Source organism: Pantoea sp. B9002 (assembly GCF_013385945.1).
GTDB lineage: Bacteria > Pseudomonadota > Gammaproteobacteria > Enterobacterales > Enterobacteriaceae > Pantoea.
Window position 1 is genome coordinate 1 of sequence record NZ_JACAPA010000019.1, and the last position, 41,455, is coordinate 41,455.

General features: G+C 53.5%; 37 protein-coding genes. 22 read left to right on the forward strand and 15 right to left on the reverse strand.

Annotation, left to right across the window (positions count from 1 at the left end; translation table 11 throughout):
• Nucleotides 1-80 precede the first annotated feature (80 nt).
• Nucleotides 81-524: a DUF3574 domain-containing protein gene (locus tag HX773_RS11725; RefSeq protein WP_176971629.1), complete on the reverse strand. Its 444-nt coding sequence runs from the start codon at nt 522-524 to the stop codon at nt 81-83.
• Nucleotides 525-680: 156 nt separating this feature from the next.
• On the opposite strand from HX773_RS11725, the gene HX773_RS11730 reads away from it, so the two are divergent.
• From HX773_RS11730 to HX773_RS11760, 7 genes are all read left to right on the forward strand, one after another.
• Complete coding sequence (locus HX773_RS11730) at nt 681-1,544, forward strand: YicC/YloC family endoribonuclease (protein WP_061720336.1); 864 nt, start codon at nt 681-683, stop codon at nt 1,542-1,544.
• A 426-nt stretch (nt 1,545-1,970) separates the two neighbouring features.
• Nucleotides 1,971-2,894 (forward strand): kdo(2)-lipid IV(A) palmitoleoyltransferase, encoded by a 924-nt coding sequence (lpxP, locus tag HX773_RS11735; protein WP_176971630.1) that lies wholly within the window; start codon nt 1,971-1,973, stop codon nt 2,892-2,894.
• Between the two features lie 138 nt (nt 2,895-3,032).
• Entirely contained in the window at nt 3,033-4,472 is a 1,440-nt protein-coding gene (locus HX773_RS11740; RefSeq protein ID WP_176971631.1) for an efflux transporter outer membrane subunit, read from the forward strand.
• 116 nt (nt 4,473-4,588) lie between these two features.
• Entirely contained in the window at nt 4,589-5,731 is a 1,143-nt protein-coding gene (locus HX773_RS11745; protein WP_176971632.1) for an alanine racemase, read from the forward strand.
• A 106-nt stretch (nt 5,732-5,837) separates the two neighbouring features.
• On the forward strand, nt 5,838-6,233 hold the full coding sequence (locus tag HX773_RS11750) for a polyketide cyclase (protein WP_176971633.1): 396 nt from the start codon (nt 5,838-5,840) through the stop codon (nt 6,231-6,233).
• Between the two features lie 436 nt (nt 6,234-6,669).
• The gene (locus tag HX773_RS11755) at nt 6,670-6,936 is read left to right on the forward strand and encodes a hypothetical protein (RefSeq protein ID WP_176971634.1); all 267 of its coding nucleotides are present in this window, start codon (nt 6,670-6,672) and stop codon (nt 6,934-6,936) included.
• A 74-nt stretch (nt 6,937-7,010) separates the two neighbouring features.
• A complete protein-coding gene (locus HX773_RS11760; RefSeq protein ID WP_176971635.1) occupies nt 7,011-7,655 on the forward strand; it encodes an oligosaccharide flippase family protein in 645 nt (214 codons plus the stop codon).
• A gap of 80 nt (nt 7,656-7,735) precedes the next feature.
• Here HX773_RS11760 and HX773_RS11765 read toward each other — a convergent pair whose 3' ends face one another.
• Nucleotides 7,736-8,428: a LuxR C-terminal-related transcriptional regulator gene (locus HX773_RS11765; protein ID WP_176971636.1), complete on the reverse strand. Its 693-nt coding sequence runs from the start codon at nt 8,426-8,428 to the stop codon at nt 7,736-7,738.
• A 292-nt stretch (nt 8,429-8,720) separates the two neighbouring features.
• Between HX773_RS11765 and HX773_RS11770 the strand changes: the two genes are divergently transcribed.
• Nucleotides 8,721-9,338: a trimeric intracellular cation channel family protein gene (locus HX773_RS11770; protein WP_008109765.1), complete on the forward strand. Its 618-nt coding sequence runs from the start codon at nt 8,721-8,723 to the stop codon at nt 9,336-9,338.
• On the opposite strand, the gene ligB is transcribed toward HX773_RS11770, so the two are convergent.
• The gene (gene ligB / locus HX773_RS11775) at nt 9,252-11,021 is read right to left on the reverse strand and encodes an NAD-dependent DNA ligase LigB (RefSeq protein WP_176971637.1); all 1,770 of its coding nucleotides are present in this window, start codon (nt 11,019-11,021) and stop codon (nt 9,252-9,254) included. The genes HX773_RS11770 and ligB overlap by 87 nt on opposite strands.
• 240 nt (nt 11,022-11,261) lie before the next feature.
• Between ligB and gmk the strand changes: the two genes are divergently transcribed.
• The 5 genes from gmk to recG are packed head-to-tail and all read left to right on the forward strand — an operon-like array spanning nt 11,262 to nt 17,124.
• Complete coding sequence (gene gmk / locus HX773_RS11780; protein ID WP_176971638.1) at nt 11,262-11,885, forward strand: guanylate kinase; 624 nt, start codon at nt 11,262-11,264, stop codon at nt 11,883-11,885.
• 57 nt (nt 11,886-11,942) lie between these two features.
• Nucleotides 11,943-12,218 (forward strand): DNA-directed RNA polymerase subunit omega, encoded by a 276-nt coding sequence (rpoZ, locus tag HX773_RS11785; protein WP_007885265.1) that lies wholly within the window; start codon nt 11,943-11,945, stop codon nt 12,216-12,218.
• A 20-nt stretch (nt 12,219-12,238) separates the two neighbouring features.
• Nucleotides 12,239-14,350 carry a bifunctional GTP diphosphokinase/guanosine-3',5'-bis pyrophosphate 3'-pyrophosphohydrolase gene (spoT, locus tag HX773_RS11790; protein ID WP_061720533.1) on the forward strand — a complete coding sequence of 704 codons (2,112 nt, stop codon included), beginning with the start codon at nt 12,239-12,241 and terminating at the stop codon, nt 14,348-14,350.
• A 3-nt stretch (nt 14,351-14,353) separates the two neighbouring features.
• Nucleotides 14,354-15,049, forward strand: coding sequence for a tRNA (guanosine(18)-2'-O)-methyltransferase TrmH (gene trmH / locus HX773_RS11795; RefSeq protein ID WP_176971639.1), 696 nt, complete (start codon nt 14,354-14,356; stop codon nt 15,047-15,049).
• Nucleotides 15,046-17,124: an ATP-dependent DNA helicase RecG gene (recG, locus tag HX773_RS11800; RefSeq protein WP_176971640.1), complete on the forward strand. Its 2,079-nt coding sequence runs from the start codon at nt 15,046-15,048 to the stop codon at nt 17,122-17,124. Before trmH ends, recG begins: the two co-directional genes overlap by 4 nt.
• Here the strand turns inward: recG and HX773_RS11805 are convergent.
• Nucleotides 17,121-17,606: a MarR family winged helix-turn-helix transcriptional regulator gene (locus tag HX773_RS11805; protein ID WP_176971641.1), complete on the reverse strand. Its 486-nt coding sequence runs from the start codon at nt 17,604-17,606 to the stop codon at nt 17,121-17,123. The two genes, recG and HX773_RS11805, sit on opposite strands and share 4 nt — an antisense overlap.
• A 70-nt stretch (nt 17,607-17,676) precedes the next feature.
• On the opposite strand from HX773_RS11805, the gene HX773_RS11810 reads away from it, so the two are divergent.
• The 3 genes from HX773_RS11810 to HX773_RS11820 all read left to right on the forward strand — a co-directional run bounded on the left by HX773_RS11810 (nt 17,677) and on the right by HX773_RS11820 (nt 21,892).
• Complete coding sequence (locus HX773_RS11810) at nt 17,677-18,612, forward strand: zinc-binding alcohol dehydrogenase family protein (RefSeq protein WP_176971642.1); 936 nt, start codon at nt 17,677-17,679, stop codon at nt 18,610-18,612.
• Between the two features lie 92 nt (nt 18,613-18,704).
• Nucleotides 18,705-20,090: an NCS2 family protein gene (locus HX773_RS11815; protein ID WP_008109781.1), complete on the forward strand. Its 1,386-nt coding sequence runs from the start codon at nt 18,705-18,707 to the stop codon at nt 20,088-20,090.
• A 122-nt stretch (nt 20,091-20,212) separates the two neighbouring features.
• Nucleotides 20,213-21,892, forward strand: coding sequence for an AsmA family protein (locus HX773_RS11820; protein ID WP_176971643.1), 1,680 nt, complete (start codon nt 20,213-20,215; stop codon nt 21,890-21,892).
• Nucleotides 21,893-21,943: 51 nt separating this feature from the next.
• Here the strand turns inward: HX773_RS11820 and fabY are convergent, their stop codons facing one another.
• From fabY to typA, 5 genes are all read right to left on the reverse strand, one after another.
• Nucleotides 21,944-22,891 carry a fatty acid biosynthesis protein FabY gene (fabY, locus tag HX773_RS11825; protein WP_008109787.1) on the reverse strand — a complete coding sequence of 316 codons (948 nt, stop codon included), beginning with the start codon at nt 22,889-22,891 and terminating at the stop codon, nt 21,944-21,946.
• A 59-nt stretch (nt 22,892-22,950) separates the two neighbouring features.
• Nucleotides 22,951-23,388: a D-aminoacyl-tRNA deacylase gene (gene dtd, locus HX773_RS11830; RefSeq protein WP_176971644.1), complete on the reverse strand. Its 438-nt coding sequence runs from the start codon at nt 23,386-23,388 to the stop codon at nt 22,951-22,953.
• A complete protein-coding gene (locus tag HX773_RS11835; RefSeq protein WP_176971653.1) occupies nt 23,385-24,254 on the reverse strand; it encodes a virulence factor BrkB family protein in 870 nt (289 codons plus the stop codon). The genes dtd and HX773_RS11835 overlap by 4 nt, the downstream gene beginning before the upstream one ends.
• Before the next feature lie 3 nt (nt 24,255-24,257).
• Nucleotides 24,258-24,854 (reverse strand): glucose-1-phosphatase, encoded by a 597-nt coding sequence (yihX, locus tag HX773_RS11840; protein ID WP_101760718.1) that lies wholly within the window; start codon nt 24,852-24,854, stop codon nt 24,258-24,260.
• Nucleotides 24,855-25,038: 184 nt separating this feature from the next.
• Nucleotides 25,039-26,859, reverse strand: a complete 1,821-nt coding sequence (typA, locus tag HX773_RS11845; protein ID WP_007885247.1) for a ribosome-dependent GTPase TypA — start codon at nt 26,857-26,859, stop codon at nt 25,039-25,041.
• A 439-nt stretch (nt 26,860-27,298) separates the two neighbouring features.
• On the opposite strand from typA, the gene glnA reads away from it, so the two are divergent.
• The 3 genes from glnA to glnG all read left to right on the forward strand — a co-directional run bounded on the left by glnA (nt 27,299) and on the right by glnG (nt 31,362).
• The gene (glnA, locus tag HX773_RS11850) at nt 27,299-28,708 is read left to right on the forward strand and encodes a glutamate--ammonia ligase (RefSeq protein ID WP_176971645.1); all 1,410 of its coding nucleotides are present in this window, start codon (nt 27,299-27,301) and stop codon (nt 28,706-28,708) included.
• Between the two features lie 187 nt (nt 28,709-28,895).
• Nucleotides 28,896-29,945: a nitrogen regulation protein NR(II) gene (gene glnL, locus HX773_RS11855; protein WP_008109798.1), complete on the forward strand. Its 1,050-nt coding sequence runs from the start codon at nt 28,896-28,898 to the stop codon at nt 29,943-29,945.
• A gap of 7 nt (nt 29,946-29,952) precedes the next feature.
• Nucleotides 29,953-31,362: a nitrogen regulation protein NR(I) gene (glnG, locus tag HX773_RS11860; RefSeq protein ID WP_008109800.1), complete on the forward strand. Its 1,410-nt coding sequence runs from the start codon at nt 29,953-29,955 to the stop codon at nt 31,360-31,362.
• 51 nt (nt 31,363-31,413) lie between these two features.
• Here the strand turns inward: glnG and hemN are convergent, their stop codons facing one another.
• Complete coding sequence (gene hemN / locus HX773_RS11865) at nt 31,414-32,787, reverse strand: oxygen-independent coproporphyrinogen III oxidase (RefSeq protein WP_176971646.1); 1,374 nt, start codon at nt 32,785-32,787, stop codon at nt 31,414-31,416.
• Nucleotides 32,788-33,023: 236 nt separating this feature from the next.
• Nucleotides 33,024-33,545 carry a Der GTPase-activating protein YihI gene (gene yihI / locus HX773_RS11870; RefSeq protein ID WP_176971647.1) on the reverse strand — a complete coding sequence of 174 codons (522 nt, stop codon included), beginning with the start codon at nt 33,543-33,545 and terminating at the stop codon, nt 33,024-33,026.
• 555 nt (nt 33,546-34,100) lie between these two features.
• On the opposite strand from yihI, the gene yihA reads away from it, so the two are divergent.
• Nucleotides 34,101-34,742, forward strand: coding sequence for a ribosome biogenesis GTP-binding protein YihA/YsxC (gene yihA, locus HX773_RS11875; protein WP_176971648.1), 642 nt, complete (start codon nt 34,101-34,103; stop codon nt 34,740-34,742).
• A 395-nt stretch (nt 34,743-35,137) separates the two neighbouring features.
• Here yihA and polA read toward each other — a convergent pair whose 3' ends face one another.
• From polA to HX773_RS11895, 4 genes are all read right to left on the reverse strand, one after another.
• Nucleotides 35,138-37,930 carry a DNA polymerase I gene (gene polA / locus HX773_RS11880; protein ID WP_176971649.1) on the reverse strand — a complete coding sequence of 931 codons (2,793 nt, stop codon included), beginning with the start codon at nt 37,928-37,930 and terminating at the stop codon, nt 35,138-35,140.
• A gap of 367 nt (nt 37,931-38,297) precedes the next feature.
• On the reverse strand, nt 38,298-38,927 hold the full coding sequence (dsbA, locus tag HX773_RS11885; RefSeq protein WP_008109808.1) for a thiol:disulfide interchange protein DsbA: 630 nt from the start codon (nt 38,925-38,927) through the stop codon (nt 38,298-38,300).
• Between the two features lie 26 nt (nt 38,928-38,953).
• Nucleotides 38,954-39,940, reverse strand: coding sequence for a serine/threonine protein kinase (locus tag HX773_RS11890; RefSeq protein ID WP_176971650.1), 987 nt, complete (start codon nt 39,938-39,940; stop codon nt 38,954-38,956).
• A 46-nt stretch (nt 39,941-39,986) separates the two neighbouring features.
• On the reverse strand, nt 39,987-40,262 hold the full coding sequence (locus HX773_RS11895; protein WP_176971654.1) for a YihD family protein: 276 nt from the start codon (nt 40,260-40,262) through the stop codon (nt 39,987-39,989).
• Between the two features lie 72 nt (nt 40,263-40,334).
• Between HX773_RS11895 and mobA the strand changes: the two genes are divergently transcribed.
• Together mobA and mobB are read left to right on the forward strand one after the other, a co-directional pair.
• Nucleotides 40,335-40,910: a molybdenum cofactor guanylyltransferase MobA gene (mobA, locus tag HX773_RS11900; RefSeq protein WP_176971651.1), complete on the forward strand. Its 576-nt coding sequence runs from the start codon at nt 40,335-40,337 to the stop codon at nt 40,908-40,910.
• Nucleotides 40,907-41,410 carry a molybdopterin-guanine dinucleotide biosynthesis protein MobB gene (gene mobB / locus HX773_RS11905; protein ID WP_176971652.1) on the forward strand — a complete coding sequence of 168 codons (504 nt, stop codon included), beginning with the start codon at nt 40,907-40,909 and terminating at the stop codon, nt 41,408-41,410. Before mobA ends, mobB begins: the two co-directional genes overlap by 4 nt.
• Nucleotides 41,411-41,455 lie beyond the last annotated feature (45 nt).

The window sequence follows — 41,455 nt, forward strand, 5'->3', positions numbered from 1 at the left end:
GTCATACCTTCATGCGCACCTTCATACATATTCAAACTAATGCTTAACTGAGCGGCATTAGGCTGCATGGCCGCCATTTTTTAAAACGCCACGCACACCAGTGAATCAACCCGCATCACCGATTCCTGCTCGAAGCGCTGTTTATACACATCACGAAGTTTGTTGATGCTGTCAGAACTCGCCACATCCGGATTGTGAATCAGCATCAGCGCTTTGCTGTTTTCCCGCGCCAGCTTGCCGTTCTCGCCCAGCCACTGCCCTTTGGCGTCATATACCGATAAACCGTCTTTGAAACGCGGCGTCACATCGTTATCGACAAACTGCTGCCATTCGCTGCTGCTGACGATGCCACCTTTCGGCTTGTTCATGCCAAACCACAACGTGGTTTGCATCATCACCTCACCAGAACCGCATACCGCAACCGGCGCGGTGTTGGGCGGGATCTGATGCATTTTTGTCGACGGAGCCTGACAGCCAGCGAGCAGTAAGGTCAATAAAGCAGGAAGAGCCAGAGAGCGGAACATCACTTCATCCTTTTAAGCGAACCAGCGCTAAGCATAAGTGTCTGTCAGCAAAAGGGGTAATTTTTTGTTATTCAAGCTTAAGTGCGCTTATGCCTGTTAGCGTCGAGGCTGCCTCGCTATACTTCACCCAACATTTCTGAAAAAGAGAAGACGATTATGATCCGCAGTATGACCGCTTACGCCCGCCGCGAAGCCAAAGGCCACTGGGGCAGCGCTGCCTGGGAAATCCGTTCGGTTAACCAGCGCTATCTGGAAACCTACATCCGTCTGCCAGAGCAATTTCGTGGCCTGGAGCCGGTAATTCGTGAGCGCATCCGCAATCGCCTGACGCGCGGTAAAATCGAATGCAACCTGCGTTATGACGCCGATGCCAGCGCGCAAGGCGAACTGCAGCTGAATGAATCGCTGGCCAAACAGCTGGTGCAGGCCGCCAACTGGGTGAAGATGCAGAGTGATGAAGGCGCGATTAATCCGCTGGATATCCTGCGCTGGCCGGGCGTGATGTCCGCGCAAGAGCAGGATCTCGACGCCATCAACGCCGAACTGCTGGTGGCGCTGGATGGCGCATTAGATGACTTTATCGAAGCGCGTGAAAGCGAAGGCACCGCGCTGAAAGCGATGATTGAACAGCGTCTGGAAGGCGTATCGCACGAAGTCAGCAAAGTGCGCGCGCAGATGCCAGAAGTGATCAAATGGCAGCGCGAGCGTCTGGTCACCAAGCTGGAAGAAGCCGAAGTGCAGCTGGAAAATAATCGCCTCGAGCAAGAGCTGGTGATGATGGCGCAGCGCACCGATGTTTCGGAAGAGCTGGATCGTCTGGATGCGCACGTTAAAGAGACCTACAACATCCTGAAAAAGAAAGAAGCCGTTGGCCGCCGCCTCGACTTTATGATGCAGGAATTCAACCGCGAGTCGAACACGCTGGCTTCGAAATCGATTAATGCCGAGATCACCACATCAGCGATTGAGCTGAAAGTGTTAATTGAACAAATGCGTGAACAGATTCAGAACATCGAATAGTTTAGCTTTCACAAAGCCCGCGACGTAGCGGGCTTTGCTGCTTGAACGATTGATAGCAAACCCGCTCTGGTAGATAATCAGCCATAACCGGTTAGCGTATGTTTTCCGCCGCTAGCGTTAGTGAATTGTCAGCAATGATAAAAAAACATTTCTAATGTGATGTTAAGCGAGCAAGCATAGACAGCAAACCAGAATATTCCCCGTAATTAACCCTCTGTAAGTAAACAGCAAAATTATTCTGACCGCCATTAACATGCTAAAAGTCGTTTCATCAATCATTTCTCTTAATCTTAAAGATTGTGGAGATCGCGTTTCTTTGACGGCACTATTTGTTAATCTACTGGTCGTAATTAGAACAGTTGTACCGCCAGGAACTCATGGACTCTCTTCTTTGTGCGATACATTTTCTCCCGACATGAAGGCGTTATGACGAAATCCAGGCAGTTCCGTTCCAAACTTCTGCATCCCCGCTATTGGTTTACCTGGTTTGGGCTAGGTGTGCTGTGGCTGCTGGTGCAAATTCCTTACCCCATTCTGATCCGGCTGGGTGCTGGCGCTGGCAAATTGTCGCGTCACTTCCTGAAACGCCGCGAACGCATCACCCGCCGCAACATCGAGCTGTGCTTCCCCAATATTAAGGAAGAGAAGATCGAGGCGATGATCGCCGGCAACTTCGAATCGCTGGGCATGGCGCTGGCAGAAACCGGCATTGCCTGGTTCTGGTCCGATGCACGCGTGCGTCGTTACTTCGAAGTGCATGGTCTGGAAAACCTGCAGCACGCGCAAAGCCACCAGCGCGGTGTGATGGTGATAGGTGTGCACTTTATGTCGCTGGAGCTGGGCGGCCGCATTACCGGGTTATGCCAGCCGATGATGGCGATGTATCGTCCGCACAATAATCAGGCGATGGAGTGGGCACAAACCAAAGGTCGCATGCGTTCAAATAAAGCGATGATTGACCGTCGCGATTTGCGCGGCATGGTGCAGGCGCTGAAAAAAGGCGAAGCGGTTTGGTTCGCACCGGATCAGGATTACGGCCCGAAAGGCAGCGTATTTGCCCCACTTTTTGCGGTTAAACAAGCGGCGACCACCAACGGCACCTATGTTCTGTCTCGCCTGGCAAAACCGGCGATGTTGACCATCGTGTTGATTCGTAATCAGGATAAGAGCGGTTATCAGCTGATCATTCAGCCTGAACTGGAAAATTATCCGTATGAAGATGAAGCCGCCGCCGCTGCTTACATGAATCGCGTGATTGAGAATGAAATTCTGCGCGCGCCCGACCAATATCTGTGGCTGCACCGTCGCTTTAAAACCCGTCCGCCGGGTGAAGCGTCTCTCTATATCTAATCTCTTGATGCAGCAGGTTTTCGCCTGCTGCTCATTTTCTCTGCTCACATTTAACAACCATTCTTAACGAAAAACAGGTTTGTCAAAATCTGCCCCGCCTCTTGTAATGGTCGCCTTCTCCTCTCTTTGACCAGAACCATGACACAGCACTTTCACTGCAAATTTCTCGCGCTGGCCGTTGCCACTGCGCTGCTGGCCAGTTGTGCCAATCCACACGGCTTAGACCCCAAAAACACGCTGCTTGATGCCAACGCTCTGCAAGCCAATCAATCCCTGAAAGATGCGCATTTCAGCGCCGCCAACTGGCCGAAGAGCGAATGGTGGCAAAGTTTTAACGATGCTCAACTCAATCGACTGATTAATGATGCGATGGCTGCCAGCCCGGATATGCAGATGGTCAACGCGCAGGCGGATAAAGCCAATGCGCAGGTGATTGCGGCCGATGCTGAGCGCTATCCGGATGTCGATCTCAACGCGGGCATGACGCGCTCGCGCGTGGCGAAAGTGGATGATCCGCTGCTGGAGGGGAAAAGCTACAGCACGCTGCGTACCGCTAACGTTGGCTTGAGCTACACCTTCGATTTGTGGGGCGGCAAAAAAGATGCCGCTGAGGCTGCGTTGGGGCAAGCACGCGCCAGCGAGCTGGATCGTCAGGCCAGCCAGTTAACATTGGCCGCGAACGTAACGCGAGCATGGAACAACCTTAATCTTGCCTGGAATAATGCCGAACTGGCGCAGCAGAATGCCGAGCGTGCGGCGGGTATCGCCAAAATTCAGCAGCAATATGTCAGCGCCGGGCTCACTTCCGATTATCAATATAAGCAGGCGCTGTCACAGCAGAAAAGCGCGCAAGCCGATTTGACGCAAGCTAAACAGCAAATCACCGATGCCGGTATTCAGCTTTCAACCCTCATAGGTAAAGGCCCGGATTACTGGCACCAGCTAAAACCGGCGCAGATGAATGTGCCGGTCGCCGCCATGCTGCCAAACGCCATTCCGGCCGAACTGCTGGGTCGTCGTCCAGATGTGGTGGCCGCGCGCTGGCGCGTTGAAGCGGCATCGAAACAGATCGCCGCCAGCAAAACCGAGTTCTACCCCAACATCAATCTGGTGGCCGAAGCTGGCACCAAATCACTGCTCGGCGATGCCTTCCTTGGTGCGCCAAGCCGCTTCTTTAATGTCGGGCCGAGTTTGTCATTGCCAATCTTTGACGCGGGCAAACGTCGCGCCGATTTAGCAGAGAGCGACGCCGATTACGATCTGGCGGTGGCGCAGTACAACAAGTTGCTGATCGGTTCACTGGGCAATATCAGCGACACCATCACGCAATTGCAGTCGATTCAGGGTCAGCTGGCGCAGCAAGAGAGCGCTAACCAGCTGATTCACAGCGCGTGGGATGATTTGCATCGTGAATACGCAGCGGGCCTGCGTCCTTATCTTGATGTGCTGACAATCCAAAATCAGCTGATTGAATCCGACCAGAAACTGGTGGCGCTGAAGGCGCAGCAGATTAACCTCGCGGTGGTTTTGATTGAGGATTTGGGCGGCGGATTCCAGAGCGGCAGCTCTAAGGTTTGAAAAGGTCGCCATGAATAGCGACCCTACGCAGCAATGTGCCGATTTTGTCGGCTGGCATTCTGCCGTACATTGATGAATCATAGTCCGCACTGTGTAATCACCTGCGGACTATTATGATGGAACAGAATATTGAGGCTGGCTGGTTGCGGCCTCTGATTGCCGACCGACTAACACCTTACCTCGAAATTGATGCAGCGCGCCTGCAACGCAACCTGCAACAGATGCAGCAAAAAGCCGATGCCGCTGGCGTCACGTTACGTCCTCATATCAAAACCCATAAAAGCGTCTGGATTGCTGAGCAACAGCGCATGCTCGGCGCGCGCGGCATTACCGTATCTAAACCGAGTGAAGGCATCGCTTTTATTCTCGGTGGGGAACGCGATCTGCTGCTGGCTTACCCAATTGTGCATGCCGATACGCTGAAAGAACTTTTGGCGGTAGCCGCACAACATCAGGCGCGCATTACCTGCATTGCGGATTGCGCGCATGGCGTGGCAGCAATAGCGGCTGCACATCAGCGCCAGCCCGATTGCCAGCTGGCGTTAGCCATCAAGGTTGATGTGGGATTACATCGCATCGGTGTTGATCCGCACGGCGATGCCGCCGTTACGCTGGCGCAACAGATTCAGGATACGGGCCTCACGTTTGCCGGGCTGGTTTCTCATGCCGGTCACGCTTATGGCGCAGGTAACGCCGCAGCGATTGCCGCAGTTGCCCTGCAGGAAATCGCATTGATGCGTGATCTGCAGCAGCGCCTGATTGCCGCTGGTTTTGCGCACTGCCCGATTTCGGTCGGTTCAACGCCAACGGCATTGGCGGCACCCGTCGCGCAGGGCAGCGATGAAATCCGCCCCGGCAATTACGCGCTGCTCGATCTCACCGCCTGGCGTTTGGGTCTCTGCACACCAGATGCGTTGGCGCTGAGCGTGGTGACACGCGTGGTGGCGGTCAATCCGCACTTCGCCATTATTGATGCCGGTTCCAAAATGCTCAGCTCTGACAAAGGGCCGCACGGCACCAATGCCAGCGGATTTGGTATCGCCGTGGACGAGCAAGGCAATCATTATGAAGTGTTGAAGCTGTCAGAAGAGCATGGTTTCCTGCAGTACGCAGATCAGGCGCCCACCGTTGGCGCGCTGCTGCGCATCTTCCCTAACCACAGCTGCGCGGTGGTTGCGCAGTCCGATCGCTTCGTGCTGCGCCATGCTGATGGTGTGGGTGAAGAGCAGGATATTCAGGGACGCGGCAAGTTTATCTGATTACAGCGTTTTCACGGAAACCGCTGCTGACCCACACTTCCATGACCGGGCCGTTTGCAGCCCGGTATCAGCGTGCTTTAATGGCTGTATCACATCAGGAGGTTCCATGCTGCCATCTCAAACCGTCACATTAACGGTTCCACGCAATTGGTTAGATTTGTATGAAACCATCTGGAAACCAGAATGCTTTGCCAAATGGGCCAGCGGACTGAGCGCCAGTACGCTGACGCAGGAAGGGAACAGCTGGAAAGCCAAAGGTCCCGAGGGAACGGTTAAGATTCGCTTTACCCCACACAATCCCTTTGGCGTGATGGATCACTGGATTGATACCGGAACCGGTAAAGAGATTTATATGCCGATGCGGGTGATTGCTAATGAGCAAGGCGCGGAAGTCGTGATGGTGGTTTACCGTCAACCATTCATGTCTGACGAGAAGTTTGCCGAAGATGTTGCATGGGTAAAACGCGACCTGGAACAGCTTCTTCATCTGTTAACTCATTAGAATCAATGAATTATGCAGAGTTCGCCTCTTTAACGCATGCTGGAATCAATCAATAAAAATCGGTTACTTTTTTGCACAGTAGCGTTTAACTGTTTTGCTCAAACCTTCACGTATTTATCTGTTAATCACCAGTCTGGCTTAAGCATCCTCAACAGGAAAATTCCTGGTGAGGATGTGCAGAAAAATGCTGAGTGCCTCTGATTTATCAAAGTTTTTTCTGTTTTGCTTTATCACCGATTCGTTCACCCGTATGGAATGAAGAAAAGCACTAATAAATAATAAATCACCCGCCTTATATATTCTGATGCAAATTCTGAAACCATTTATTCCTGCGGTCTATTTATAGGAGTTTTCTGATGGTGTTAAATTAATTAAAACACGGTATAACTCATTTCACACACAGCAGTAACCATAATAACAACAGCAGGGAAATAACATGGATCGCTCAACCTATCCTTTGTTATCAGAAAAAGAATTTGTTGAGATTGCCAGCCGGATGCTGGCCGGGGAATATATAAACTCAAAGGGATTTTATAATGATCTTACGGATTTCCTCCGCACAGGAGGAGATACCAATAAGACAACAACACCATTAAGCGCCAGGGGCATCTTAATAATTTCAGAACATCATTTAATTGAACGCATTTTTACGTGGCAAAACCTGAAAGGTATATCAGGGCTGCGTCAGGAAGCGCTGCATTGATGTAAGCTGTGCTTTGGCCTGCGGCCAGGGTAAACCCTTAATTGCACTGGTACATGTACCATAATGAGCAGAATATGGCGATAAGAGAAAAAAATCTGACCAACGCTAAATGGTCAATTTTGTCATCGATTAAAATCGTCGGCATTGGTGTTTTACAACTTTCACTTCTGGCACAAATACTCCAGGCAAACGAGTTAAATTTACTCGCCATTGCTATTGTGATGTTATTGATTATTGACACACTGGCCGATCGCGGATTTGGCAATGCCATTATCAGAAGTAACAACCTGAACAATAGCGATCTCTCAATATTGTATTGGGGGAATGTGTTAAGCGGACTCGCTATTTTTGCCGCGCTGTTTATTGGCAGCGATATTTCCAGCCGAATAATGAATCAACCCGAAATGGCAATAATGCTGGAAATGATTTCGGTCATCTTCATTATTATTCCGCAGGGACAACATTATCGCGCCATATTACAGCGGGAAAACCAATTTTCGCGCATCGCTTTTGCGGAAACATCTTCTGTACTGGTGGGATTAAGCGTCACACTGTTTACCGTGTGGCTGACGCCTTCAGTGCTATGCGCCATCTGGGGCTACCTCGCCATGGTATCCATCAGAATGCTGATCTACTGCTACTACGGTCGCTCCTGGTTCCAGCCAGAGTACCGTTTTAGCCTGAAAAGTTTCGCTAACGTGCGAGCAAGAAACGGATAATAAAAACAAGTCTGTATGGTGGGCTCTGGGCATCTGAGAAGATGCGTTCGCGTGCTGGTCGCCAGCACGCTTTTTTCTTTTTAGGCTTCCAGTAACTCTTCCAGTGACTGAAAACTGAGTTCACTTAACTTGCCGTTACGCTGCAAGCGCAGCCAACTCACTATCATGCGTAACTCATCAATCACCATGTAGAGATCGGCCATATCATTCTTGCTTTTGACCTGCAGTCGCGCCAGTGCATTGAGTTTGTGTGCATTCACTGTTTTATGACTGATGCCCAGGCGAATGCCGATGTGCTCAATGCTGTAACCCCACGCCATCATCAGTAGCACCCGTAATTGCCTGTCTGGCAAAAGAATATCCGCACCTTCTACTAACTGAATCTGGGCATTAGTATTGATGCTGGTGAGAAGACGGCTGGAAAGCATCTGACGCGAGGATTTTAAGTCCAACACCGTGAGCGAAGGCAGGTAACGACTGAGCGCATGCATCAGCGGTAACAAACGCCGCGTGAGCACCACGATTTGCATCGCGGGAAACTGCTGCTGTAAGGCGTAGAGCACTTTTAAGGTGCCGGTTAGCGGCATATTTTCATGAAAGATACATACCAGCAAACGCGGTTTCATCTTTTCGCACTTCGCCATGACCGTGCTGAGAGACCACAGCTCATGCAGCTGACACGCAACGGGTAACGTGGACAAAAGACTCTCCAGCCCCAGCGCCGCCAGTTTGTCAGAGGAGAAAAAGAGAATGTCTTCGTTACGAGTTTTCATGCCTGTCCAATAGTTGCTACGCGTGATGCCTGAGAGCGGAAAGCCTGGTTTATTTGCCAGTAATCACGTACGACACAAACTGGATGGAACTTAAGAAGATAAGATCAGCCCCCTCTTCGCATCATTTATACTTATGCGAAAAGGTCATTAACTGCCGATTTATCCCGCACGCTAAGCCTGTTAGCATGCACGCCATCAAAATGCCTAATCCGATGACGCTTTATTTAGAAAATCTCAGTGGTCTACACTCTGGGAAATCTTTAGCCTTGCCGCCAATTTACTGGAGTGCTCTATGTTATTAACCGTTCTCTATATTATTGGTATTACAGCCGAAGCCATGACCGGGGCGCTGGCGGCAGGACGTCGTAAAATGGACCTGTTCGGCGTGATTATCATCGCCTCGGTCACTGCCATTGGCGGCGGTTCAGTGCGTGACATTCTGCTGGGCCACTATCCACTCAGCTGGGTTAAGAACCCGGAGTACATCATGATCGTTGCTGCAGCTGCGGTTGTGACCACCTTTGTCGCCCCGCTGATGACGCACCTGCGCAAAGTGTTTCTGGTGCTGGATGCGCTGGGTTTAGTGGTGTTTTCCATTATTGGTGCTCAGGTCGCGCTGGATAGCGGGCACGCTTCCATCATCGCCGCCATCGCCGCCGTCATCACCGGCGTATTCGGCGGGGTGCTGCGCGATATGTTCTGCAACCGCATTCCATTGGTGTTCCAGAAAGAGCTGTATGCAGGGATCGCTTTCGCCTCAGGCTGGATGTACATCCTGTTACTTAAAACGCCGTTGGCGCATGAAGCGGTGGTGATCATCACGCTACTTTTCGGCTTTTTCGCCCGCTTGCTGGCGCTGCGATTCCGCCTCGGTTTGCCGATCTTCAACTATCCCCATCCTGAACATTGAGTCAGTTGCAGGAATCGCCTGCTGCTGCAGAAAGTGAATCAACTGCTGCAGGTGCGCATCCTGCAGCATCATCACAATCCGCTGCGCCAGCACGCTACCGATACCGGGCAATTGCTGCCAGCTTTCTGCCGTTCGCGTCAGCAACTGCGACCACTGCGCATCAGGTAAAGCCTGTAACGCCGCGCGCGGCAACGGTAAGCCAAGCGCACTCACCCAGCGCCGCAGCGGCTGTTGTCGCGTCAGGTTAAAGCGGTGCCAGATAAGTTGCGCGCGAGCTGGCGTGATGCCATTGGCCTGCGCAATCTGCTCCGGCGTCAGTGTCAGCCAGGAAAAAAGATGGGTGATAGCGCCGCTATCCAGCAGGCGCTGCCAGCTGCTGCGCTGTACGCCCGCAATATCGAGTACCGATTTCTGGCTGAGCCAACTGAGGCGAGACAAAAACTGCGCCCGGCAGTCAGCGCTAAAGTGCAGACAGGTTAAGCCGTGGAATTCGCCCTCCTGTGGCGACGCTGGATAATCGCGCTGCGCCACGCGCCAAATCACCCGCTCCAGTCGCGGAATGCCCAATCCCGCCAGCGTGAGCGTCACCTCATCACCCGCGATCACATCCAGTTCACGCCAGCGTCGGAGGGAACCAATGTTTACCCGGCGCACGGTTTTGTCCTCCAGTTGCACCGGTATCAGATCCAGCACCACGGCGATCTTGCCCGTGCGGCCTACATTGAAATCCACTGACAGCACTTCGCTGCTGACTTCCGCCGGTTGATACTTCCACGCCGCAGACCAACTGCCCTGACCGGGCTGCCAGTCGCGCCCTGCGCTGAAAGGTGATTGATGGATTACCACGCCGTCGGTGACAAACGGCAGCGATTCGCGGAACCAGCGATCGCGCCACACCGCAACTTCCTCTTCATTACTCACCTGACGGCTCCAGCTCTGCGCCAGCCCAAATCCCCATTGTGTGAGCTGCGCCAGACGATCGGGCAGCGAATTGGGTCCATCCGGCCACGCCCAGATAAATACGCCAAGGCGCTCAAGCAGCGGGCTAGTGTCGTGGCGCATCATCGCTCCCGCCACCTGAGCGCGCGCGTTCTTGCCGCCGTCACGCGCCTGTTGATGATCGGTCATTTGCAGAAACAGCTCACCTTGCAGCACCACTTCCTCGCGCAAGGTATTCAGTTGCTGCGGGATGGAGGGAATATGTGCGGATTTGGCCAGCCACTCTTCGCCACGCAAACCATCGCCGCGGCTGATCAATGAGGCCAACTTACCCTGTCGATACACCAAGGTGACGGCAACACCATCGACTTTCGGCTGCAGCCATAGCGCAGATTTGTCCTGCATCCAGTACGCCACCGCCAGCTTATCGCGCAGTTTGCGCACGCCGGTATGCGCCACCGGATGATGTGTGCTGCCATCGGTGGTGAGTTGTGCATCGTAGGTGGCTTGCGCCGGCGTGAAACAGCGCTGCCACTGCTGTAATCGCTGTTGCAGGCTGTCGTAATCGGCATCGGTCACCAGATTAGTGCCCTGCCGGTAATACGCGTCATCCCACTGCCGTAGCTGGGTTTGCAGCTGTGCGATTTCCTGCCCCGCGCGCACCGGCGACCAGTTCGGGCAGAGCGCTTCGGCCCAGCAACCGATGCTGAATAAGCAACACAATAGACTCAGGCATCCTTTCATCTTCGCTCTCCTTTTTCGCTATTGGAGAGCGCAACGCTGCCATTTACCAGCCATGAAAATCGCGCGCTGGAAGCAGATTCCAGGCATTTAATCGCTGTTGCAGCCTGCTACATCAGCTTGTGGTGCGGCTTCACAGAAAAAAGAATTGCCTCAGCCAAGCGGCAAACGCTGCGTGACCACCCCAAGCCGTGTATACTGTGCAGGAAATCGACTCCGCTCTTTACTCAATTCAAGATAACCATGGCTCAAGGCACGCTTTATATAGTTTCCGCCCCCAGCGGCGCGGGTAAATCCAGCCTGATTCAGGCGCTGTTAAAGACACAACCGCTGTACGATACGCAGGTGTCTATTTCTCATACCACCCGTGGCGTGCGTCCCGGTGAAGCTCATGGTGAGCACTACTTTTTCGTCTCTAAGTCCGAATTCGAGACCATGATTGCAACAGACGACTTCCTCGAACATGCGGAAGTGTTTGGCAATTATTACGGTACGTCACGCGCTGCAATTGAGCAGGTGCTGGCGACCGGCGTAGACGTCTTCCTGGATATCGACTGGCAAGGTGCGCAGCAGATTCGCAAGAAAATGCCTGCAGCACGCAGCATCTTTGTGCTGCCGCCTTCTACCGAAGAGTTGGATCGTCGCCTGCGTGGCCGCGGTCAGGACAGCGAAGAGGTGATTGCCCGTCGTATGCAACAGGCCGTGGCAGAAATGAGCCACTACGCCGAGTATGACTATTTAATTGTTAATGATGATTTCGATCTGGCGCTGTCAGATCTGAAAACCATTATTCGCGCAGAACGTCTGCGTATGGGTCGCCAAAAATCGCGACATGATGCTTTAATCAGCAAACTATTGGCAGTCTGAATTCACTTTCAGTATTATGCCCAGTCATTTCTTCATCATCTGTGGAGTAGCACACCTATGGCACGCGTAACCGTTCAGGACGCAGTAGAGAAAGTTGGTAACCGTTTTGACCTGGTGTTGGTCGCTGCACGTCGTGCACGTCAGATGCAGGTAGGCGGTAAAGATGCGCTGGTTCCGGAAGAGAACGATAAGCCAACCGTTATCGCCCTGCGCGAAATCGAAGAAGGTCTGATCACTACCCAGATTCTGGATGTCCGTGATCGTCAGGAACAGCATGAGCAGGAAGCCGCTGAGTTACAAGCCGTTACCGCTATCGCTGAAGGTCGTCGTTAACAGCACTTCGCAGGTCGCCCTTGTATCTGTTTGAAAGCCTCAATCAACTGATTGAAAAATACTTGCCTGAGGAGCAAATTAAGCGCCTCAAGCAAGCTTATCTAGTCGCGCGTGATGCCCACGAGGGTCAAACACGCTCCAGCGGCGAGCCTTACATCACCCATCCTGTTGCTGTTGCCTGCATTCTGGCCGAGATGAAACTCGACCATGAAACGCTAATGGCGGCGCTGCTGCATGACGTGATCGAAGATACGCCCGCCACTTACCAGGATATGGAACAGCTGTTTGGTAAAAGCGTTGCCGAACTGGTGGAAGGTGTATCCAAGCTCGATAAGCTGAAGTTCCGCGACAAGAAAGAAGCGCAGGCTGAAAACTTCCGCAAAATGATCATGGCGATGGTGCAGGATATCCGCGTCATCTTGATCAAACTGGCTGACCGCACGCACAACATGCGCACGCTCGGCGCGTTACGTCCGGATAAAAAACGCCGTATCGCGCTGGAAACGCTGGAGATTTACAGTCCTCTGGCGCACCGCCTTGGTATTCATCACCTGAAAACAGAACTGGAAGAGCTCGGCTTTGAAGCGCTCTACCCGAACCGTTTCCGCGTGATTAAAGAGGTGGTGAAAGCGGCGCGCGGTAACCGTAAAGAGATGATTCAGAAGATCCTTGCTGAAATCGACGGTCGCTTACAGGAAGCAGGTATTCCTTGCCGCGTAAGTGGGCGTGAAAAACATCTCTACTCGATCTACCGCAAAATGCACCTGAAAGAGCAGCGTTTTCACTCGATCATGGATATCTACGCTTTCCGCGTCATCGTGAAAGATCTGGATACCTGTTATCGCGTGCTCGGACAGATGCACAGCTTGTACAAACCGCGTCCCGGACGCGTGAAAGATTACATCGCCATTCCCAAGGCCAACGGCTATCAATCGCTGCATACCTCAATGATTGGCCCGCACGGCGTGCCGGTTGAAGTGCAGATCCGTACCGAAGATATGGATCAGATGGCAGAAATGGGTGTGGCAGCACACTGGGCGTATAAAGAGAGCGGCGAAGTCAGCGGCACCACCGCGCAGATTCGTGCTCAACGCTGGCTACAAAGCCTGCTGGAGCTGCAACAAAGCGCCGGTAGCTCATTTGAATTTATCGAAAGCGTGAAATCCGATCTCTTCCCGGATGAGATCTACGTGTTCACGCCGGAAGGCCGCATCGTCGAATTGCCGGCTGGCGCCACGCCGGTCGATTTCGCCTATGCGGTGCATACCGATATCGGTCATGCCTGCGTCGGCGCACGCGTCGATCGCCAGCCTTACCCGCTGTCACAATCGCTGACCAGCGGTCAAACCATTGAAATCATTACCGCGCCGGGCGCTCGCCCGAACGCTGCCTGGCTCAATTTCGTCGTCAGCTCGAAAGCGCGCGCCAAAATCCGTCAGCTGCTGAAAAACCTCAAGCGTGAAGACTCCGTCAACCTGGGTCGTCGCCTGTTGAGCCACGCGCTCGGCGGCAGCAAGAAGCTGGCAGAGATTCCGGTTGAGAACATTCAGCACGAACTTGAGCGCATGAAGCTGACGGCCATCGATGATTTGCTGGCAGAAATTGGCTTGGGCAACGCCATGAGCGTGGTGGTGGCGAAGAACTTGCTGCAGTCAGGCAGTGAAGAGCCGCAGAGCAACAGCAAACGCAAAAAGCTGCCGATCAAAGGCGCAGATGGCGTGCTGATTACCTTCGCCAAATGCTGCCGCCCAATTCCTGGCGACCCGATTGTGGCGCACGTCAGTCCCGGCAAAGGTTTGGTGGTGCATCACGAATCCTGCCGCAACATTCGCGGCTACCAAAAAGAGCCTGAAAAGTTCATGCCGGTAGAGTGGGATAAAGTGACCGATCAGGAATTTGTCGCTGAGATTAAAGTCGACATGTTCAATCATCAGGGCGCACTGGCGAATCTGACCGCGGCAATCAACACCGCCGGTTCTAATATTCAGAGCCTGAATACCGAAGAGCGTGATGGTCGCGTGTATAGCGCCTTTATCCGCCTCACCGCGAACGATCGCGTCCATCTGGCGAATATTATGCGCAAAATCCGCGTAATGCCGGACGTGATCAAAGTTCACCGAAACCGTAATTAGTCCATGAACGCTCAACGTTTTGCCCGAATTCAGGAGATGCTGGCCCTGCGCCAGCACGATCTCACCGTCTGCATGGAACAGGTGCATAAACCGCATAACGTCTCAGCGGTGATCCGTACTGCCGATGCGGTGGGCATCCATGAAGTGCACGCCGTCTGGCCAAGCGTGCGTATGCGCACTATGGTTTCCGCTTCGGCCGGCAGCAACAGTTGGGTAAAGGTCAAAACGCATCTGCATATTGCAGATGCGGTGCGTCATCTGAAGGATGAAGGCATGCAAGTTCTGGCGACTAATCTGTCGGCCAAAGCGGTAGATTTTCGCGACATCGATTACACCAAACCGACCTGCATTCTGATGGGTCAGGAAAAAACCGGTATTACCGCTGAAGCGCTGGCGCTGGCCGATCAGGACATCATTGTGCCGATGGTCGGCATGGTGCAGTCGCTCAATGTCTCGGTGGCTTCCGCGCTGATTTTGTATGAAGCGCAACGTCAGCGACAGAACGCCGGAATGTATCAGCGCACCTACAGCCTGCTGGATGAAGATGAGCAGCAGCGTTTGCTGTTTGAAGGCGGTTATCCGGTGCTGGCGCGCGTCGCCAAACAAAAAAATCTGCCTTATCCGTACATCAATGGCCAGGGCGAAGTGGAAGCCGATGCCGATTGGTGGGCCACCATGCAATCGACGGGTAGAAAATGAAAGGCCGTCTGCTGGATGCCATCCCGCTCAGTACCCTGACCGGCGTCGGCGCCAGTCAGGCGGGCAAGCTGGCCAAACTTGGCCTGTTCACCATTCAGGATTTACTGCTGCATCTGCCACTGCGTTACGAAGACCGCACCCAACTGTATAAAATCAATGACCTGCTGCCGGGCGTTTATGCCACGGTGGAAGGTGAAGTGCTGAGCAGCGAAATCACTTTTGGTCGCCGCCGCATGTTGGTGTGCCAGATCAGCGATGGCAGCGGCATGCTGACCATGCGCTTCTTCAATTTCAATGCCGGAATGAAAAACAGCCTGGCGCCGGGCCGTCGCGTCACCGCCTACGGCGAGATTAAGCGCGGTCAGCGCGGTGCTGAAATCATTCATCCCGAGTATCGCGTGCAGGGCGAACAAGGCGGCGTTGAGCTGCAGGAAACCCTGACGCCGGTTTATCCCACTACCGAAGGCATTCGCCAGGCGACACTGCGTAATCTCACCGATCAGGCGTTGACGCTGCTGGAGAGTTGCCCGATTGCCGAGCTGCTGCCGTCCGAACTGAGCGGCGGGCTGATTAGCCTGCCGGATGCCCTGCGCACGCTGCATCGTCCACCGCCAGATCTGCGTTTGAGCGAGCTGGAAACCGGCCGCCATCCGGCACAGAAACGCTTAATTCTTGAAGAGCTGCTGGCGCATAACCTCAGCATGCTGGCGGTACGTGCCGGTGCGCAGCGCCATCATGCGCTGCCGATGACGGTGCGCCACGAGCTGGTTGATCAGCTGCTGGCGGCGCTGCCCTTCTCGCCAACCGGTGCGCAAAAGCGCGTGGTGGCAGAAATCGAAAAGGATTTGGCCAACGATTTCCCGATGATGCGTTTGGTGCAGGGCGATGTTGGTTCCGGCAAAACGCTGGTGGCTGCACTGGCGGCACTGAACGTCATCGCACATGGCAAACAGGTAGCGCTGATGGCGCCGACCGAACTGCTGGCCGAGCAGCATGCCAACAACTTCCGCCAGTGGTTTGCACCGCTGGGAATTGAAGTGGGCTGGCTGGCGGGCAAGCAAAAAGGCAAAGCGCGCGAAGCGCAGCAGGAAGCTATTGCCAGCGGCCAGGTCGCGATGGTGGTCGGCACCCACGCGCTGTTCCAGGAGCAGGTAAAATTCAACGGCATGGCGCTGGTTATCATTGATGAGCAGCATCGCTTTGGCGTGCACCAGCGCTTAGCGCTGTGGGAAAAAGGCGAGGAACAAGGTTTTCATCCGCATCAGCTGATCATGACCGCTACGCCGATTCCGCGCACGCTGGCGATGACCGCTTACGCCGATCTCGATACCTCCACCATCGACGAATTACCGCCAGGACGTACGCCGGTGACCACGGTGGCGATTCCCGATAGCCGCCGCAGTGAGATCATCACGCGCGTGCAAAGCGCCTGTCACGAAGGGCGTCAGGCTTATTGGGTGTGTACGTTGATTGAAGAGTCAGAAGTGCTGGAAGCGCAGGCGGCGGAAGCAACCTGGGAAGAGCTGAAAGTGGCGCTGCCCGATTTGCAGGTTGGTCTGGTGCACGGCCGCATGAAGCCCGCCGAAAAGCAGGCGGTGATGGCGGCATTTAAGGCCAATGAAATCCAGTTGCTGATCGCCACCACGGTGATCGAAGTGGGCGTGGATGTACCGAATGCCAGCCTGATGATTATCGAAAACCCGGAACGTCTCGGTTTGGCCCAGCTGCATCAGCTGCGCGGTCGCGTGGGCCGTGGTGCTGTCGCCTCACACTGCGTGTTGTTGTACAAAGCGCCGCTCAGCAAAACCGCGCAGAAGCGGTTGCAGGTGCTGCGCGATAGCAACGACGGCTTTGTCATTGCCCAGCACGATCTGGAGATTCGCGGTCCGGGTGAAATGCTCGGCACACGTCAAACCGGCAACGCCGAGTTTAAAGTGGCGGATTTACTGCGCGATCAGGGCATGATCCCCGAAGTTCAGCGCGTGGCGCGTCATATCCACCAGCATTATCCAGAGCAAGCGCAGGCCCTGATTGAGCGCTGGCTGCCGGAAACCGAGCGCTACAGCAACGCTTAATCCGCCGTTTTGGTTTTATCGATGGCAATAAAATCCCCAACAAATTTCTGCAGCAGACGCGCCAGCTCGGCGCGCTCTTCATCCGGCCAGTTGGCAAACAGGTTCTGATAGATGTGCGCGCGCGCCGCATCGATTTTGTCAGTCATCGCTTTACCTGCCGCAGTGCTCACCGCTTCATTCACCCGTTTGTCTTTGGCATTTTTCTGGCGCTGCGCCAGTCCTAACTCCTCCAGCTTTGCCACCTGACGACTGACGGTGGTGTAATCGCGTCCGGCACGCTCCGCCAGTTCTACCACGCCAATTGGCCCGAAGCGACCGATTTGAATCAGTAGCGGAAACAGCGCGTGATCGAGCTGAATATTCGACTCTTTTATCAATAATTCATCACGTTGCGGACGATTGAAAGTCCCTACAATCATCAGCAGCGCGTTGTGCAGATCATCAAATGCAGCACTATTATGTGTATTTTGCACATTTTCCATTGACGTTATCCCGAGGCAAGCCTAATGTGTGCATATTACACATAGTTTCCTCTTAACTGAAGGTGAAAGCATGAAAGCAGCGATAGTTTCCGCAGCAGGTGAACTGCCCGTTTACGGTGATTTCCCTGAACCGCAGGCTGATGAAAGCCATGTGGTGGTAACAGTGAAAGCCGCCGCCGTCAGCCAGCTGGCAAAAGCACGCGCCGCCGGAACGCATTACAGCGCGGCCGCGCACTATCCCTTTATTACCGGCATTGATGGCACTGGCACGCTGAGCAATGGCGATCCGGTTTACTTCCTCGCCTTTGCTGCGCCGTGGGGCAGCATGGCGGAAAGAACTTTAGTGCCCGCCGACAGCATCGTTTCGTTGCCGGCCACACTGGATCCGGTACTGGCCGCCGCGCTGGCTAATCCGGGCATGTCATCCTGGGCGGCATTAACCCGACGCGCCCAGCTGCGCGCCGGTGAAACCGTGCTGATCAATGGCGCAACTGGCACGTCGGGCGGTTTAGCGGTGCGTATCGCCCAGCATCTGGGCGCAGGAAAAATCATTGCCACCGGGCGTAATCGCGCCGCGCTGGATCAACTGCGTGCGCAAGGCGCCGACCTCACTTTTACACTGGATGAATTGCCGGGCGCGTTACCGGCGTTGATGAAAGAAGGCGTTGATGTGGTGCTGGATTATCTGTGGGGACAGAGCGCACTCGATATCATGCACGCCGCCGTGGCGGGCGGTGAAAAAACGGTGCGCTTTGTGCAAATCGGTTCCTTAAGCGGACAGGAAATTACCCTGCATAGCAAACTGCTGCGCTCGTCCGGGCTGACATTAATGGGCAGCGGCCTCGGCAGCGTGTCGGATAAAGAGTTGATCGCCTGCATCGGCGAAATGCTGACGGCCGCCGCCGAGAGCGATTTTTCCATCGCCTTCCAGATGCGCCCGCTGAGTGACGTCGCGCTGGCATGGCAGGAAGATGACAGCCGCTGCCGTACGGTGTTTACGCTTTAGATCAACGGAAGTAAAAAGGGGCATTGCAAACGATTGCTTTCACAACGCAACCGTTTAAAATCGCCCCTTTGTTGTAATTGAGAACGTCCACCATGTCCGTCAACACCGCTGAAACTCGCCAGCCTGCCAGCGCTGCAAGCCCGAAAAGTGAACTGATTTACCGCCTCGAAGACCGTCCACCGTTACCGCAAACCTTGTTTGCTGCCTGTCAGCATTTGCTGGCGATGTTTGTTGCGGTGATTACGCCCGCGCTGCTGATTTGCCAGGCGCTGGGTTTACCGGCGCAGGATACGCAGCACATCATCAGCATGTCGCTGTTTGCCTCGGGCGTGGCATCCATTCTGCAAATCAAAACCTGGGGACCGGTGGGTTCCGGCCTGTTGTCGATTCAGGGCACCAGCTTTAACTTCGTGACGCCGCTGATCATGGGTGGCATGGCGCTGAAAAATGGTGGCGTTGATGTGCCAACCATGATGGCGGCACTGTTTGGTACGCTGATGGTGGCGTCTTGTACCGAAATGGTGCTGTCACGCGTGCTGCATCTGGCGCGCCGCATCATTACGCCGCTGGTTTCCGGCATTGTGGTGATGATTATTGGCCTGTCGCTGATTCAGGTCGGTTTGACCTCCATCGGCGGCGGCTTTGCCGCGATGAGCGATCACACGTTTGGCGCTCCGAAAAACCTGTTGCTGGCGGCTTCGGTATTGGTGGTGATTATCCTGCTTAATCGTCAGCGTAATGCTTATCTGCGCGTGGCTTCGCTGGTGATCGCGATGGCGGTAGGTTATGCGCTGGCCTGGGCGCTGGATATGCTGCCCGCCACCAGCACGCCAGCCGATCAGCCGCTGATTGCCGTGCCATCGCCGCTCTACTACGGCCTGGGCTTTGACTGGAATCTGCTGATCCCGCTGATGTTGGTGTTTATGGTGACCTCGCTGGAAACCATCGGCGACATCACCGCGACTTCTGATGTTTCCGAGCAGCCAGTGAGTGGCCCGCTGTATATGAAGCGTCTGAAAGGCGGCGTGTTGGCCAACGGCCTTAACTCCTTTGTCTCAGCGCTGTTCAACACCTTCCCGAACTCCTGTTTTGGCCAGAACAACGGCGTGATTCAGCTTACCGGTGTTGCCAGCCGCTATGTGGGTTTTGTGGTGGCGCTGATGCTGATCGTGCTTGGCCTGTTCCCGGCTGTGAGCGGTTTTGTGCAGCATATTCCAGAACCGGTGCTGGGCGGTGCCACCATTGTGATGTTCGGTACTATTGCCGCGTCTGGCGTGCGCATCGTTTCGCGTGAACCGCTGAATCGCCGTGCCATCATGATTATCGCGCTGTCGCTGGCGGTAGGTTTGGGCGTTTCTCAGCAGCCGCTGATTCTGCAATTTGCCCCGGACTGGCTGAAAACCCTGCTTTCATCTGGCATTGCGGCCGGTGGTATCACCGCCATCGTGCTGAACCTGATCTTCCCGCAAGAAAAGTAATCCAGCAGGCAGGCTTCGGCCTGCCTGATATTTATCCGCATTTACATCCAGGCTGTTGAGCTGTAACGGTAATTCAGGCATAACAACCACTCACCGGATAAATATCGGGATGGATGAGTGCGATGAAATTTTTAGGCAAGTTTTTCCTTACCTTACTGCTGCTAATTCTGCTGGCGCTGGTAGTGCTGTATGTGTTGCTGCAAACACAATGGGGCGCAGGTTGGTTTAGCCGCTGGGTAAGCGATAAAACCGCCTGGCATCTCTCTCTCAGCAAAATTGAGCACGACTTCTCCTCTCCTTCGCACATCATTCTCGATGACTTCAGCTTTGGTCACGATGGTCAGCCCGCCGTGTTGGTGGCGAAACGCGTTGATCTCGGCCTGGCGCTGGTTCAGTTCAGCGATCCACTGCACTTCAACAGCATCGAAGTGCGCGACGGTGAAATCAATCTCGCTAATCAAGCGCCCGATACCACGCTGCCGATTCAGGCCAATCGCCTGCAGCTGAATAATGTGCGTATTGAGAATCCGCATAGCGCGTTGCCGATAACCGCTCAGCGCGTGAACGGCGGTCTTCTGCCGTGGAAACCGCTGCCTAACGACGTGCTGGGCAGCGATGCGCAGTTCCAGATCAGCGCCGGCACCCTGACGCTGGATGGCGTACCGGGCAACAACGTGCTGCTGCAGGGCAGTATCAAGCAACGTCGTCTGGTGCTGAGCAATATCGGCGCTGACCTGGCGCGCGGTTCGATGACCGGCAACGCCGAGCGCGATGCGCTGGGTAACTGGAAGATCGATCAACTGCGCCTCAACGATATCCGCCTGCAAACCCATCAAAGCCTGAGCGACTTCCTCAATCCGCTGCGCGATGTGCCTTCCGTGAGCATCAACCGTCTGGATATGACCGATGCGCGCCTGCAAGGACCGGATTGGGCGGTGACCGACCTCGATTTAACCCTGAAAAATGTCACCCTGCGCGGCGATGATTGGGAAAGCGATGGCGGTTCTCTCTCTATGAATGCCGGGAATTTTATTAACGGTGGCTTTGAGCTCAACGATCCCATCGTCAATGCCGACCTTTCGGCGCAGGGCATCGCGCTGACACAGTTCAGTTCGCGCTGGGTGAATGGCGTGGTGCGCGCCAGCGGCAACTGGACGCGCAGCGACAAGCGTCTGACGCTGGATGAACTGGCAATCGCCGGGCTGGAATATACCTTGCCGCAAAACTGGCGCGAACGCTGGCAGCAAACCTTACCGGACTGGCTGGATAGCGTGCTGATAACCCGCGCTACGGCCAACCGTAACCTGATTATTGATATCAATCCGGCGTTCCCGTTCCAGATGACGTCACTGGATGGCAGCGCGAATAATCTGCTGCTGGCGCGTCAACATCAGTGGGGAATCTGGGGCGGTAAAGCGAGCTTTAATGCGGCTGAAGCCACCTTCAATCGTACCGACCTGCGTCATCCGTCCATTGCGCTGAATGCCAATGATCAGCAGATTCAGGTAACGGAATTGAGCGCCTTTAACGGTAGCGGTTTACTGGAAGGATCGGCGACGGTTGGACAAGATGCGCAACGTCCGTTGACGCTGAATCTGAAAGGCCAGGCTGTGCCGGCAAACGTGCTGGGGAATTGGGGTTGGCCAACGCTGCAGTTGAGCGGTAACAGTAATTTGCAGCTGCAGATGAAAGGTTCGCTGAACGCCAGCGCGCCACTGCGCCCCAGCGTGGATGGTACGTTGTCGGTGACCACCGATGCGCAGTCGGTGCAGCAGACGATGCGTGGTGGGCAGGTTCAGTAAGGGTTCAGTACGTTTAAATAACAAGGTCGCCATGAATGGCGACCCTACGTGTTAGTTGATACGTGCGCCGGAACCGCCCTCTTCCAGCGCCCCGTCAGAATCGGCGGGCAGCACGATATACACGCCTTCGAATACCGCGCCCAGCTCATCATCACCAAACAGCTCCACTTCCATCTGCACACGCGCTTTGCGGCCACGCGCCAGACGATCAAGATCGCCGCTGAGCGAGCCGAGATCGGCAATCGCGCCCGGACGCCCGCTGATCGGTTTGCTGTAGCGAATATGTGCATCCGCCAGAATAATGGTGCCACCGAGATGGCGCTCGCGCAGCAGCAGCCAAATCAAACCCCAGCCGGTGAGCGTGGCGAGCGAGAACAAGCTACCCGCGAACAAGGTGTGATGAGGATTCTGGTTGCCTGCTTCAGGCATGGTGGTAACGAATTTTTGCCCGGTATATTGCAGAATGCGCACGCCCATTTTTTCACTCAGCGGGATGTGCTCGTACCAGGCTTGTTGCAGCTGTCCGCACCAGTCGGCACGATGCAGAATATCGTCGAGCGTCACGACCGGTTTGATCATCAGGAAGTGGCGCACCGGCGTGGTTTGCGGCGCGGTGATTTCGCCCTGATTGACGTAGCCGAGCTTGGCAAAGAATTCGACGGCGTCTTCACGCGCGCTACAGGTGACGCGTTTCGCCCCTTCCTGACGCGCGACCGATTCCAGCGTCATCGCCACCAGCGTGCCAAGACCTTTGCCCTGCACAGATGGATGCACGGCGAGGAAGCGAATCGCCGCTTCATTCTCGGCATTGATGTACAGACGGCCGATCGCCACCGGTTTGCCCTGCTCATCCACTACCATTTGATGATGCGCCAGCGCATCCCAGGCATCACGCTCAGAACCCTGCGGCTGACGCAGCGGCTTTCGTAACATTTCCCAGCGGAACTGGTAATACATATCCAGCTCTTCCGCCGTTTGCGGCACGCGAAGATGATACATAAAGTGATTCTCTCGTTCGGAGCTTGCGTGGCTAAGTCCTTGCCGCTCGGCTGAAAACCTCACACCTGTAACCAGAAGGTCACCGGACCATCGTTTACCAACGAAACCTGCATATTGGCGGCGAAGCGCCCGTTTGCGGTGGTCACGCCCTGTGTTCGGCAGCAATCGCTAAAGTATTCATACAGGCGCTCGGCTTCCGCCGGTTCTGCGCCGCCAGAGAAAGAGGGACGCATACCTTTATTGGTATCCGCGGCGAGGGTGAATTGCGACACCACCAGCACGCTGCCACCCGCCTGCTGCACATTGAGATTCATTTTGTCGTTCTCATCCGCAAAGATGCGGTAGCCCAGCACGCGCTCGGTCAAACGCTGCGCTTTTTGTTCGTCGTCGCCCTTTTCCACACCCAATAACACCAATAACCCATTGCCAATTTCGCCCACTGTCACGTCGTCAACGCTGACACTGGCGCGGCTGACGCGCTGAATCAAAGCAATCATGTTTCCTCACGTTCTTTTTCGCGTTCCTGCTGTTTTAGCTGGCGATAGTCATCCAGCGTGACGGTGATTTCCGCGCCTAACAACACAATACACCACGACCAGTAAACCCAAAGGAACAGAATTGGGATGACCGCCAGAACGCCGTAAATTAACTGATACGAAGGGAACATCGTAACATAGAGCGCAAAGCCTTTTTTGCCCAGCTCGAACAGCAATCCGGCAACGATGGCGCCGATCAATGCATCGCGCGTCGGCACGCGTCGCGTCGGTACAATGCTGTACAGCAGCCAGAAAGCGAGGATCGAGAGACACAGCGGGAATATGCGCAGCAGATGATCGATCAAGCTGGTGACGCCCGTGACGTTCACCCAACGCAGCGACAACAGATAGGAGCTGAGCGCTAAACTTGCGCCAGCCAGCAGCGGGCCCAGCGTTAAGATCATCCAGTAAACAGCAAAGGAGTAGACCATTGGACGCGGTTTATCGCTGCGCCAGATGGCGTTCAACGCGCTGTCCACCGAATGCATCAACAGCAGCGCGGTGACGATCAATCCCACAATGCCGACCGCCGTCATCTTATTGACGTTGGCGACGAACTGGTCGAGATAACGCTGAATCACGTCGCCCGTTGCCGGAATGAAGTTGGTAAAGATGAAGTTCTTGAGCTGCACGCTGATGTCCGAGAACATCGGAAAAGCAGCAAACAGTGCGAACACCACGGCAATCAGCGGCACCAATGCCAGCAATGAGACGTAGGCGAGATTCCCCGCCTGCGTCGTCATGTTGTCATCGTCAACGCGTTGCCACAGCAGTTTTACCCACAAATAAAAGGCATGCGCCGAATGGCGCAGATGTCGATGTTTCAGCACTCAGAGACGACCCGCAAACCAGTCCGGCACGGTTTTCTCATCAACCACCAGCACGCTTTCAATGCCGAGTGCGCGCGCAGCGTCGATATTGGCCTGATTATCATCGAAAAATACCGCCTGATCGGCCTGATAACCTTCGTGCTGCAGCACATAGTTATAGATGCGCGCTTCCGGCTTACGCATGCCGATATCCTGCGACATATAAAGATGATCGGCCGCCTGTTGAACATCGGGATATTGGGTTGGCCAGAACTCGAAGTGCAGCTGATTGGTATTGGACAGGATCACCACGCGCTCGCCATTGGCACGCAGCTTGTTCATGATCGCCAGCGTTTCCGGACGCACGCCGACAAAGACCGCCTGCCAACCAGCGGTGAATTGCGGATAGCTCAGCGCGATATCCAGCTGGTCGCAAATGCGCGCAGCGAATTCTGGATCGCTGATTTCGCCACGTTCGTGTTTCTCAAAAGCCTCATCCATGCGGAAACGACTTTGCAGCGTGGATAACGGCACGCGCCCTAAGTCGCTCCAGACGCCGAGCACACGATTGAAATCGATATCAACAATCACATTGCCTAAATCAAAGATGTACAGCATGACGCCTCCTCTTTTCGTTCCCTGGATCATTCACTTTAGCGGCAAAAGTGGGAGCTGAACAGGGACGAGGAAAGGGAAATCAGTAATCTGGAAGCGGAGCCAAACTTCAATAAGCGAGCGTTGCAGCGGGTTGCAGGCATAAAAAAGCCCCGCAAGTGCGGGGCTCAATATCAGACTGTATCGCTTACTCTTTGCTGCCGCGAGAAGAACGTTTACGATCGTTCTCGGTCAGATGACGTTTACGAATACGTACTGACAGCGGAGTCACTTCTACCAGTTCATCATCATCGATGAACTCGATAGCCTGTTCCAGCGTCATTTTCTGCGGTGGAACCAGAGTGGTGGCTTCGTCAGTACCTGACGCACGCATGTTGGTCAGTTTCTTACCGGTCAGGCAGTTTACGGTCAGGTCGTTAGAACGGCTGTGAATACCGATGATCTGGCCTTCATACACTTCCGCACCGTGACCGAGGAACAGCTTACCGCGATCCTGCAGACCGAACAGGGCGAACGCTACCGCTTTACCCTGACCGTTTGAGATCAGCACGCCGTTCTGACGCTGGCCCACTTCGCCCGGACGAACGTCGTCGTAGTGGCTGAAGGTGGAGTACAGCAGACCGGTACCTGAAGTCATGGTCATGAATTCGTTACGGAAGCCGATCAGACCACGGCTTGGGATCATGTAGTCGAGACGTACACGGCCTTTACCATCTGGATCCATGTTTTTCAGGTCGCCTTTACGCTCACCCATCGCTTGCATCACAGAACCCTGATGGGTTTCTTCGATGTCGAGGGTCACGTTTTCGAATGGCTCCTGCTTACGGCCTTCGAACTCGCGGAAGATGACTTTCGGACGGGATACCGCCAGCTCGAAACCTTCACGACGCATGTTCTCGATCAGAACCGACAAGTGCAGCTCACCACGACCGGAAACGCGGAACGCATCCGAATCTTCGGTTTCTTCAACGCGCAGTGCCACGTTGTGTACCAGCTCTTTGTTCAAACGCTCCAGGATCTGGCGCGAGGTCACGAACTTACCTTCTTTACCGCAGAACGGTGAGGTGTTCACGTTGAAGAACATGGTAACGGTTGGCTCATCGACGCTCAGGGCTGGCAGCGCTTCCACATTCTGCGTGTCGCAGATGGTGTCAGAGATGTTCAGCTCGCCCAGACCGGTGATGGCGATGATGTCGCCCGCTTCCGCCAGGGTGCTTTCGATACGCTCCAGACCAAGGTGGCCCAGCACTTTACCGACTTTACCGTTACGGGTTTTGCCTTCGCTATCAATGATAGTGACTTGCTGGTTCGGCTTCACGGTACCGCGCTTGATGCGGCCGATGCCGATCACGCCCAGATAGTTGTTGTAGTCCAGCTGCGAGATCTGCATCTGCAGTGGCGCTTCAACTTCAACCTGAGGTGGAGAAACGTGGTCAACGATCGCCTGATACAGCGGGGTCATGTCGTCAGCCATGTCGGTGTGTTCCAGACCCGCGATACCATTCAACGCCGAAGCGAAGATGATCGGGAAGTCCAGCTGCTCGTCGGTCGCATCCAGGTTAACGAACAGGTCAAATACCTGATCAACAACCCAATCAGGACGCGCGCCCGGACGGTCAACTTTGTTGATAACCACAATCGGCTTCAAACCATGAGCAAATGCTTTCTTGGTTACGAAGCGGGTTTGCGGCATAGGGCCATCCATCGCATCTACAACCAGCAGCACCGAATCAACCATGGACATTACACGTTCCACTTCACCACCGAAGTCGGCGTGTCCTGGGGTATCAACGATGTTGATACGGTAGTCGTTCCATTTGATAGCGGTGTTTTTTGCGAGGATGGTAATCCCACGCTCTTTCTCCAAATCGTTGGAGTCCATTACGCGCTCAGTCGCTTCGGTACGAGCATCAAAAGTACCGGACTGTTGTAGCAGCTTGTCAACCAGGGTGGTCTTACCATGGTCAACGTGCGCGATGATGGCGATGTTACGCAAATTTTCGATCACAGCTTTGCCTCAGGCATTATAGAAATAACGCGGTATTGTACACGGATTAAGCGGAAGACTGAACATGATCACAGATTTCGCCGAAAGTTTCTCGTAGCGCTGGTTTTTAGCACCATTTACGGTGCATTAATCTGCACTGCGGTGGCAAATTGCACCATATTGGTGCTTAACTTCACCTGCTACGCACCAATATGATGCATGCAATCCATCCTGGTGCAGCCTTCGACTCACGAAAGGGCGCATTGTAGCGCCATTTTCGCCATTGTCATAAAGTTGGCACAGAATTCGCTTTATATATTTTAAGCGAAAACGACAGTTATAAAACGGTTGAAAGAGCTTGCCGAGATCTTTGGTTAGGAATGGTCAGCAGTCGTGACACATTCCCGGCAACGAAGTTCTCTCACCATGACGATAATGACCATTTCCAGGAGAGTTGAGTATGTCCGCTGAACACGTTCTCTCGATGATGAACGAGCATGAAGTTAAGTTTGTTGACCTGCGTTTTACCGACACTAAAGGTAAAGAACAGCACGTTACTATCCCTGCTCACCAGGTTAACGCTGACTTCTTTGAAGAAGGCAAAATGTTCGATGGCTCCTCCATCGGTGGCTGGAAAGGCATTAACGAATCAGACATGGTGCTGATGCCGGATGCAACCACTGCAGTCATGGATCCGTTCTTCGAAGACTCGACCCTGATCATCCGTTGCGACATCCTTGAGCCAGGCACACTGCAGGGCTACGACCGTGACCCACGCTCCATTGCTAAGCGTGCAGAAGAGTTCCTGCGTTCTTCAGGCATCGCGGATACCGTGCTGTTTGGACCAGAGCCAGAGTTCTTCCTGTTCGATGACATCCGTTTCGGTTCTTCTACTTCAGGTTCACACGTTGCTATCGACGATATCGAAGCAGCATGGAACACCGGTAAAGAGTACGAAGGCGGTAACAAAGGTCACCGTCCAGGTCTGAAAGGCGGTTACTTCCCAGTGCCACCGGTTGACTCAGGACAGGACATTCGTTCTGCCATGTGTCTGACCATGGAGCAGATGGGTCTGGTGGTTGAAGCACATCACCACGAAGTAGCCACTGCTGGTCAGAACGAAGTGGCAACCCGCTTCAACACCATGACCAAAAAAGCTGACGAAATTCAGATCTACAAATACGTGGTGCACAACGTTGCTCACGCGTACGGCAAAACGGCAACCTTTATGCCTAAGCCAATGTTCGGCGATAACGGTTCTGGTATGCACTGCCACATGTCCCTGTCAAAAGGCGGCGTGAACCTGTTCTCTGGCGACAAGTACGGCGGCCTGTCTGAAACTGCTCTGTTCTACATCGGCGGTATCATCAAGCACGCTAAAGCGATCAACGCCCTGGCGAACCCAACCACCAACTCTTACAAGCGTCTGGTCCCAGGCTACGAAGCACCCGTTATGCTGGCTTACTCTGCCCGTAACCGTTCTGCTTCTATCCGTATCCCAGTGGTTGCCAGCCCGAAAGCACGTCGTATCGAAGCACGCTTCCCGGATCCAGCGGCTAACCCATACCTGGCATTCACCGCGCTGCTAATGGCCGGTCTTGATGGTGTTATCAACAAGATCCACCCTGGCGATGCGATGGACAAAAACCTGTATGACCTGCCACCGGAAGAAGAAGCTGAGATTCCAAAAGTTGCAGGTTCTCTGGAAGAAGCACTGAACGCACTGAACGAAGACCGCGAGTTCCTGACCCGTGGCGGCGTGTTCACTGATGACGCTATCGATGCGTACATCGAACTGCGTAAGCCAGAAGTTGACCGTGTGCGTATGACTCCGCACCCAGTTGAGTTCGAACTGTACTACAGCGTTTAATTTAAAAATTTCAGCTCTCTGTTCACGCGCTCTTTTTGCTGCGTGAACAGCCTGAAAGATTTTTAATTGCCGTGGAAACTTTAGCCCATCTCCGGATGGGCTTTTTTCTCCGCGCATTCATGGTTCGAAGCACAGATTTCCGTCCTGAAAGGCTATAATGCACTAAATTAGTGCAGAGGAACGCTGTATGGCAACTGGCACGCTGCCCGACGCGGGGCAGATTCTCAACTCCCTGATCAACAGTATTTTGCTGGTCGATAACGATTTAGTTATCCATTACGCCAATCCGGCGGCTCAGCAATTACTGGCGCAAAGCTCACGTAAATTGTTCGGCACGCCATTACCGGAATTAACCGGCTATTTTTCGCTGAATATTGAGGTGATGAGCGAGAGTCTCGGAGCTGGCCAGGGCTTTACCGATAGCGAAGTCACGCTAGTGGTCGATGGCCGCGCGCACATTATGTCGCTCACGGCACAGCGCTTACCGGATGGCTTTATTCTGCTGGAAATGGCGCCGATGGATAATCAACGTCGTCTTAGCCAGGAACAAATTCAGCATGCTCAACAAGTCGCTGCCCGCGATTTAGTACGCGGTCTGGCGCATGAGATTAAAAACCCGCTGGGAGGATTACGTGGCGCCGCGCAGCTACTGACTCGCGCGTTACCCGATCCTTCCCTGCATGAATATACGCGCATCATCATTGAGCAAGCCGACCGCCTGCGTAATCTGGTCGATCGTCTGCTTGGCCCGCAACAGCCGGGCTTGCACGTAACGCAAAGCATTCATCAGGTCGCCGAGCGCGTGGTGAATCTGGTGTCGATGGAGCTGCCGGATAACGTCTCGCTGGTGCGTGATTACGACCCAAGCCTGCCGGAACTGCCGCACGATCCCGACCAGATTGAACAAGTGCTGTTGAATGTGGTGCGTAACGCGCTGCAGGCCTTGGGCGATGAAGGCGGCACCATTGTGATTCGTACGCGTACCGCTTTCCAGCTCACGCTGCACGGCACGCGTTACCGTTTAGTCGCGCGTATTGATATTGAAGATGACGGCCCAGGCATTCCGGCCCAGCTACAAGACACCCTGTTCTATCCGATGGTTAGCGGACGCGAAGGCGGCACCGGTTTAGGCCTGTCCATCGCCCGTAGCCTGATCGATCAGCATTCAGGAAAAATAGAATTTAACAGTTGGCCAGGTCACACCGAATTCTCGGTTTACCTGCCTATTCGCCAGTGAGGTTTCTATGCAACGAGGGATAGTCTGGATCGTCGATGACGATAGCTCCATCCGCTGGGTGCTTGAAAGGGCACTCACTGGAGCCGGTTTGAGCTGTGCAACCTTTGACAGCGCTAACGAGGTATTGGACGCGCTCGCAAGCAAAACCCCAGACGTATTATTGTCAGACATTCGTATGCCTGGCATGGATGGACTTGCGCTGCTGAAACAGATTAAGCAGCGCCATCCGATGCTGCCGGTGATCATTATGACCGCGCACTCCGATCTGGATGCGGCCGTCAGCGCTTATCAGCAAGGTGCGTTTGATTACCTGCCAAAGCCGTTTGATATTGATGAAGCCGTCGCGCTGGTTGAACGTGCGATTAGCCATTATCAGGAGCAGCAGCAGCCGCGTAATCAGCCCGTCAGCGGCCCAACCACCGACATTATCGGCGAAGCGCCGGCCATGCAGGATGTGTTCCGCATCATTGGTCGTCTTTCACGCTCCTCAATTAGCGTGCTGATCAACGGTGAATCCGGTACCGGTAAAGAGTTGGTGGCACATGCGCTGCATCGCCACAGTCCACGCGCAAAATCTCCTTTTATCGCGCTCAACATGGCGGCGATTCCCAAAGATTTGATTGAATCAGAGCTGTTTGGTCACGAGAAAGGCGCGTTCACCGGTGCCAACCAGATTCGTCAGGGACGTTTTGAGCAGGCCGATGGCGGCACGCTGTTCCTCGATGAAATTGGTGATATGCCGCTTGATGTGCAAACCCGCTTATTACGCGTATTGGCCGATGGCCAGTTTTATCGCGTTGGCGGCTATGCGCCGGTGAAAGTGGATGTGCGTATCATCGCGGCTACCCACCAGAATCTTGAGCTGCGCGTGCAGGAAGGCAAATTCCGTGAAGACTTGTTCCATCGTCTTAACGTGATTCGCGTTCATCTGCCGCCGCTGCGTGAACGACGCGAAGATATTCCGCGCCTGGCGCGTTACTTCCTGCAGGTCGCTGCGCGTGAGTTAGGCGTGGAAGCGAAGATTCTGCATCCGGAAACCGAAACCGCGCTGACGCGTCTGCATTGGTCCGGTAACGTGCGCCAGCTGGAAAATACCTGTCGCTGGTTGACGGTGATGGCAGCGGGTCAGGAAGTGCTGATTCAGGATCTGCCGCCTGAACTGTTTGAATCCAGCACGCCAGACAATCCGGTGCAATCATTGCCGGACAGCTGGGCTACGCTGCTGGCGCAGTGGGCAGATCGCGCCCTGCGTTCCGGTCATCAAAACCTGTTGTCGGAAGCACAGCCGGAGATGGAGCGCACGCTGCTCACCACCGCGCTGCGTCACACGCAAGGGCACAAACAGGAAGCGGCACGCTTGCTCGGCTGGGGACGTAATACTCTGACGCGTAAGTTGAAAGAACTGGGAATGGAATAACGCGCACGTTTTGCGTGTTGAAACCGGGGAGCGAATGGGCTCCCCGTTTTTTTATATCACTCGCGAGAATTGCTGCATGCGCACCTTTTGGCGCATATACACATCGAAGCACATACAGATGTTACGAATCAGCAACCGACCGACGCCGGTAACGTGCAGGCTGCGACCGCGCTGCTCTACCAATCCATCCGCCACCAGCGGCGCTAACAGCGCTAAATCCTCGGCAAAATAGCGTTCAAACTCAACCGGGTATTGCGCCTCTACCGCGGCAAAATCCAGTGCGAAGTTGCAGATTAAGGCTTTAATTACATCGCGGCGCAAACAATCATCGTCACTCAACGTAAGCCCGCGCCACAGCGCATTGCCGCGCTGCTCAACATCTGCGTAATAGGCTTTCAACTCTTTGTGATTTTGCGCATAGCTGTCGCCCAGCATGCTGATGGCCGACACGCCCAAACCGAGCAGATCGGTTTCGCCCTGTGTGGTGTAGCCCTGAAAATTACGATGCAGTTCGCCAGCGCGTTGTGCCACCGCCAGTTCATCATCCGGACGCGCGAAGTGATCCATGCCGATAAACTGATAACCTTCGCCGGTTAAGGTGGCGATGGTTTCCTGCAGGATCTGCAGTTTCTGTGCTGCACCTGGCAGCTCATCGTCTTTAATTTTGCGCTGCGCAGCGAACAGCGCAGGCATGTGCGCATAGTTGAAGACGCTGAGGCGATCGGGATTGAGCGCAATAACACGCTGTAAGGTGAAGGCGAAGCTTTCCGGCGTCTGCAGCGGCAAACCATAAATCAGATCGAGGCTAACCGAACGGAAACCCTGCTCACGCGCACGCTGCACCAGAGCGAAGATGGTTTCTTCATCCTGCACGCGATTCACGCGCTCCTGCACCGCTTTATTAAAGTCCTGCACGCCCATGCTCAAGCGATTAAAACCTTCCGCGCGCAGATGATCGATCATCTCCAGTTCGATTTCACGCGGATCAACCTCGATCGACATTTCGACGTCATCGGCAATCGTAAAATGCTCGCGTAGCAGCGCCACCAGCCGGCTCACCTGCTGCTGGTTGAGGAATGTCGGCGTACCGCCGCCCCAATGCAACTGAGTGACGCAGCGGCCCGAAAATAAGGGCGCACGCTGGCGGATTTCCTGCTCCAGCACATCAAGGTAGCGATCGGCTTTATGCAGCTGGCGCGTCACGATTTTATTGCAGCCACAGAAGTAGCAAAGACGATGGCAAAACGGGATATGCACATACAGCGATAACGGACGATCGGGATAGCGCTGCACGGCTTGCTGAAAATCTGCCTCACCAAAGTTCTCACTGAACTCGAGCGCGGTGGGATAAGAGGTATAACGTGGGCCAGCGTAATTGTATTTTTCGATGAGGCGCTGATCCCAATCAATCTGCTGCGATGACATGCTCACTCCTTACGGTGACGTCGTCTGAGAGAGGGTCGCGTGACAGAAGAGTGGACGAAGCGATGGGCTGAACGCCGACGTAAACGCGACTTCAGACGCGACAGGCGGCGTAGTTTAAACAATAACCAGAGCAGATAACATGTCAGCAGCAGCGCGAAAATTGATCCAGGCCAAAACATAGGTGAATACCTGTTTAGCGCGGCATGCGCGAAAACGCATGCCGATCAAAATTTGCCTTAATTACCTTTTAGCAGGCGCATCATATCTTCTTCAGCCTGCTCATCTTCCGCTTCGTCATCCAGCGCGATGCCCAGCGTTTCCATCAGCTCATCGATGCGGTCTAAGGTTTGATCCAGCCAGGCCTGATCTTCGCCACTCAGGGTTTCACCGTTTTCCAGGCGATCCAGCAGCGTATCCAGACGTTCGTCATTTTCCAGCTTCGCCAGCTCTTCTTGCGGCGTCAGGCGAACTTTTTCCGCTTTTGGCTTTGGTTTCGCTTCAGGCTTTTTCGCCGGCTGGGTTTTACCATCAGCAACTAATGCGATAGGCGTTTTGCTGCCCAGCCGTGGATCCTGAGCTTTTTTACCCTGGCCTTTGCCAGCGGTTTGCGTTTCCGGATTGGCGCGGCTGCCAGATTTGTGGCCGCTATGTTTTTTATCGCGTTTGCGATCGCGCGCTTCCAGATTTAGGTCTTCACGCGATTTGCGTTTGGCTTTCGCAGCAGGTTTGCCACGCGGGGCTGATGCAGGTTGCTTCATGGTGTCCGGTCTCGGCGGTGCTTTGTGAGTTCAGTATAGAATTGCGGCGAAATCTAGCAGAAAGTAAGCAAAGAAAAAAGGCGATAGCCTATGCTATCGCCTTTTATCGCACCTTCATACGAAGGAAACACTGAATAAATCCTTTACGGCTCACAACGTCCCGGTTGCTCCATCGCCACATCGCTCCTGCGATTAATCCCTGTCCTTGTTCGATTCCTGCCTGAATCGCTTCCCGCCATGCTCTTGGTCATCCCCGACACTCCTGAGCTCATCATCCTGATGGGTGCTGCCGTGCACTGACAACAAATGTAGACTAATAGGTAAAATGAACAAGTGAGACTTGTCTCTATTTTAGAGTGGCATTTCCTACAAGCATTTCAACTTATTGAAAATTAATATCTAAATCGATTATTCCTATTCCATGAAGCGGTAATCGCTGGCAGTAAAAATCATAGATCTCTTACAAAATGACGCGTTTAGACGCTATCGGGCACTTTTGCGCCATTACAGGTATAATCAGCCCAATTGCCCGATTCATTTTGCTGGAGTTTCACTTTGTCTGCTTTGAACTATCACATGACCCATTTCATGCTCAGCGCCCCCGATATTCGCCATTTACCGGCGGATGTGGGTATTGAAGTTGCTTTTGCCGGGCGCTCGAATGCAGGCAAATCCAGCGCGCTGAACACCATCACCAACCAAAAAGGTCTGGCACGTACCAGTAAAACGCCAGGTCGTACTCAGCTGATAAACCTGTTTGAAGTGGTTGAAGGTAAATGTCTGGTTGATTTACCCGGTTATGGCTATGCCCAGGTTCCGGAAGAGATGAAGCGCAAATGGCAGCGTTCGCTGGCGGAATATTTGCAAAAACGTCAGGCGCTGAAAGGTCTGGTGGTCTTGATGGATATTCGTCATCCGCTGAAAGATCTCGATCAGAACATGATTGAATGGGCAGTGCAGAGCCAAATTCCCGTGCTGGTCTTATTGACCAAAGCCGACAAGCTGGCATCCGGCGCGCGCAAAGCACAACTGACGATGGTGCGCGAAGCGTCGTTGGCCTTTAACGGTGATGTGCAGGTAGAAATGTTCTCGTCACTGAAGAAGATGGGCGTTGATATTGTGCGTAAGAAGCTGGACAGCTGGTTTAGCGAACTGGAGCCTGCGCAAGAAGGCGACGGCGAAGAAGCAGCTGAGTGATTTTGTTGCGGCTCTTGAGAAAAAGCCCAATAAAAAACGCCCCAGTCATAAATGACTGGGGCGGCTAAATATTCAGCCAAATCCGATTACGTGAAGTAAAAGGTCTGAAAGATAGAACATCTTACCTCTGTACCCTACGCGACAAACTCTACCTGATTTTCCGCGCCCTACAAAGGGTTTTTTGTTGTTAAGTTTCAGGATTCGACATCTTTTTTACTAAGCTCATCACACTTTCGCGTGTGCGATGTAGTTTAATTACTAAAAAAATGCTTAGACGATAAGCAGTTACAAAACGCGCATTTAATAGACCGCTTTGTAAGGTTGCTGAACCGATTAAGTAAACTTTTTTCTTATGATGATGTCAGCGGCACGCAAATACCGCTGAATCAGTATGATCAGTGTGCCTCATCCCAGTTATCGCCGGTGCCTACTTCCACCTGCAGCGGCACATCCAGCTTCATGCTGTTCTCCATCAGATCACGGATGGTCTTAATGGCGCTATCCACTGCATCGCTGCGGATCTCAAACACCAGTTCATCGTGTACCTGCATAATCATGCGCACGGCATCGTCTTTTTGCTCTAACAGCCAGCCATCCACCGCAATCATTGCGCGTTTGATGATGTCTGCCGCCGTGCCTTGCATTGGGGCATTGATCGCCGCTCGCTCCGCCGCTTTACGACGAATGGCATTGCTGGAGGTGATATCAGGCAGCCACAAGCGACGACCATCGAGCGTTTCTACATAGCCTTTATCTGCTGCCTTCGCGCGCGTCTCTTCCATATAACGCAGCACGCCCGGATAGCGTTCAAAGTAGAGATCCATGTATTTCTTCGCCTCACCCGCACCGATATTGAGCTGGCGGGAAAGACCAAACGCGCTCATTCCGTAGATCAAACCGAAGTTGATCGCCTTGGCACTGCGACGCTGCTCACCCGATACTTTGCTTAGCGCCACACCAAATACTTCTGATGCGGTGGCACGGTGGATATCTTCGCCCTGAGCAAACGCATCCAGCAGGCCTTTATCTTGCGACAGATGCGCCATGATACGCAGTTCAATCTGTGAGTAGTCCGCAGCCACAATAATATTGCCCGGCCCGGCGATAAACGCCTGGCGGATTCGGCGCCCTTCTTCGTTACGCACCGGGATATTCTGCAGGTTAGGATCGGTAGACGAGAGTCGTCCCGTCGCCGTCACCGCCTGATGATAGGAAGTATGTACGCGGCCGGTAAGTGGATTGATCATCAGTGGCAGTTTATCGGTGTAAGTCGATTTCAACTTCGATAAACCACGATGTTCCAGAATCACTTTCGGCAGTGGATAATCGAGCGCCAGTTCAGCCAGCACCTCTTCGCTGGTCGACGGTGCGCCGCCCGGCGTTTTCTTGGTCGGCTTGATACCCTGCTTTTCAAACAGAATGGTTTGCAGCTGCTTAGGTGAAGAGAGATTGAACGGTTCGCCCGCCAGCTCGTGCGCTTTCAGCTCCAGCTCAGCCACACGCGTGGTCAACTCCTGCGAGTGCTTCGCCAGGATATTCTGGTCAATCAGCACACCGTTGCGCTCAATACGCGATATCACCTTCAACAACGGCATTTCGATCTCTTCAAATACCTGTTTCGGCCCCGCTTCCGGCTCCAGCTTCTCCCACATTTTCAGATGCAATTGCAGCGTGACATCGGCATCTTCCGCCGCGTAGTGGCCCGCTTGCTCGATAGCAATCTGATTAAAAGTGAGCTGATTTTTACCTTTGCCTGCGATCTCTTCGAAAGTCACCGTTTTATGGTTCAGCCAGCGCGCAGCCAGACTATCCATATCGTGTTTTCCGCCCACGCTGTTCAGGCAATAGGATTCGAGCATGGTGTCGAATTTGATGCCGTTCAGTTCAATGTCGTAATTCTTCAGCACGCCGCGATCGTATTTGAGATTCTGACCAACCTTCGCCGCTTTACCATCTTCCAGCAGCGGTTTTAGCTGTTTCAGCACTTCGCTGCGATCCAGCTGATCTGGCGCATCGAGATAATCGTGGGCGACCGGCAGATAAGCCGCTTCACCCGGCGCGACGGCAAAACCAATGCCGACAATATTGGCGCTTAAGGTATCCAGTGAGTCAGTTTCAAGATCAAAAGCGAAGAGCTCGGCGCTTTTCAGTTTTTTCAGCCACTCGGCAAATGTCGCTTCATCGAGGATAGTGACGTAGCCATCCGCGGAGAGCACGCTGGTCGCTTCAGCAGCGGGCGCAGCAGGTTCGCCGAGCTGCGATTTCTTAGCCTGCGCGTTGCTCTTCTTGCCTTGTTGCAGCCATGAACCATCCTGCAGATCGGTGATCCAGCGCTTAAATTCATAGCGGCTAAACAAGGTTTGCAGTGCTTCGACATCGGGTTCATTGACGACGAGCTGATCGCAGGTCAGATCCAACTTAACGTCGGTTTTGATGGTTGCCAGCTGATAAGACAGGAACGCGACGTCGCGATTTTGCTCCAGCTTCGCCGCCATGGTTTTCGCGCCGCGGAACGAGAGATCGGCCACTTTATCGAGATTGTCATAGATTGACTGCATACCGCCCAAGCCTTGCAGCAGCGCCTGCGCGGTTTTCTCACCGACTCCCGGCACGCCAGGAATGTTGTCCGAGCTGTCGCCCATCATGGCGAGGAAATCGATAATCAGCGCTGGCGGCACGCCATATTTCTGCTCGACTTCTTCCGGACCGAGCACGGTATTCGTCATGGTGTTGATCAAGGTGATCGCAGGCGTCACCAACTGTGCCATATCTTTATCGCCGGTGCTGATCAACACCGGGCGGCCGAGTTTTTCCGCCTCTAACGCCAGCGTACCGATAACATCATCCGCCTCAACGCCAGATACCGCCAACAGCGGCAAGCCCATCGCCTTCACCATTTCATGCAGCGGCTCAATCTGCGCACGCAGATCGTCTGGCATCGGCGGACGGTGCGATTTGTAGTGCTCAAACAGCTCATCGCGGAAGGTTTTGCCTTTCGCATCGAAGACCACAGCCACATGGCTTGGCTGATACTGCATCAACAGGCTTTTCAGCATGTTGAGCACACCATACATGGCGCCAGTTGGCTCGCCTGCACTGTTCGTTAGCGGCGGAAAGGCATGATATGCACGGTACAGATAAGATGAGCCGTCGACCAGAATCAGGGGATTTTCTGCTATTTGCGCCATAGGTTCGTATTTTCTTCGTTGCGATAATGAGGGCTATAAGGATGCCACAACCGGAGGAGAATGTTGAATGCACTCGGGGAAGTCAGGATCTTTTTCGTCGTTACGCGGCACGGATCGCAGGGATCAAGCTGTGGATAAGTTTGTGCGTAAAAATCATAACGTATTGTTATTTACGTTGATTGCAATTACTTTAATATTAAAAGGTTATTTATATCAGCAAGTTAAATACTTATCGTGACCTTGCTCGCCCTAATGAAAAGACGATCGTCCATGTGGATATTAAGCGAAGGGTTAATAAATACATCGTATAAATAAGAGAAGAAAGGCAATAAAAAACGCCGGTAGTGCCGGCGTTCTAAAAACTAAATTACTTCTTTTCTACCAGGAACTTCACTACGTTGGCGTAATCAGCAACGAAGTTGTCCATTGAGCTGGTATCCAGACCGCCGTTGTTAACCATATATTTGCCGTTAACAAAGATCGCTGGCACACCTTGCAGATTGACGTCTGCTGCCGCTTTCTGCTGCTGCGCAACCAGCGCTTTTACTGCGAAGCTGTTCCACGCTGCATCGTAATCTTCTGAAGAGATGCCCGCCGCTTTAATGAAGGTCTCTTTCAGGCTTGCGGCATCAGTAACGGTTTGGGTTTTCTGAATACCGTCGAAAATCGGTGCAGTAACTTTGCTTTCTACGCCCAGCGCCATGGCAACAGCCCATGCCTGAGTGACAACCGGACCGAATTGACCGCCAAGGAAATCAACGTGGTATTTAGTCACTTTCGTGTCCGCCGGCAGGTTCTTTTTCACTGCATCGCTCACGTGATAAACGCGTTCGAACTGGTAGCAATGTGGGCAGAAGAAGGAGAAGAACTCCAGAACCTGCGGCTCACCCGCCACTGGCTTTGGCAAAGTAACGAACTGCTTACCATCGTTGAACTGTGCCGCTGAGGCGCCAAATGCCAGCATTAAACCTACCAGCGCAAACATGATCTTTTTCATCGTGAAACAATCTCCTGAGTACTTCATTAATATTGCGGGCTAAGCTGCAACGGCGGTTCGTGTAACAGCCTTTCCTGCTCGATAAATAATGCAATCTGCCGGCGCCAAAAATCCTCATCTGTCATCCAGGGAAAGGCGCGCGGAAAAGCGGGATCCTGCCAGCGGCGTACCACCCAGGCCAAATAATAAACCATGCGCATAGCGCGTAAAGGTTCAATCAGTGACAATTCATGTAAATCAAAATCACCGAACTCATTATAGGCTTCCAGCAAAATGTCCCATTGAATCAATTGTTCCTGACGATCGCCATTGACCAGCATCCACAAATCCTGCACTGCTGGTCCGTTACGGGCATCATCAAGATCGACAAACATCGGGCCTTCACGCCACAGAATATTGCCGGGATGGCAATCGCCATGCAACCTTAACGGCTGCCATTGACTATGCCAGCGCTGCTGCAACGTCGCGCTGAGCTTATCAACGGCAGCAAGCAGTAAGTCTTTGAGCGAAGCCGGTACTAACGCGCTTTGTTCCAGCTCCCGACGCGGTTGAAAAACATACTCTTCCAGGCCGAAAGTGGGTCGCTGCTGAAACAGGCTTTGCCTGGCGGTTTGATGGATGCGCCCAAGAAAGCGGCCAACCCATTCCATCTGATCCTCGTTATCGGTTTCATATTGCCGTCCACCTAAACTGGGGAAGACCGCGTACATGAAGCCTGCATGATGATTCAGCGTGCTGCCCTTTAGAACGAGCGGCGCGGCAACCGGCACTTCATCCTCTAATAAATCCTGAGTGAACTGATGCTCTTCAAGGATCTGTTGCGCGCTCCAGCGCTGCGGACGATAAAACTTAGCCACATAGCGGCGTTTATCATCATCGCTGAACTGATAGACGCGGTTTTCATAGCTATTGAGGGCGGTTAAGCCTGATTCGACACGCAGACCTGCATCCCAAAGTGCATCAAGGATGACATCGGGATTCAGCGTCTGGAAATTAAAGGCGGCTTCGCTCATCATTTGGCCTGTGTGTTACCTTTGCGATTAATGCGCAAGGATAACATCACTCATCATCCTTAATCACACCGCGAGCACGTAATAGCGCGGTTTTAAAGTCCACTTCATAATCCTTTTTCAGGCCGGGAATGACACTCTGGCTATCTGTGTCACGCATTTTGAGATGGTAAATCAATACATCATCGGTTAATTCACTTAATGGGCCACTGAAACCAGATTCCTGCGCCAGTTTTTGCAAAAATGCCAGCAAGTTGAGTTCGGCATCCTTCTGCCATGCGGGTTGCAGGAGCTCGATCAGTTCATTGAGTCGGTGATATTTCATCATTGATTCCTTTGTACAGATGGTACGCTGCCGCTCAGTAAGTATCGTCCAGAATGAAGCAAGGAGACGAAGATGACAGCATTTACTGGCGTGATCCTCGCGGGTGGCCAAGGCAGCCGTATGGGAGGCCAGGATAAAGGGTTATTGATGTTACAGGGCGAGCCCCTTTATCAGCACGTTTTGCGGCGATTCCGGCCGCAGGTCAATATTGTGTTGATAAGCGCTAACCGTAACATTGATCGCTATCAGGCAAGTGGTTGTCAGGTTGTTACCGATTCATTGCCCGATTATCCCGGACCGCTGGCTGGCATGCTTAGTGGTTTACGCAGCAGTGAAACCGAATGGGTTGCTTTCTGCGCTTGTGATACGCCATGGATCCCCAATGATTTTGTCGCGCGTCTATGGCAGCAGCGTAATGATGCGCCCGCAGTGTGGGTGAAATCCTCCCAGCGTGATCATCCAGCCTTAGCGCTGGTCAATTGTGCGTTGGCTGATGATCTTGAAGCCTGGCTACTGCGCGGCGAGCGGCGTTTAATGCAGTTTTTACGTGAGCATGGCGGGCATGCTGTTGCGTTTTCAGACCCAGAATCAGCGTTCCGCAATATCAATACGCCAGACGATCTCGTGAATGAGGAAAAGTGTTTATGAGTGTGCGCTTACTGGCGATTTCCGCATGGAGCGGGACCGGAAAAACCACTTTGCTTGAGCAAATTATCCCACTGCTTAAAGCTCAGGGGATTCGATCGGGCTTAATTAAGCACACACATCATCAGATGGATATCGATACGCCGGGAAAAGACAGTTTTTTGCTGCGCAAAGCTGGGGCAGATCAGGTGATTGTCGCCAGTAATCAGCGCTGGGCATTGATGGTTGAAACGCCTGATAACCCTCTGAGCCTGATGCAATTAGCAGCGCAGATGGATAGCTCCACGTTAGATCTGGTGCTGGTCGAGGGTTTTAAAGATGAGCCGGTCCCCAAAATTGCACTTTGGCGGCGTGGCGTTAAAGGTGAGATTAAGGATTTGCTGGATCACCATGTAATTGCCGTCGCTACTGATGTGGATATTGAACTGAATTTGCCGATATTGGATATTAATCAACCAATACAGGTGGCTGATTTTATTATTCAGTGGCTGAAAAAGCGTTGAAATAGCGAGTTTTTGGCTAACATTCAGACGTAAAAAAGCCCCGAA

Excerpts from the sequence above, each read along its gene's own strand:
- HX773_RS11725 (WP_176971629.1), bottom strand. The coding sequence starts at position 524 with ATGTTCCGCTCTCTGGCTCTTCCTGCTTTATTGACCTTACTGCTCGCT.
- HX773_RS11730 (WP_061720336.1), top strand. The coding sequence starts at position 681 with ATGATCCGCAGTATGACCGCTTACGCCCGCCGCGAAGCCAAAGGCCAC.
- lpxP (WP_176971630.1), top strand. The coding sequence starts at position 1,971 with ATGACGAAATCCAGGCAGTTCCGTTCCAAACTTCTGCATCCCCGCTAT.
- HX773_RS11740 (WP_176971631.1), top strand. The coding sequence starts at position 3,033 with ATGACACAGCACTTTCACTGCAAATTTCTCGCGCTGGCCGTTGCCACT.
- HX773_RS11745 (WP_176971632.1), top strand. The coding sequence starts at position 4,589 with ATGGAACAGAATATTGAGGCTGGCTGGTTGCGGCCTCTGATTGCCGAC.
- HX773_RS11750 (WP_176971633.1), top strand. The coding sequence starts at position 5,838 with ATGCTGCCATCTCAAACCGTCACATTAACGGTTCCACGCAATTGGTTA.
- HX773_RS11755 (WP_176971634.1), top strand. The coding sequence starts at position 6,670 with ATGGATCGCTCAACCTATCCTTTGTTATCAGAAAAAGAATTTGTTGAG.
- HX773_RS11760 (WP_176971635.1), top strand. The coding sequence starts at position 7,011 with ATGGCGATAAGAGAAAAAAATCTGACCAACGCTAAATGGTCAATTTTG.
- HX773_RS11765 (WP_176971636.1), bottom strand. The coding sequence starts at position 8,428 with ATGAAAACTCGTAACGAAGACATTCTCTTTTTCTCCTCTGACAAACTG.
- HX773_RS11770 (WP_008109765.1), top strand. The coding sequence starts at position 8,721 with ATGTTATTAACCGTTCTCTATATTATTGGTATTACAGCCGAAGCCATG.
- ligB (WP_176971637.1), bottom strand. The coding sequence starts at position 11,021 with ATGAAAGGATGCCTGAGTCTATTGTGTTGCTTATTCAGCATCGGTTGC.
- gmk (WP_176971638.1), top strand. The coding sequence starts at position 11,262 with ATGGCTCAAGGCACGCTTTATATAGTTTCCGCCCCCAGCGGCGCGGGT.
- rpoZ (WP_007885265.1), top strand. The coding sequence starts at position 11,943 with ATGGCACGCGTAACCGTTCAGGACGCAGTAGAGAAAGTTGGTAACCGT.
- trmH (WP_176971639.1), top strand. The coding sequence starts at position 14,354 with ATGAACGCTCAACGTTTTGCCCGAATTCAGGAGATGCTGGCCCTGCGC.
- recG (WP_176971640.1), top strand. The coding sequence starts at position 15,046 with ATGAAAGGCCGTCTGCTGGATGCCATCCCGCTCAGTACCCTGACCGGC.
- HX773_RS11805 (WP_176971641.1), bottom strand. The coding sequence starts at position 17,606 with ATGGAAAATGTGCAAAATACACATAATAGTGCTGCATTTGATGATCTG.
- HX773_RS11810 (WP_176971642.1), top strand. The coding sequence starts at position 17,677 with ATGAAAGCAGCGATAGTTTCCGCAGCAGGTGAACTGCCCGTTTACGGT.
- HX773_RS11815 (WP_008109781.1), top strand. The coding sequence starts at position 18,705 with ATGTCCGTCAACACCGCTGAAACTCGCCAGCCTGCCAGCGCTGCAAGC.
- HX773_RS11820 (WP_176971643.1), top strand. The coding sequence starts at position 20,213 with ATGAAATTTTTAGGCAAGTTTTTCCTTACCTTACTGCTGCTAATTCTG.
- fabY (WP_008109787.1), bottom strand. The coding sequence starts at position 22,891 with ATGTATCATCTTCGCGTGCCGCAAACGGCGGAAGAGCTGGATATGTAT.
- dtd (WP_176971644.1), bottom strand. The coding sequence starts at position 23,388 with ATGATTGCTTTGATTCAGCGCGTCAGCCGCGCCAGTGTCAGCGTTGAC.
- yihX (WP_101760718.1), bottom strand. The coding sequence starts at position 24,854 with ATGCTGTACATCTTTGATTTAGGCAATGTGATTGTTGATATCGATTTC.
- glnA (WP_176971645.1), top strand. The coding sequence starts at position 27,299 with ATGTCCGCTGAACACGTTCTCTCGATGATGAACGAGCATGAAGTTAAG.
- glnL (WP_008109798.1), top strand. The coding sequence starts at position 28,896 with ATGGCAACTGGCACGCTGCCCGACGCGGGGCAGATTCTCAACTCCCTG.
- glnG (WP_008109800.1), top strand. The coding sequence starts at position 29,953 with ATGCAACGAGGGATAGTCTGGATCGTCGATGACGATAGCTCCATCCGC.
- hemN (WP_176971646.1), bottom strand. The coding sequence starts at position 32,787 with ATGTCATCGCAGCAGATTGATTGGGATCAGCGCCTCATCGAAAAATAC.
- yihI (WP_176971647.1), bottom strand. The coding sequence starts at position 33,545 with ATGAAGCAACCTGCATCAGCCCCGCGTGGCAAACCTGCTGCGAAAGCC.
- polA (WP_176971649.1), bottom strand. The coding sequence starts at position 37,930 with ATGGCGCAAATAGCAGAAAATCCCCTGATTCTGGTCGACGGCTCATCT.
- dsbA (WP_008109808.1), bottom strand. The coding sequence starts at position 38,927 with ATGAAAAAGATCATGTTTGCGCTGGTAGGTTTAATGCTGGCATTTGGC.
- HX773_RS11890 (WP_176971650.1), bottom strand. The coding sequence starts at position 39,940 with ATGAGCGAAGCCGCCTTTAATTTCCAGACGCTGAATCCCGATGTCATC.
- HX773_RS11895 (WP_176971654.1), bottom strand. The coding sequence starts at position 40,262 with ATGAAATATCACCGACTCAATGAACTGATCGAGCTCCTGCAACCCGCA.
- mobA (WP_176971651.1), top strand. The coding sequence starts at position 40,335 with ATGACAGCATTTACTGGCGTGATCCTCGCGGGTGGCCAAGGCAGCCGT.
- mobB (WP_176971652.1), top strand. The coding sequence starts at position 40,907 with ATGAGTGTGCGCTTACTGGCGATTTCCGCATGGAGCGGGACCGGAAAA.